Raw genomic sequence first — 57,671 nt, 5'->3', positions numbered from 1 at the left:
TTGAACCCGGAGCTTTTTGGAACGTCAACCTACCTCACCTGGAGCCCGGATCGCCTGATCCAGAGATTGTTGTTTGTCCACTCTGCACCCAGCCTTTACCAGCCGCCTACCAGGTTGAAGGAGAATATTTACGCTACGTAGGCGAATACCCCAAACGCGCCCGCGATCCGGGTGCTGATGTGGACGTGTGCTTTTCGGGCAAGATTGCGATCACCCAACTGCGGCTGTAGCCTCTATAATCCTTAGCGTAGGTCAAGGGGCGATACAGAATGCGGATTTTGATCATGGGTGGAACGCGGTTTATTGGCGTTTACCTGACGCGAATTCTGATAGAGCAGGGTCATGAGGTGGTGCTGTTTAATCGCGGCAACAAGCCTGCTCCAGTAGAGGGAGTGCAGCAAATTCAGGGCGATCGCACCGACGCTGCCCAACTCAAAGACAAGCTTTCCTCCGAGCAATTTGATGCGGTGTTTGACAACAACGGCCGCGAATTGAGCGATACGCAGCCCCTTGCCGAAATCTTCAAAGACCGGGTGCAGCACTTTGTCTACGTCAGTTCGGCGGGGGTGTACCTCAAGTCTGACCAGATGCCCCACGTAGAAGGCGATCTCGTTGATCCGAAGAGCCGCCATAAAGGGAAGTTTGAGACAGAAACTTATCTGGCAGAAGCAGGCATTCCGTTTACGTCGATTCGTCCGGTCTATATTTACGGGCCGCAAAACTATAACGATTTAGAAGCCTGGTTTTTTGATCGAATTGTGCGCGATCGCCCCGTTCCTATTCCCGGAAACGGAATGCATCTAACCCAGTTTGGTCATGTCCAGGACTTGGCAGCAGCAATGGCGGCAGTTTTAGGTAACTCGCAGGCGAGCGGGCAGATTTATAACATATCGGGCGATCGCGCTGTCACCTTTGATGGGCTTGCCCGTGCTTGTGCAGCAGCAGCAGGGAAATCGCCAGAGTCCACAAAAATCGTGCATTACGACCCCAAGCAGTTTGACTTTGGCAAGCGCAAAGCTTTTCCGATGCGGGTTCAGCACTTTTTTACAGACATTCACAAGGCGAAGCAGGAGTTGGGCTGGCAGCCGCAGTTTGACCTGGTCGGTGGGTTAAAGGATTCTTTTCAAAACGATTACATGACCAGTGGTCGTGATCAGAGTGCGATCGATTTTTCGACTGATGATGAGATTTTGCAGTCCTGATTGGTTATTAATATTGAATGCTGATAGCAGGCTTTAAATGTTGGGTTCCGCTGCGCTTCACCCAACCTACACAACCTGTAGAACCGTAGGTTGGGTGGAGCAGAGCGGAACCCAACACCTTGAGCTTGCTGTAACAGTAGGGGCAGTTCGCGAACTGCCCCCCTACGCTATGGCTTTACCCATCTAGAAACGGCTGGAAGATGTTGCAGTGGGAGGGGCGCACCGCACCCCTACAGGGACGTGGGGAGAACTGAATGCTATGCCCCTTACTGGGGACTTGGAGATGAAGCGGTTTTGGGCATCAGGTAAATGGCACCAGAGATCCAGGTAAGCAGTACTGAGATCCAAAAGGCGACTAGCGAAAGCGGTATCCAAGCGGCAGGTAATGGAGCGATGAGAAGGGCGATCGCCACAATCTGGCTCACCGTCTTCAGCTTGCCCCAGATATTTGCGCCAGAAATGGTGGTTTGGCTGACCCGCCATCCGGCGACCGTCAATTCCCTCGCCAAAATCAGAAATACGCCCCAGGCAGGCACCTGACCTAACTCAATCAGCGCTAACAGCGGAGCCAACACCAGCAGCTTATCAACCAGCGGATCAAGAAACTTGCCCAGATCAGTCACCTGGTTGAGTCGCCGCGCCAAATAGCCATCCAGCCAATCTGTACCGGCGGCAATCAGGAAGATCACCACGCTGATCCAGCAAGTTTGTTCCGTTGGCTGATATAGCAAGTACAGCAACAGCGGCACCCCTAGCAGACGAGAGAAGGTGATCCAGGTTGGTAAATTCATGTCAGTTCAGTCGATATTTAGGGTTCGTCTGTGGGGTTGCTAAGGGGAAGTGTGACGGTGACGGTCGTGCCTATGCCAACTTCACTATGCAGGGTAATGGTGCCTCCGTGCAAATCAACGATCCTTTTAGCGATCGCCAACCCCAGTCCGGCTCCTGAAGAGTTTTTGCCGTTCCCAATTTTATAGAAAGGCTCGAACAGATGCGGCAGTTCTTCAGCAGAAATGCCAACCCCTTCATCTTGAATCTGAAAAATGACCTGAGTTTCCTCGTGCGTCAACTTTACGTAGATATTGCTGGAGTCAGAGGAATAGTTCACCGCATTAGACAGCAGATTGCCAAACACTTGCTTCAGCAAAGTGCGATCAAAACTGGCGGGGCGCTGTTCTCCTTCATGGGCAAAATGAATTGTGTGGGCGATCGCACTAGTCAACTGAACTTCATCAATCAGCTCTTGGCAAAACTGCTCTAACTGAACTGGGGAAGGTTGCATTTCTAACCGATTAGACTCTACTTCATCCAGGATCAAGACCCCTTCAAACAGCCGGGTCGTGTACTGGATTGCAGCTTTCATTCGATGGAAGTAATTTTCTTTTTTGGCTTCGTCTAACTGATCGCTGTAATGCTCCAAAATTTCAATTGAGGTACGAACGACCGTCAGAGGAGTACGAAACTCATGAGAAATAGTTTGAATGATTCGAGATTTTAATTCGCTAAGTTGCTTTTCTGCGGCAAGCTGGTCGCGAATGGCTGCCTCTGCCTGCTTGAGTTGGCTGATATCTCGAATGATCCAGCGCATGTCAGTGATTTCGCCTGCCGAGTTGCGAATGGTTGAAATGGCGATCGCCACCGGAAACGGCTCCCGCTTGCGGGGCTGCATCTGAATCTCCCAATCGGTGAGGCGGCGCAAGCTCAGCAACTCGCTCAACTTGTTGCGGAATCTTCTTCGATCTGCGTCGATGACGTAGTTTATCAGTGGCTTACCAACCAAAAACTCTTGGGGGATGCCTAGCATCGTTGCTGCTGCCCAGTTTGCTTCTCGAATCATCCCGTTCAGGTCAGTCACCAGATACCCATCTGGAGCAAGCTCAAACAGATTTTGGTAACGCTTACGTTCTGCAACGAGTGCCTTCTGGCTAATCTTTAGCTCTTCGTTTTGAGTGTTTAGTTCTTCAAGGGCGACGTAGAGTTCTTCCAAAGAAACGTGCAGTTCCTCGGTTAGCCCTTCTAAGGAGAGATCAAATGAATCAGATTGAGCTGAGTTGCGGCTGGCAGCTTGAAGGATGTTGTCTAGCCGGTTCTGGGCACCTCTGACCTGTTGCTCAAAGTCAGCTATGTTCATAGGGCGATCGCTTTACTGCAAAGCTTAAGGGGGCATGGAGTGATTAATCAACTGCCTCTAGAAACTTCAGGAGGGGCTTGATACTGCCAAGCTTAATACGAAAGAATCTGTTACGTCTCAGTTCAAACAAGTATCACCAGCTTAGAAATTAGCAGATTACTGAGATTTTAGCGTTCTCAAATCAGCTTGCCACGTCTCCACAGGGAGATTGGTAATCTGCGGTAGAAAAAAAATCTGTCTTCCTTTTGAAAGTTGCGAATAGCTGATTGACTGACAAATCTTCTGATGGAGGTTGGGTGGAGCAAGTTCAAGCTTCTTCCATAACTAAGATGACACCCTGGGTGGTTTCTTCAGAGTCAAACATGGGATTGCACACCACCCGACACTTAATCTTTCGTCCCCTGCGATTGACGGCATCTAAAGTAATTTCCAGGGAGGTTTTTTCTCCTATTAAAGAGCGACGAATCATGTCTCGCAACTGGTCAACGGGCAAACCCATGTCCAGGTTAAACAACGATTCGCCCTGGACTTCTGAGTTACGTAGCCCCCACAGATTTTCTGCTTCACTGTTCCAGCTAATCACTTGAAACTGACGATTGAGGGCAATCACCCCAGCCTTCATGCTAGTCAGGATGGAGTTTAGGAAAGCATTTGCCTCGTTCAGTTCTTGGGTACGTAGACGTAGTTCATCGTTGATCGTCTGAAGCTCCTCATTCGTAGACTGGAGTTCTTCGTTCATCGTCTCCAGTTCTTCGTTGGTAGACTGAAGCTCTTCGTTCGTCGTCTCCAGTTCTTCATTGGTAGACTGAAGCTCTTCGTTCGTCGTCTCTAGTTCCTCATTGCTAGACTCAAGCTCTTCGTTCGCGGTTTCTAGTTTTTGATTAGAGTTTTGAATTTCTTGCTGAAGCTCGTGATAGCGACTGACATCAGTAAAGGCAACGCTAGCTCCCATAACTTCGCCGTTGTCATCTTCTAGAGGCGCAATTCGCACGTCCAAATGCTGAACTCTGCCATCTAACTGTTGGCGGGTCACGTCCCTCACGATGATCGTTTGATGGTTGGCATAGACCTGCTCAATTTGAGAACGCAGCTCTAGCGGTCGATAAGAAATTTCCAGGTCTTGCAGCGGTCGCCCCAGGTCTTGTTGCACCAGCCCAAACATGACGCGCAAAGACGAATTAGCAAATATCAGGTTGCCGTTGACATCTACAACCATTTGTGGAATTAGAGACTTATCAAAAGCGACTTCTCGAAGCCGGACATAGCTAGATAAATCGGTGCTTACCCTATCATCATTGGCTTGTGAAAAGGACAAAAAGCGATCGCGCAAATTAATCTGCGGGACTTTACTAAAAATTCGATGCTGCAAATTCGTGGGTGTGAATAAATTGGCATGAGACAGCAGCATCTCCGCTTTGCCTAAAAATAAGATGCCAGGGTCTCGCAGCGCAAAGTGAAAGCGGTTTAGAATGCGAGCTTGAGCTTCAGCATTAAAATACATCAGCGCATTGCGGCAAACCAACAGGTCAAGCCGAGAAATCGGAGCATCTTGCACCAGATCATGACGACCAAAGATCACCGAACGGCGCAGGTCAGCCCGAAAGGTGAAGCGATCGCCCAATGGCTCAAAATATCGCTCTCGCAACTCCAGCGAAACTGGCTCAAGCTCTTTAGTGCTGTAGCTAGACTGCCGAGCCTGAGCCAACGCCTCTTCATCTACGTCTGTGGCATAAACTTTGACCCGCTGCCGAAACTGCTCATCTCCCAAAATTTCAGCCAAAACGATCGCCAAAGTGTAGGCTTCTTCACCCGACGCACAGCCCGCACTCCAAACCCGAATCGGTTCGTCTTCTGGCTTTCCCCAGATTAAAGAAGTGATGATGTGTTCCTGTAAATAGCTCCAAGCAGCCTGATCCCGAAAAAAGCTGGTGACGTTGATCAGAATCGTATTGAACAATTCTGCAAACTCGTTGGGATAGACTTCCAGGTAATCTAGATAATCCTCAAAGCGGTTGATGCCTCTTGATGCCATCCGCTTGTGCACTCGTCGCTTTAATGAAGAGCGCTTGTAGCCCGTAAAATCGAAACCTCTGGCTCGTTTGAGATAATCTAGAAGTGCCTCAAATACAGCATCTTCATCGTTTGTGTTCATTCGATAGTCCTTTATGCAACCCGCTGCATCACCAACCTAACTAGAGTGGTAGGGATATCAGTCAGGGGCAACACAAAGTCAACGACTCCCGTTTGAATAGCAGCGTCAGGCATACTAAAAAATTTGGAAGTAGCTTCGTCCTGAGCAATCACAATTCCACCCATCTGTTTAATTGTCTGAGAGCCAGCTGCACCATCGCCATCTTTACCAGTCAACACAACTGCGATCGCCCGTTCTTTGTAGATTGCAGCAATCGAGTTAAATAAGATGTCAGCCGCAGGGCGAGAAAAACGAACTTTTGCAGCTTGATTGAGTATCACCGATCTATCGCTGCTGATCAACAAATGGTGATCGGGGGGTGCAATGAGAACACATCCTGGCTTGAGCAGATCCCCGGTCTTCGCTTCCTTGACCGATAGGGCAGTTCGCCGATTTAAAATCTCTGCCATTTGAGAGCGATAGTGGGGAGAAAGATGCTGCACGACCGCGATCGCAGCAGGAAAATCGGCAGGCAAACCTGACAAAACTTGAATCAAAGCATCTAGCCCACCCGCCGAAGAGGCGATCGCAACGACCTTAGAAGCGACATCGGCAGAGGAGGCAAAATGAGCACTATTGGGATCAGCGATAAAGTATTGCATTGCTCAGTTTCAACCAAATAAGGTAAAGCGGGCTCGTCTACCAAACTTAAGATTACCTGCTTGTTAAGGTTTGCAACCGATAGTTCTACAGGAACGTAACAATCGGCTGATTCGCAATTTTGCTCTAAGTCTAGCTTGAGTCTCAAAGGATGATCAAAAAGTTAAAGTCTTTGCGCTCGCTTCCTCTAGCCTCCCCTGAGAAGGAAAAAACTGGAGCCAAATCCCCCTTAAAAGGGAAATCAAACATCCCTATTAAAGGGGAATTTTGGCAAATTTTGAGGAAAGTAACTTTTTAACTTTTTAACTTTTTAACTTTTTAACTTTTTAACTTTTTAACTTTTTAACTTTTTAACTTTTTAACTTTTTAACTTTTTAACTTTTTAACTTTTTAACTGCATTTGCGCGATCGCCCTCCTCACTAACAATCAGTTCAAGTAACTGTCAGCCTAAACCTAAAGTTTAACTTGGGAAAAGCAGTTCTGGGTCAGGTTTAAGCTCACCGATTTGCAAGACCTGACACAACAGTTTAGCCCGTTGTAGCGCATTCTCAATCTGCACTTCAAGCTGTTGTGCGGCAACTAAATTGCCCTGCCGAGCATGCTCGGCTGCCAGTTGACGAAAGATTTCGGCTCTATCTTTCAGCGTTCGCAATGTTTTCCATAGGTTACGCTCAACCTCTTCAGCCTGGTCTTCTAAAAAACTCTCTAACGAATAGGCATGACCTACATGACATTGAAGGTTAATTAGACTGTCTCTGCGAATTTCCCATAGCGTCCCTCCGCATTCAGGACAAATCAGGACGGTGTGCTTTCCAGGCATGTCGTAGTCTTCAAACATGCTCTGGCTCATTTCTACTGGATCGGGCTGTATTTCTTCATTTGGCATCTGTAATTCTCCTAAGCTGAAAGCTGCTCACTAAACGTAGATAACAACTGAGCAATACCAGCAATAGGTAGAATGTGGTCTACCGCAACGTGAGCAATTGCGTGTCTCGGTAAAGCAGAAACAAAAGCTTCTTCTGGGTCTTGAACAATCGTGAGTCCGCCGTGTTGCTTAATGTCAAACAACCCGGCCGTGCCGTCGTAGAGCGCACCCGATAGCAAAACGCCAATCACGCGATCGCCGTAAGCTAGAGCCGCAGTTCTAAACAAAGGATCAATCGCAGGACGAAAGCGATTTTCTTTTGGGCCTAATACTACCTGCATCCACCCAGGCTTAATCAAGAGGTGACGGTCTGGTGGTGCAACATAGATATGTCCGGGGTAAATTTCAGCCTGATCGACAGCATGAGTTACTGAGAGATGTCCTGCGGTTTGTAGTAGTTTGGGCAGTCGTGAGGGTAGGGTAGGAGAAGTGTGCAACACAATAAAAATGCTTGCCCCAAAATTGGCTGGCAATAGCTGCACTAACTCTAGTAAAGCCTGCACTCCTCCAGCGGAGGCTCCAATTACCACGATTGGAGAAGCGGACGCATATTCGCACATTTACTTTAACTGTTACTTAAACTTTAGCCAACTTCCACTGATTCTTACCAGAATCAATTCAGCAATTAAGAATTAAGGTTTTGCGCCTCATGTAGTAAAACTGTTTGATAGCCAAACCTATATTCCTGCCCTACATAAGATTAGCGCTTCATACTTTCGGCTTACCTCTACACTCCAGTGTGCAATTGAATGGATTAGCTACTGCCTAAAGACAGATGGCTATTGTGCGGCTAAAGACTTACAAAAAAATAATAGAACTCAAACGCCTTCAGCCATTGGAAAACATAGAACCCAGCGTCTAAAAACACCGCTTAAAAACATAGAGAGGTTTCAACTTAATGCATCAGCCGTCATTAGAAAATGTCAGGCTTGCTCAAAAACATGCAGAGGAATCATGGCAACACGGCAAACATGTGTATGAAATAGGGCGATCGCTTGAAACTCAAGGTTCTGAACAACTGGGACAGACGATGAAGCGAGCGGGTGAAAAGATTCAGCAGTACGCAAAAAAGTCGCTCGAATTTGCACAGCTCGCTGAAGCAGGGGGAGAAACAGCAGTGGAAGCATACGAGCAAGCCGTTGAAGAACATTTAAAGGCGGCTCAGGTGCACGTAGAAGCTAATAAACAATATTTAGCAGAAGCCAAGAGAATTAAGCAGGAAAACTCCACTAACCCACAATCTTCATAATCGTTAGATTGGGTGAAGCAAGGCGGAACCCAACCCAAGCTCCTATTGTTGGGTTTCGCGATACTCCACTCAGCCTACGCAAAGGGTATTCTTCCTAGAAATCTTCTAGGGGGCGATCGCCACCTGTCCCAAGTCTTCGGGCGCAAGATAAGAGTGAATCACATTGCCATCTCGAAACCAGACGACACGCTTGCTCATTTTGGCGACCTCTGACTCGTGCGTCACCATCACAACAGTAATGCCGCTGGCGTTGAGTTCACCAAAAATATTCATCACTTCTTGAGTGGTGTGAGAGTCCAAAGCGCCCGTCGGCTCATCTGCCAGCAGCAGCACAGGCTGATTCACAATGGCACGGGCGATCGCCACCCGCTGCTGTTGTCCACCCGAAAGCTGGGTGGGCTTATTGTTGAGACGGTTAGCCAGACCCACTCGCGTTAGCGCTTCAGCAGCGCGGTCTTGGCGATCGCGAGTAGGAATTCCCGCATATACCATCGGCAGCATCACATTTTCCATCGCTGTCAACTGAGGCAACAGGTGAAACTGCTGAAACACAAACCCAATTTTGCGATTACGAATATGGGCCAGCTCAGTATCTTCTAACCCCGCCACATCTACACCATCCAGGTAATAGCAACCGTCGGTGGGGCGATCGAGACAGCCAATCACATTCATTGCCGTCGATTTGCCGGAACCCGAAGCACCCATAATCGCGCAATATTCACCTGCTTCCACGGTCAAACTCACGTCTGACAGCGCCCGCACCTCAGTATTGCCAGAACCATAGATCTTGGAGATATGTTCGAGTTGAATGATGGCTTTAGACATGAGTTTTGCGTTTTGCGTTAGGAGTTTTGCATTTGAGAAGATATTTGAGAACTCTTAGTTTGTCCGAGGAGCTTGTAGGGGCGAAGCGTTCGGGCAACAATTTTCGATATTTTCAATCGGTTATCTACCGAACGCTTCGCCCCTACACAAGACCCACAACTCATGACTAACTAAGCGCTCCTAAGAGCTACGATCGGGTCGAGGCGAGCGGCTTGTCGGGCAGGGACAACACCAAAGAAAAGTCCAATGCTGCCTGATACTCCAACAGCAACAACAACGGCAGCAACAGAGATACCAGGTTGGAAGGGGGTAAACAGTCCAATCAGTAATGCACCGCCCACTCCGATACCTGTGCCGACGATGCCACCGACCGCCGAAAGAATCACCGCCTCAATCATGAACTGCACCAGAATGTCCTGCTGGGAAGCACCGATCGCCTTCCTTAGTCCAATTTCCTGAGTCCTCTCTTTAACCGAGACGAGCATGATATTCATGATGCCGATGCCGCCTACAAAGAGGGAGATTCCGGCGATCGCCGCCAGCAAAATCGTCAGTGCTCCAGTAATGGTGCCTGTAATCTCCAGCAAGTCTTTTTGACTGTTGATGATAAAGTCATCCTCATCCACAACCTGGTGCCGCAGTCGCAGCAGGTTTGTAATCTGAAACTCAGCCGCTCTGATATTGCTTTCGTTGTTGACCGAAACCGCAATGTAGGTTAGCTCAATCCCGTAAGGTGACGTTTGCCCAACTAGCCGACGCGACATCGTAATCAGCGGCACCAGCACCGCATCGTCATAATTCAGACCCAAATTGGAGCCTTTTTCGTCCAGCACTCCAATCACTTGAAAACTGTTGTTTTTGATCCGAATATTTTGCCCAACTGGGTCTTCGTTCACAAACAGCCGCTCTGCCATTTGTTGCCCAATCACCGCAACCTGGCTGCTGCGCTGCATATCCGAATCGGTGAAAAACCGCCCCTGCGCCAGATCAAAGTTTCTCACTTCTGGAAAAGATGGCGTAGTGCCAACAATAGTCGCATTAGTGCTGCGGTTACCCTGAGTCACCAGTCCGGCATCATTAAACTCTGGCGCAACACCTTGCACCGAGCCGACTTGGGCGGCGATCGCCTCTGCGTCATCCAACACCAGCGTTTTGGGCTGGTTAAAGCTAGCCCGCTGTGACTCTGGCGTTCCCGGCAACACAAACAAAACGTTTGGGCCGAGTCCTTCAATTTGACCAGACACGTAAGTTTGTGCGCCTTCACCCAAACCCACCATCGCAATCACAGAGGCATTGCCGATGACAATTCCCAACATAGTGAGTCCACTGCGAAGCTTATTCGCAGTGAGGGTTCTGAGCGCCATTTTGAGGCTTTCGGTGATGTTCATGAGAGGAGAGAGAAATTAGGGGCTAGGGAATAGGAGCTAGAAGATATAAAAAGTGAGTTTTTATTCCTCCTGCTGGTCTTGACCAAAGTTAAGGTTCTCCAAATCTTGTCCGGGGGGAAGGTCAATGAAGATGCGATCGCCTTCTTCGATGCCTTCTAACACTTGGGTCTGGTTGCCGATTTGAGAGCCAATGGTGACGGGCTTAAAGCGAGCGCGGTTCTTGTCATCAGGAACCAACACACCTTCCTGTCCATCCTGGGTGACGATCGCCACCGTTGGCACTACTAAAGCATCACTTAACTCGTCGCCAATAAATTCCACGTCTACATTCATGCCGGAGCGCAGCTTGTCCTCACCCGTTTCCAGGTCAATTCGCACCTGAAATGAGGTCACGTTTTGCTCAACTACGGCCTCTGGGGCAACTAGCTTCACCCGTCCCTGAAATACCTGCTCGGGGTAAGCGTCTGCTTTGATTTCTACAGGTTGTCCGACGCTAATTTGGTTGATATCCACTTCAGGCACTTCTGCCAAGATTTCGAGTCCGGTGGCGATCGCCACAATCGCGGTCGAAGTCGCAGAACTCACATCAGAAGCAGAAGTCGCAGGCGCAACAAAGGAGCCTGGGGTCGCATATTTCTGCGTCACAATGCCCGAAAATGGCGCACGAATGTAGGTATCTTCCAACCTCACCTGAACCGCTTTCAGGTTAGCCTGAGCCTCAGCAAGCTGAGCCTCGGCTTCTTCAATATCTTGGGGACGACTGCCGTTTCTTTGAAGCTGTAGCGTTTCTCGCGTCTCTTGCAGACTGGCTCGGTTTTGCGCCAGGGCTGCTCTGGCGGTTTCAGCCTCATTTAACACCTGGTCCAGATCGTCGGTAGAAATTGCCCCCTCAGCCTCTAGCTGACGGTTGCGCCGAACTCGCTCTTCTGCCAGGTTGACGCGAGCCTGGGCTTCTTCGACCCGTGCTTCAGCCTGCGAAACCCCTGCTTGAGCCTGAGCAATTTCTTCAGGACGGTTGCCGGCCCTGATCTCAGAAAGATTTGCTCTGGACTGGGAAACTCTAGCTTGTGCCTGGGCTAACTCTGCTTCAACGGTTTCGCTTTCCATGCGGGCAATGACCTGCCCTTGGGTGACGCGATCGCCCTGCTCCACATACAGTTCAGCCAATAACCCTGTCTCTTTAGGGCTAAGGTTTACCGTCTGCACAGGCTGCACCGTACCGCTAGCGGTAATCCGAATCGTCACCGCCTCAGACTCAACCGGAACCGTCAGCGATGAAATGTCGGGCACCGTAACCTGCTGCCGAATCACCAAGAAAGAAGCTGCGCCAGTTCCAACTAAACCAGCCGCAATCAACCCCAGCACCCAACGGGCAGGCGGGCGAATTTTGCCGATTAAGGGAAGTTCCATAACCATAAATAGGGAAAAGGTGGGTAAAAGTTAAATTACTCAGAACGTGGATTCTGGCGTTTCTGTCAATCGTCGTTGTTCTTGCTCCTGTTGCCATCGCTGATCGAGCAGAGGCATCTCTCTCTCTAAAAAAGCGTGCATATCGCGCATTTCCTGCAAGCGTTGTTGCAGTGGGAGAGGCTGGTCGGCGAGTAAGTCAAGCCCGCGCTCAGCCAGTTTGCGAAATGCGGTGATTTGAGTCATCCGCTGTTGGCTCAACTGCGACCAGGCATGAGGCTTGATTTGGAAGTAGTCACGTCTCTGTCCTGGAAAACTAACCCGCTCGATCAAACTAATTTGAATCAGTAAGCGAGTCATGGTACTAATCGAACCTTTGCTAGCCTGCAAAACCTCAACCAGATCACCCATCGACTGATGTGGCGGATTAGCAATCAGCAGCCAGCCAAAAATTCGCCCTGCCATCCGAGGCAACCCAACTGCCTCAAACATCAGTCCCACTTCTTCAACGAAGTGAGTTAACTCAACTCGTTCAACTGGTTTATTGTCCAATGCTGCTGCTGTCAGTGCTGTCAAGTATGCTTTAACCTTTGTTTACATTATAGATCGATAGATTTTGAATGTTCAGTACTTACTGAACAAAGTGGATGGACGGATTACCCCGCTTGAACCGTAAGAGCTAGTTCTAGAACTACTTCCACCGTAGATTTGTCTGGGCGATCGCACCTCACCCGCTTGACTAGTTCTATAGAGTGATTTCTCAACCTGACAGCGACCTCAAATCACCCGATGAGAGGATAACGATCGCCCGTCCGGGTGTAACAAAATTGACCTTGTACGCCACAAATTTCTAAGTTACGAATCTCTCTCAATGCTCAAACTTAAAGCTTTACTCTGGTTAGCTCCCGCTACAGTCGCGATCAATCTGTTGATGCCGATCGCCCCTGCTCAAGCAAACTGTGCCGGTTCCATTGGCACTCTGGAACCCTATCAACCCGTAATGGAACGGATGTGGCGCGAGTTACAGCAGCAAACTAACCCTCCTTGGGGCGAAGTCAACCCCTTTGGCTCTTTAGAGGGCGATCGCATTACCCTCACCGCAGAATTTGAGCGCCTCACCGGAACTCAGAAGCAGCAGGTAATTGAAGCCTTACGGACCTTTCCAACCTATGACCAGCTTACTCCCGAAGAGCAAGAAGCCATGAATCAGGTCACGGGTGCCGCTCCCTATCGCATCTATGCCAGCGACGGTCGCTTGCTCTTTACCCCCTACGACGCTTGCTCCAGCTACACGCTGCTCACCGAAAAAGCCAGATATAGCTGGTATTACAACTATTTGCCAATCATTACCCCAAACTTTAACCCCGACAGCTTGCGAAACGCAGGTACCCCCTCCTGGCGACAAGTCCGATTCCCAATTTCCACAGAACAGGAAAGAACCACTCGCCTTCAGTTCTGGCGCACCCTTGGCTGGAATGCCGCCGATTGGTGGATCGCCTGGGTACCTGAAAACGGATACTTTGAAATTAACGTTCCAACCAACTACAGCCAAGCCCAGCTAGAACGCTTCTGGCAAGTTGCCCCCCAACAATATCGCTATGTCGTTGTAGCCAACGATGGAACAGTCCTACAAGAACGCACTTTTTGAGTGATTCGATCCAGCGCTACGCGCCTTGACCAAATTGTCTTTGCGTGAAAGTTCCCGCGCAGCGGGAACTTTCACGCAAAGACGTGTCCTACAGTGTGCGGCTAGCACTATGAGGGATTTGATATGTTTGAAAGAGTAATACTAATGCACTAATTCGTTGCGCTGAAGGCGTAAGTTAACCGCATGAGAGCGAGAATCGAAGACCAGGTTTTGTTTTTGCATCCCGAAGATGTGCCGCCCTACAAAAAGAACGGACCCGTAGTACGAAACACCTATTTCTGGGCCTTGAAGGCGATCGCCGCCCAAGCTCCCTTCGACCGGGAATGGGAATACGAATCCGAAATCTGGCTTGCGCTCCAGCGAATGCTACTGTCCTTCAGCGAATCAGGCTATCTGGGCTTGCGGGAAACAATTTTAGAATTTCCCTACGATCAAGAAATTCCGGCTGTACTGCGTCCCGTCGCAACCTGGGATGAGAGGGAGGAGCTAGGGGTTGGGAGCTAGGGGAAGGCGATCGCGTTAATTATTCTTAACCAGCAGGCTTAGCCTACTCACTACGGGCGGAAATCGGGAATTACCGGAGCGCAGCTCCTCAACCTCTAGCCCCTAACCCCCACCCCCTAGCCCCTTCTCTTCCTAAAGATGACCCCCTACGCTAAGCTGATTAGGCGGCTGAAATCGCCTGCTCGCTTAACATTCGTAAGTTTTCTAAACAACGCTTCACAAATGATCGCAAGTCCTCCCCGTACCATCCGCATCGGTTCCCGTAAGAGCCAGCTCGCACTCGTTCAGACTCACTGGGTGCAAGAGCATCTACAGAAAGCCTTTCCAGACCGAACCTTTGAAGTCCACACCATGAGCACCCATGGCGACAAGATTCTGGATGTGGCGCTAGCCAAAATTGGCGACAAGGGGCTATTCACCAAAGAGCTAGAAGTGGGGATGCTCGAGGGAGAAATTGACTTTGCGGTTCACTCTCTCAAAGATTTACCCACCCGCCTGCCCGAAGGTTTGATACTCGGCTGCGTTACCGAGCGAGAAGACCCCGCAGATGCGCTGGTCGTCCACGCTAACCACAAGGATAAGCAAATCGACACCTTGCCCGAAGGCGCAGTGATCGGCACTTCATCCTTGCGGCGACTGGCTCAACTGCGTCACCACTATCCTCATCTCACCTTTAAAGACATTCGCGGCAACCTGAATACTCGCTTGGGCAAGCTAGATGCAGGCGAATATGACGGAATTATTCTGGCAGTAGCAGGGTTGCAACGGTTGGGAATGGGCGATCGCATCCACCAAGTCCTCTCCCCCGAAGTTTCCCTCCATGCGGTCGGTCAGGGCGCACTAGGCATCGAGTGCCGCGCCGAAGATAACGAAATTCTGTCGCTGCTAAAAGCCCTAGAACATCCGCCCACAGCCTACCGCTGCTATGCCGAACGCTCCTTTCTGCGTGAATTAGAAGGCGGCTGTCAGGTTCCCATCGGCGTAAACACCAGCTTGCAGGGCGACACCCTGACGCTAACAGGCATTGTCGCTAGCCTGGATGGACAAACCCTGGTTAAAGATACCCTGACTGGCACAGCTGATCAGGCAGAGCAGTTAGGCATTGACCTGGCGAACCGCTTGAAGCAACAGGGCGCACAGGAGATTTTGAACGAAATCTTTACCCAAATTCAGCGCGGTTCTTAATCAGAAACTTACGCATTCTCAATCTGCTCTAGGCCCGATCGCCACGCCCCCTTAGACTTGTTCTAGTGGATTAATATCGCGAGGGAAATCAGGTCAGATGCGAATTCTGTTTGTTGCAGCGGAAGCAGCGCCACTTGCCAAAGTCGGCGGCATGGGAGACGTAGTTGGGGCCTTACCCAAAGTCCTAAAAGACATGGGCCATGATGTCCGCATCTTCATGCCCTACTACGGCTTCATGCCTGACAAGATTGAGATTCCTCCAGATCCGGTCTGGTCTGGCTCTGCCATGTTCGAGAGCTTCGATGTCTACGAGGCTACTCTACCTGGCTCAGACATTCCGCTTTACCTGTTTGGGCACCTGTCCTTCGCCGGTCGCAACATCTACGGCGGCGAAGACGAAGACTGGCGGTTTACCCTCTTTGCCAACGGTGCGGCTGAGTTTGCCTGGAACTACTGGAAACCTCAGGTCATTCACTGTCACGACTGGCATACAGGCATGATTCCCGTGTGGATGCACCAATCTCCTGATATCAGTACCGTATTCACCATCCACAATCTGGCTTATCAAGGGCCGTGGCGCTGGAAACTAGAGCGCATGACCTGGTGCCCCTGGTATATGCAAGGACACAACACAATGGCTGCTGCCGTACAGTTTGCGGATGTCGTGCATACCGTTTCGCCCACCTACGCCCAGCAAATTCAAACCCCAGCCTATGGCGAAACGCTGGAAGGCTTGCTTTCCTTCATCAGCGGTAAGCTAGTTGGCATTCTCAACGGCATTGACACTCAGGCGTATGACCCAGCTGTGGATAAGCACATTGCCAAAACTTTCACGGCAGAGACAGTAGACAACCGCAAAGCAAACAAAATTGCGCTTCAGGAAGAGGTCGGCTTAGAGGTCAATTCTGGAGCCTTCCTCATCGGCATGGTGTCACGCCTGGTTGAGCAGAAAGGGCTGGATTTGGTAATTCAGATGCTCGATCGCTTCATGGCTTATACCAATGCTCAGCTTGTGGTGTTAGGAACGGGCGATCGCTACTACGAAACCCAGCTTTGGCAAATTGCCTCCCGCTTTCCCGGTCGCATGTCCGCCTACCTGCTCTATAACGATGCCCTGTCTAGACGAATCTACGCAGGCACCGACGCTTTCCTAATGCCATCCCGATTTGAGCCTTGCGGCATTAGCCAAATGCTGGCTTTGCGCTACGGCTCCGTTCCGATTGTGCGACGCACAGGCGGCTTAGTCGATACCGTCGAGCATCACGTTCCGGCAACAGGAACCGGAACCGGGTACTGCTTCGATCGCTACGAACCTTTGGATTTGTACACCTGTCTGGTAAGAGCCTGGGAAGGCTTCCAGTTTAAGCCGCAGTGGAAAGAACTGCAAAAGCGCGGCATGAGCCAGGACTTTAGCTGGGAAAAATACGCCAAGGAATACGTCAAAGTCTACAACCGAGCAGCCGGTTTACCCGAAGAAGAACCCGCTAAGAAACAGCCTGAGCTAGTAGGTTAGAAATGTTTGGTTTTACCATCCACCCCTAAAGGGGAGTGGATGGTAAAACCAAAGTTGCGTCGTCGTATTACTAGGATGGAGTATTTCTAGAATCGAGTTGAGGGCGAGAAAGCCGCTGTGAGGCTCCTCCCAATATTCCCACTAGCAGCAAACCCAACAGTGGGGTAGGCTCTGGCACTGGCTCTGGTTGAGGAGGTTGAGAAACCAAATCTGCACGAAAGATGCCCTGAGAACCATCGGAAAAACGAGCCAAGAACGCTAAAGAACCATCACTTAACCCATTAGAAATTGGGCTGAAATCAACAGACGTTAAAGTCTTACCATCCAAAGTGTCGTCGCGCCCAATCAGTCTTGCAAAAGAGCCACCGACATCTGTGTAAATTGCTGAGTCAAAGCCCGCTAAAAAGGCTGTATTACTTCCACTAATTGACGGAGCGCTCATGAAGTTAATGAATTCTAGGACTCCGCGATCGGGGGAATTTGTTGCCACCGCATTCAGTTGGCTTCCCACTTTCGTATAAATTCCAGCCTGATCCCACCCAACACTGAGTCCCCCAAATGCTACGTTATCTCCGCTTAAAGCAGGAGGCATGAAAAAGTCAGTGAAGTTGTTGTTACTAGCAGGATCAAGTGTGTTGCGGTCTGCTACTACAGCCAAACTCCCTCCAATATTAGTGTAGATACCAGACTGGTCACGACCAATCCCCTGAAAAGCTACCCCGTCCTCACTTACAGCACGAGAGAGAAAACTAATAAAGTTACCAGTGCCACCTGGTATCGGAGTATTCGGGTCTGCTACTACGGTCAGTTGATCTCCGTTATCAAGATAAATTCCTGGACTGCCCTGACCATTAGTTCCTAAGAAAACGACATTATTTCCACTGAGATCGGGAACATTGAAGCCGGTAAAGTTACCATTGCCACCCGGAATAGGAGTGTTGCGGTCTGCTACCACAGCCAAACCTTGCTCAGTACTGAGATAAATACCTGTTTGAGAGCTGCCATCACCAAACCCTAAGAAAGCTACATTGCTACCACTGATAGAAGAATCGATAAAATTAGTAAAAGAACCATTAGGACTCCCAGGAATAGGGGTATTAGTGTCAACGACTTTGTCTAACCCATCTCCCAGTCCGGTGTAGATTCCCCGCTGAAAACCACTGCCCTTGCCTAAAAAAGCCACATTGCTGCCACTGATAGAAGGCGCATGGAATTCAGTAAAAGTCCCAGTCCCATCAGGAATGAAAGTGCTAGTATCAGCGATCTTAGTAAAAGTGAAACTGATAGCATGAGCAGAGTCATTGGACAGCAGGCTAAAGGACAACCCTAATAGGGCTACGGTTGCTACTCGCTTTGTGGCTAGCATTATTCAAACAGGCTCCAGAAATAAGAACTTCAGGTGAAAAACGGGTAGCTGTTAGATGCTTCCTGTTTACTGTGTCCTTTATGACACCGAAATTGCAGAGCGACAAGTCATCCTTGCCAACTCATCTGGCTCTGACTCAAAGCTGAGGCAACCGCCTGTTGCTGATCACGACGGGTAATCCAGCGGTGGTAAGTGCGATTATGAATTGCAACCGAATGTCCCATCATCTGAGCAGCGACGGTGTCGGGCAAACCAAAGTGAATTGTTCTCACAGCCCAAGCATGGCGCAGGTCATAAGGTGAAAAGGGCAGCTTATAGCGGCGAAACTGAGCGGTAACTTGCTGCCCAATCCGCTGTAGGGTAGTTTGCGTCAAATCTGTGTTGACTGGCGGCAGGCATATCTCTCGCAAGTTAAACTGCTCAACCCATTCTGGGTAAAAGGGCCAGACCTCGTGCAGTCCGGTTTTAGTTGTGGGCAAGACTTCAACCGTAGCTTCGGAATTGCCCTGCTCTAGCGCAGCGTAGTCACAGAAGAAAACTTCGTGGTTTCTCAGTCCGTAGGTCGCCATGATCCCATAAACAAATCGCCAGTTAGGGTTGGGAATTTGGGCGATCGCCCTCACAATTTCCTCATCTGAAGGCAAATGCCGCATTTGAGTACGGCTGGGGCTGTAGGTTCCCCACAAACTCTTTAGCGGAGTGGGCAACTCTAGATTGAGAAACTCGGCTAAAGCATTCAAAGCCGTACAGCAAACCTGACGGCTGCGGGAATTGTTTGGGGTAGACTGCACCGTCGCGTAGATTGCTTCCGTCAAAGTAAAGTTACGAGCTTGAGCGATCGCCCCCAACTTATTCAAATAAGGCGCATAAGCTTTCTTCCAGGTCGTTTTCACCGAAGCCATGTCAGCCGTGTGCGACTGTGCCAGAAAATGCTGCTCAAAAGCATCCAGCTTTTCAGCCAAATCCATTTGATGCAGCCGCCCGCCGCCCACCAGAGGCAAATAATCACGCCAGTCAAACGTATCTTGAATCAACTGTGCCGCAATCACCTTAGCGGTTTGTTCCGCTTGTTTTAGCCCTGCCGCTGTAGCAGGAATATCTAAACTGATGCGCTGCTGGTGCGATCGCAGGCGATCGCTCCCTGGTCGTGGCGGCAGAGTACCCCGCAAGCTCAGCTTTTGTCCTCGACGCTCGACCTGTAGCCCCAGACGAGCCGCCTTCAAGCGTTGGTTAAGCTGAACAATTCGAGCATCGATCGCAGTTGAATCACTCATAACAACGAATAACGACGAATCTAGTCAAAATGGCAAGTTTTAACTTGCGTATCAACAAGTGTCCAGTCTTTAATAAGAACTTAAGATAGCAAGTAGTCCATGAGCGTTAAACCAAATCTGGATGAACCAGGAAAATCTGTTGAAGACTTTCCTGATTTCAGCAGTGGGTTTAACGATAATGTCATGGGTGGCTCAAAAATCGCACAGTCCGTCAACATCTACAGGAATCTCTATCTCGTGAACTACTTTACTGAGAATGGAGAGGATTTTGATGCTGATCTTGCTGCCGATTGAGTTAGTCAGTAAGTTTCATTGTTAAAATCATTAACAAATATTAAAACGTTGGGGAAGCTGTAACCGTTATGGGGCGTGTTGGGGTTTTACTGCTTAATCTAGGTGGGCCAGACCAGTTGGAGGATGTCCGTCCTTTTCTATTCAACCTGTTTTCTGACCCGGAGATCATTCGTCTGCCGTTCCCCTGGTTGCAGAAACCCCTGGCATGGCTGATATCTACTAGCCGAGCCAAAAAGTCTCAAGAAAACTACAAGCAAATTGGTGGCGGCTCTCCACTGCGGCGGATTACCGAAGAGCAAGCAAAGGCACTTCAGTCTTCGTTGAAGGCAAAAGGACAGGACGCTCAGGTTTACATCGGGATGCGCTATTGGTATCCCTTCACCGAAGAGGCGATCGCCCGAATCAAGCGCGATCGCATTGAAAAGCTCGTTATCCTACCGCTCTATCCGCAATTCTCCATTAGCACCAGCGGCTCTAGCTTCCGGCTGCTGGAAGCGCTCTGGCAGGAAGATCCAGCTCTGCATCAGGTAGAACATACTGTCATTACCTCCTGGTATAACCGACCTGGATATCTCCAGGCAATGGCGCAACTGATCGCCCAAGAACTAGACAAGTTCCCTAACCCTGACGACGTGCATATTTTCTTTAGCGCTCACGGGGTTCCAGTTAGCTATGTGGAAGAGGCAGGCGATCCCTACCAGCGGGAAATCCAGGAATGCACTGCCCTGATCATGCAAACCCTCAACCGCTCCAACGCTCACACCCTGGCTTATCAGAGTCGAGTTGGTCCAGTGGAGTGGCTGAAGCCCTACACGGAAGATGCGATCGCCGAACTCGCCGCTGAAGGCGTACAAAACCTGCTCGTCGTGCCGATCAGCTTTGTCTCAGAACACATCGAGACCTTGCAAGAGATAGACATGGAATATCGGGAAGTAGCTGAAGAAGCAGGCATTCACGAGTTTCATCGAGTTCCTGCGCTCAACACCCACCCCGTTTTCATTGAAGACTTGGCTGAAATGGTGACAGATGCCCTGAACTCACCTAGCGTCAACCTCTCTGAAGTGATGCGTCCTGACAAAGACACCAAACTTTACCCCCAAGAGCGGTGGGAATGGGGCATGACCACTGCTGCTGAGGTCTGGAACGGTCGGCTCGCTATGTTGGGATTCCTGGCTCTGCTGATTGAGTTAATCAGTGGACATGGCCCGTTACACTTTGTTGGCTTGCTCTAACAAACTTGGGCTTAACATTCGCCAATCCTTGGATAGGATAAGCCTTGACTGACCGATCTTTTGAGGTCGGTTGGGTAGAACAATACGGAACCTGACAATTGCCTAAATTCGGTTGGGTTTCGCTGTGCTTCACCCAACCTATCGGTTCTACTACCTGTAATTTGTGTAGGTTGGGTAGAGCAGAGCGAAACTCAACGCTTTAGATTTGCTGCATCGCTCAGGTATACATTACTCAGGTATGTAGTGGTTTTCGGAGTTTGATCAGGCAACCAGAAGATAAACATTTTATTTTTAGTGTGAGTATCTTAACTCGCACTAAAACTGTTTGTTACGCCGCTACTAACCGTAACGAATAGTGATAAAACGCCTCATCCTTGCAATACCCAAGGGATTCATAGAGTGCTTGAGCAGCAGTATTAGAAGTTTGCGTTGCTAACGTGATGCGAACAGCTTCCGTTTTTCTTGCAAAGTCTTCTGCTGCTCTCAACAACAGCTTTGCAACCCCCTTGTTTCGCCAAGCTGGCGAAACAAACAAATCATTCAAAATCCAAATACGCTTCATCGACACTGAAGAAAAACTAGGATAAAGCTGTGTAAATCCCACAATGTGACCATCATCTTGAACCACAAAGATAGTTGAATCCTTCTTGTGTAAACGCTCTTGAAGAAACTCTTTAGCAGCTTCAAGATTTGAGGATGACTGGTAAAAGACGCGATATTGATCAAACAACTTCGATACTTCATCAAGATGCTCAAAACGGGCTTGAAAAACTTCCATCCGTTATCCTCAAATCTTCAAAAGTTATCACCGAGACTTAGCTTTGATCGCAATTAACCCAATCTTTAAAGTACTGTCTCACGCAGCACCCAGATCAAATAGTTATTTCTGTACCGTAGTTGAAGCGATAATTGAAACAGACACAGTTTTTCAATTCCGCCTTTAACACGGATCTCACTTCATTCTTTTTTCTTTTTCTTTATGGCTAGAGATGCCTTAACAAGTTGGTTACGTCGAGCGTATAGAATTGCTCAACTTTCGGTTCAATCGGATATTCCCCCAGCAGAAGTTCAAGGACTTTTGGGAGAGCAGATGTCACGACGACAAATGCTATATGGAAGTGCAGCGATCGCCACCACCCTCGCCACCAATCCCCACAAACAACTTGAGCAACTATCGCGATCGCCCCATTCTCCCATCGGCTTTACCTCTAACAATGCAGACGCAACAGTGCTAATTGTTGGAGCAGGTATTGCAGGTTTAACGGCTGCCTATCATTTACGGCAGGCAGGCATTGATGTGGATGTGGTGGAGGCGACTCACCGCGTTGGCGGACGGATGCGGAGTATTGCCAACGCTGCAGGAATTCCCACAGCGGTCGAACTGGGTGGCGAGTTTTTGGATACGGGACATACCCATTTGCGATCGCTAGCAGAAACCCTGGGACTGGAAATCATCGATCTGGAAACCGCCGATGCTGGATTGGAGCTAGGCACCTTGTTTTTTGATGGCAACAAGCTAGATCTAAAAGCAGTCATTGAAGACTTTTTACCTTTAGCAAGGCAGATTGAACAGGATTTAGAATCCCTAGAAGGCTGGGATTTGACCTATCGATCACCCACTCCTGAGGCAATTCGGCTCGATCAAACTTCGCTTGCAGATTACCTCAACGCAGCCCCCATCAACCCCACCTTAAACAAGCTATTGCGGGTGGCTTACACCGCCGAACACGGACGCAACCCAGAAGAGCAGTCTTGCCTCAACCTGCTGTTTCTGATTGGCACTAAAGCCGGTTTGTGGCAGGTCTACGGCATCAGCGACGAGCGATATCATGTTGCCGGTGGCAATGAGCAAATTCCCCAACGACTGGCGCAACAGATAAACAGCTCGATTGAAACCGGAACTGTGTTAGAATCTCTCCGCAGCACCTCAGGCGATCGCTATCAGGTTGGATTGCGTCAGGGACAAAACAGTTTTGAGCGCACCTATGAGCATGTGATGCTGACCGTGCCTTTCACGGTGCTGCGACACATCGATTTAAGGGTTGATTTGCCGCCCACTAAGCGTGCGGTCATCGACCAGTTGGGCTATGGCACAGGCACCAAGCTGATCACGCCCTTCCGAGAACGCATTTGGCGCACCCGCTACCATTCAACAGCAGCCGTTTTTACCGATCTGCCTTTCCAGAGCGCCTGGGAGAGTACCCGCTATGCCCCTGGTGAAAAAGCCTGGTTAGCTAGCTTGACGGGAGGCGATCGCGGTCTAGCACTGGGCAGCGGCTCCCCCGAAGCTCACGCTTGGGCAATGACCTCTGAGCTAGAGCCAATCTTTCCAGGCATCAGCCAAGTTAAAGAGGGACGTGCCCTTCGTGCCTTTTGGGCAGGCGAACCTTACCAAAAAGGCTCCTATTCCTGCTATCTGGTTGGTCAATGGACAAAGTTTGGCGGAGCCGAGTCAGAGCGAGTTGGCAACCTCTGGTTTGCTGGAGAACATTGCTCACCTGGAGCTAAAGGCTACATGGAAGGCGGCTGTGAAACCGGCCGAGCAGTAGCAGCCAACATTTTAGAAACGATCGAGCAAACTCAGATATCCTGACAGAGATCAGAGTTTCTCATTTCTTAGCAATTGCCATCAACGGTTCTCCGCTTAACAGTATTCGACAACTGCCAAGCAAAAGCAGCTCTTCACGGACCTGCTTAATTTCCTAATAATTTCTGAGAGCTTTGTATCCCTCCGTTACGATTCGGTTTTTTCATTAATAATGATTGCAGCTACTTGATCCCCTTGCTAGGGTGTGTACTGACGAGTTCAGATTGAATCTTGTTTTCAGAAAACGCGCAACTGATGCTTGATATCGATCTTGGCTCCAGCCTGATTAACTGCCATTGATTAAGTTCTGAAACGTTCCTGTGAATTTGAGTCCTCTCCTCCATTCACACCCCTCAGATTCACCTGTTGCTTTTGGCAAGTAACAGACTGACAAGCAACAAACTGGCAAATAACAGCCCCCACACAAACCAATCTCAGGTTTATTTGCCCTTTCTCCATTCATTCCTTGGCTAATCGCATCATCAATGACCCTCATCGGAGGCTAAAGCCATGCATCTTCAAGGTAAAACTGTTCTCATTACGGGTGCTTCTAGAGGCATTGGTCGAGCAATTGCACTCGAACTGGCCCATCAGGGAGTTCAACGGCTGATCCTGATCGCCCGCACTCATGCACACTTAGTTGAAGTCGCTACCGAAATTGAGGTAATCGGAGCCGAAGCAGTGCCCGTAGCCTTAGATATTACTCAAACGGTAGACGTGAATATTGCGATCGCCCAAATCTGGCGAGATCACGGACCAATTCACTTGCTGGTTAACTGTGCTGGAATTGCCCATCAAGTTCCTTTTCTTCAATCTCAACTGCCGCAAGTGCAGGAAGAGATCGCAATCAATCTGCTGGGAATGTATACCATCACGCGACTCATTGCCCGCCGCATGGCTGTGCAGCAGCAAGGAACCATCGTCAACGTATCGAGCTTGATGGGAAAGATCGCCGCTCCCACAATGGCAACTTATTCTGCAACCAAGTTTGCGATTCTAGGCTTCACGCAAGCTCTGCGAAACGAACTGTCGGCTCACAACATTCGAGTCGTCGCCTTATTGCCTTCACTCACAGACACTGATATGGTGCGAAACTTCCGCTGGTTTCGGTGGGTTGTACCTTCTACTCCTGAGCAGGTTGCTCGATCTCTGATAGCAGGTCTGCAAAAGGGAACACCAGAAATTTTGGTGGGCTGGCAAAGTTATTTAGCGGTATGGGGTAACCGTCTGATGCCTTTACTCATGGAGAGGATTTCACGCTGGGCAACTCCTGAGGAACTTCAAATCCTCAGAAGATTGAGAGAAGCTGGAGCAGATTCACGGTGATTTAGAAAAGTCCCTCTCCTGCGGGAGAGGGATAGTTGATCCAAAAAATCTCTATCTCCCTTCCACTAAACTCATGATCGCCTCAATCAGCATATTTGGCTCTACGGGCTTTGAAATATGTTTTTGAAATCCGGCAGTAATTGCCCGCTGATGGTTGATTTCACCTGCATAGGCAGTGAGTGCGATCGCCGGAGTCTGACCTCCCTGCTCTGGGGATAAAGCTCTTACCTGTTGCATCAGCATGTAGCCATCAACCTCAGGCATACCAATATCGCTGAGTATTATGTCTGGCTTGAACTGAGTTAATAGGGCGATCGCTTCATTTGCAGTCGAGGTGGCTATCACATTTGCTCGGTGTAGCTCTAACAAAAAGGATATAAATTCACGGGTGCTAGCATCATCATCCACTACCAACACTCGGATATCATTCAAATCCAACACTGGCTTAGACAGTTCCATCTCTTGAACTGCCGCCAACTGAGGCGATGTTAATGGCAATTGAACTGTAAAGGTTGCTCCTTGTCCCTCACCAAGACTATTTGCTTCGACTGTACCGCCATGCAGTTCCACCAAGTAGCGGACAAGCGCTAGCCCTAGCCCCAGTCCTCCAAATTGTCGAGTTGTGGCAGCATCTTCTTGTCGAAAACGGTCAAACACGTGCGGTAAAAAACTGGGATCAATGCCTTTGCCAGTATCAGTAATGGTGATTTGAGCATGGCTTGGTGAGTAACGCTCTAGCCTTACCTTGATCTGTCCGCCTTGAGCTGTGAACTTCACTGCATTTGATAGAAGGTTCCAAACGACTTGCTGTAATCGATCTGAATCGCCTGAAACATGTTTAGCTTCTGAGTCAAGCAGAGTATGGATTTGAATAGATTTGACTTCCGCTGCTAGACGTACTGTTTCCAGTGCAGATTCAATCGTAGAGGCTAAATCAACTGGGGTAATGTTTAGGCTGAGTTTGCCTCGAAGAATTCGAGATACATCCAGCAAATCATTAATCAATTGAGCCTGCATCTGAGTATTTCGCTCAATCACCTCTAGAGCATGTTGTGTTTTTTGCTCATCTAACTGACCACTTCGCAGGAGTTTTGCCCAACCTAAAATTGGGTTGAGGGGCGATCGCAATTCATGAGATACCACTGCTAAAAACTCATCTTTGATGCGATTTGCAGCCTCCGCCTGTTCTCGTGCAGCTTGCTCTCTGGTTAAAAGTCGTTCTCGCTCTATTTCTACTCGTTTTTGCTCAGTGATATCTAACAACGTACCGACAAAGCGCTGTGGATGTGCAGCATGATCAAAATAGACCTGCCCTTTTGCCTTGACCCAACGTTCAACCCCATCTTGAATACCGATGGTGCGGTATTCCACATCATAAATGCCATCGTTAGCTGGATCGAGCGACCATTGCACCACCTGTTCCAATCGTTCGCGATCATCAGGATGCAGCCCCTCATAAAAGACTTCGATACTGCTTTCTGCCTCCGGGGGCAAACCAAACATGGCTTTACAGCCTGCATCCCAGGTTAGTTCATTAGTGTTAAGATTCCAATCCCAGGTACCTAGCTGCGCTGACTCAATCGCCATACGCAAACGATCTTCGCTCTGACGCAAGATGGCTTCAGCTTGTTTGCGATCGCTAACATCATTAATTAGTGCCACAAAACCTTCAACAGATCCCTCACTATTAAATCGAGGAACATAAGTTGCGCTGACATAACGAAGACTACCATCCTGGTGAGGTATTTGGCTCTCAAAAGTAATTTGCTGTCCAGCTAAAACCTGCTCGACATACGACTGAACGGTTTCATAAACAGCTTCACCCAGTACCTCTCGAATGTGCTTGCCATAGATCTCCGTTGGCAAATATCCAAACCATTCCTCATATCCTCGATTGTTAAAGCGGAAGCGTTGCTCTGAGTCTACAAATGAGATCAAAGCAGGAACAGCATTCGTGACTAATCGAAGTTCTGTTTCGCGCTGCTGTAGGGCTTCTTCAATTCGTTTGCGATCGCTGATATTTGTTAGCGTACCGAGATAGCCTACAATCTCTCCAGTATCACGCTGTAAGGCTGCTGCACTCCCTTGCAGCCAAGTAATATTGCCCTGTGGTGTTTGAAAGCGATACTCAGCCGCAAAGATCTCTGCATTTTGAGCAGATTCATACCATGCGTTAGTGATTCGCTCTCGGTCGTCCGGATGTAAAGCAGTCATCCAGCCTTTTCCTTGAGCTGCCTCCGGTGACATGCCTGCCATGCTACACCAGCTTTCGTTAACATACACGCAATTTCCATTCACGTCAGTCATAAAGATACCCACAGGGGCATGACTAGCAAGAGTACGGAAGCGTGCCTCACTTTCTCGTAGTGCTGCTTCAGCTCGTTTGCGATCGCTAATATCCGTCACAAAGATCGTCAGCCCATCCAGAGAAGGATACGCATGATTCTCAAACCAGCGGTCCCAATCAGAATAGTAGTACTCGAAATGAACCGCCGTCTCGTTTGCGATCGCCAGCCTCACCTGTGTCTCAAACTCACTACCCACGGTCTCTGGAAACACCTCCCAAATGCTTCTGCCTAGCAGTGCTTCCCTTGACATGCCAACAGTTTCCACGACTCGGTTATTGACGTAGACATAGCGCCACTCCCGATCTAAAACCAAAAACTGATCGTTAATACTGGATAAAACAGACTCTAGCTGCGCCTTGGCTATCTCGACTTCCTGCCGCTGGACTCGCTCCTGCCGAATCGTCTCCTGCCGCACTTGAGATAGTTTCAACATTGCCTCTACTCGTGCCAACAGTTCCCGAGCGGAGAAGGGTTTAACCAGATAGTCATCGGCTCCTGCTTCCAGTCCTTCAATGCGAGACTCTTCTCCAGCACGGGCAGAAAGCAAAATGATAGGCAACTCCTGGGTCTGCGGATCAGCCCTCAACTCACGCAGCAACCCAAACCCATCCAGTTCTGGCATCATTACATCTGTCAGAATTAAATCAGGGATTTGCTGACGAATGGCTGCTAGCGCCGCAACTCCATTTGACACCGCTTCTACGTTGTAGTGCTGGCTCAACAGGCGCTTGATGTAGTCACGCATATCGGCATTGTCGTCAACCAGCAGAATTCGGGAGGCAGAGAGTGAAGGGGAAAAAGAGTTGAAGAGCAAAGGAGTAGAGAAATAGCTCTTACTCTCTAACTCGCCTACCTCCTCACTTTTTTCTGAGGACCAACGTAATGCTTCTTCAATGTAAGGAGATGTATCGTTTGCCGTTGAAGTTGGGGTTTGAATACCACTGATGGGTTGAGTTTCACTCTGGCGAAGGCGATCGCCAGGCAAGTGAGTGTATCCAGTAGGAATCGACACAGTGAAGCAAGTTCCCTGATCAACTACACTCCTCACCTGAATTGAGCCACCGTGTAAATGTACCAGTTCTTGAACCAGCGACAGACCAATCCCTGACCCCTCATAAGTCCGTCCCCTTGCACCCTGAACCCGGTGAAACCGCTCAAAGATGCGAGGCAACTCATTAGCAGGAATACCAGTACCCGTATCTTGTATATCTAGCTCAACATGGTCATCACAGAAGCGCAAAACAACCGCAATTTCTCCCTCAAAGGTGAATTTAAAGGCATTGGAGAGCAGATTCAACACAATCTTTTCCCACATTTCCCGATCGACATAACTCGGTTCAGGTAAGGGTGGGCAGTCTACTCGCAAACGGATTCCCGCTCCCTCAATTGCAGAGCGAAATACGCCTGCCAATTCAGCGGTCAGCGCTGCTAAATCGGTCAGCTCATACGTTGCCTCAATTCGCCCTGCCTCAATTCGGGAAAAGTCTAGCAAAGTGTTGACCAACTTCAGCAGACGTTGAGAGTTGCGATAGGCGACTTCTAGTTGCTGGCGATCGCTCGGCAAAGGACCGGAAGGGTTGGCTAAAACGTCCTCCAGCGGATTAAGCATGAGCGTGAGTGGAGTACGAAACTCATGGCTGACGTTGCTGAAAAACGCCGTCTTAACCCGGTCAAGCTCTGCCAGAGCTTCTGTCCGTTTACGTTCTTCCTCGTATGCCTGGGCATTGGCAATGCTGGCAGCAATTTGAGCCGCAACCAGATCAATAAAACCCCGATAGTTGTCGTCAAACAGCCTGAATGGGTTCAAACCAGCAACCAGAATACCCGCTTTTCCCGTCTGCCCAGAAGGGGCGATCGGCACGGCTACCGCTTGATGGGGCGATCGCGGCCAAGGTCCCATCGGCAAATGGTTAAACCGTGCATTTAAATCAGAGATTAAAAAAACCTGATGAGATTCGAGCACCGCTGCAAAAGGCCAAATCGAGTCCTCATCCAAAGCAACTGTTTCGGGAGCTAGCGCATGTCCTCGCTCAATCCCACTGGTTCCCGCTAAAACAGCGCATTGGTCATCTGGACCAACCAAATAAATCATCGCAAAGGGAAGATCATAGAGATTGGTGCCCAAGCAGTTTGCGCTAAGCGTACAAGCTCCATCAAAGGTTCGTGAATCTGCCGTCTTGGCTGCCAGTTCCCGTAATAGCAGCAATTGTCGCTCATCGATAATGCGTCGAGTATCGTCTGTGTTGGCGCAAATGATGCCACTTGTACGCCCCTGATCATCAGGGATGGGGCTATAGGAGAACGTGTAATATGTCTCCTCGGGGTAGCCGTTGCGCTCCATAATTAGCAGCAGCGCTTCGTCATAGGTGCCTTCATTCTTGATCATTGCCGATTCAGCCCGTGGACCGACCTGATCCCAAATCTCGTGCCAGACCTCGGAGGCAGGTTGTCCAAGTGCTTGTGAGTGCTTACCACCCAGGATGTCTCTGTAGGCATCGTTGTAGAGATTGATCAGGTCTTCACCCCACCAAACAAACATGGCTTGGCGGGAGGTCAGCATAATCCGCACAGCGGTTTTTAGCCCTTGTGACCAGTTCTCGACTGGACCTAGCAATGTTTGCGACCAATCGTGCGATCGCATCAGTGCCCCCATCTCTCCACCACCCATGAAGAGGCTTTTAGCGATCGCCGCCCCGTCCTCAGTCACCGTCTCTACTCCTCTCCTGAAAGTAATGGGATAGCAGATTTTTGCCACAGTCACGAACTGTCGCCTTAGATGAATGGCTCATCTGGTGCAGCAATTCCTCAACTTGCTTTAAGGCTAAAGCAGAAGGCAGCGTGTGCCCATTTTCCCATCGATTGACAGTACGAAACGAAACACCTAGCTTAGCAGCTAGCTTCTCCTGGGAAAGACCAAGCTGCTGTCGAAGCTCACGAACTAAATCAGCAATTTCCTGTGGCATTGTGAACGACGATATTAAGACATTGCTTTCCGCTGCGGGCATTACAGCAATTTGTACAAAGTCAGAATAGGACAAGTGACATACCGTTTGTCTCTATCCTCAGAAGCGATCGCCCTCTATCAGTAAGCCGAATTAATTAACTCAATCTTGCCTAGTTTGAGCTATTGGGACAGGCAAATTCTTCCCAATCAAATCCAAACTATGCAATCGCATGGCGGATACATCTAAGATTCTGCGCGCATTGTGAAGTTCTACCTCTGATCTAGAGTGGCGAAAAACGCGTGATCGCAGCGCCGACAGACTTACTTCCGTAGAAGGAGGTAAAACATTATTCAAATTTGGAGGATGAAAGCAGAACTCACGCTTCGTGAGCGTAAAACTCATGGTTAATAGATATGGCTGATACCACCGTCACAAAAATCAATTCTACCTATTCTCCAAAAGGTGAAATGGGTCAGAAATACCTGGCATCGGGTAAAAAAGTTGCAATGCGTCTCTGGGAAGAAGCACCCGCAAGCGAGCCAAAGCCCGAAGCACAACGTGAGTATGAAACAGTCGGCTACGTGATTCAGGGTCGAGCCGAGCTACACCTAGAAGGGCAAACCGTCCTACTCGAACCGGGTGATTCCTGGTCTGTACCTGAAGGAGCAAGCCACACCTACAAAATTCTTGAGCCCTTCACTGCTGTTGAAGCAACCTGCCCTCCAGCTCAGGTCCACGGGCGAGATGAAAAATAGATAACTGGGTACTTCTGCCATGAGTGTTGAGATATACAACGCTCTACACCTACTCTAAGAGAGGATGCGTTAAGCGGCAGAGGATACCTTGATGAGTATTAACCCCAATAAGCCCATTGCCACTGCTTTTACTGGACCAGTCCTATATCCTTGGGATGCGGGCTCTGCTGTCGCTGAGGTTCAAGAACTGCTACGGGCACACGGCTTTCCCTTGCGAGTTGACGGAGACTTCGGCAGCGTCACCGAAACAGCGGTTAGGCTTTACCAAAAGCGAAATAAGTTAGTTGTCGATGGCGTTGTCGGACCTAAAACCTGGCTCTCCCTGAAGACCACGGTGAAACCAGGCGATCGCCCGCTTGAGCAAGGCGATACAGGCAGAGATGTATTAGAGCTACAGGGACTACTGCAAGTCCACGGTTATCAGCTACAGCGAAACGGCATCTTTGACGAACTGACCCAACAAGCCGTCATTGCCTTCCAGCAAAAACATCATCTTAAAGCTTGTGGTATCGTCAACGCTTCCACTTGGGGAGTATTAGGAGAAAAAAGCTGCCCACCTGAACCTCAGCAAAAGCTGTGGTTCACCAACCCACGTAAGTGGTGGTAGAGAAATATAGCAATTCCGAAAATTAGGGCAATAAAGGAAAAAGGCTTCGTAATGCGGAGTCTTTTTCCTTTATTGCTTTTTTATTGAAACAGGATTGAAACATTATTATTAGCAATTTTGGAATTCGATCGGGGTACTTTGTAGTTAACTTGCATTAGTCTATACAGACAATTACTCTCAGTTAGTCCTGGAGGTCAGCAGTTGGGTATCTTCGATAAAATCAGAGGCGAATTTGTTGACATCATCGAATGGTTGGATCAGACCAACGACACGATGGTTTATCGCTTCCAGCGATACAACAATGAAATCAAAATGGGGTCTAAGCTGACCGTCCGCCCAGGACAAAAAGCAGTATTTGTCAACGAAGGTCAAGTCGCAGACACCTTTGAGCCAGGCATGTACGAGTTAACCACTCAAAACTTGCCTATTCTCAGTACCCTCAAGGGTTGGGCATATGGCTTCAACTCACCCTTTAAAGCAGAAGTTTATTTCTTCAATACAAAAATTTTTACTAACCTCAAGTGGGGCACTTCTAACCCAATTACTGTTCGAGATCCAGAGCTAGGTCCAGTGCGGCTCCGAGCTTTTGGCAGCTACAACATTCGGGTCGCACACCCCGAAGAACTTTTAAAGCAACTGGTCAGCACCGATGGACTGTTCCAGGTAGACGAAATCAGCAATCAAATTCGCAACATGATTGTGACCGCTTTCGCCACCTGGTTTGGCAGTTCTCGCATTCCTTTATTTGATTTTGCTGCCCGTTATGGCGAACTCGGTGAAACCATCCGAGGTGGCATTCAGATTGAGGTACAGCGATTTGGACTAGAGCTAAACCAACTGCTCATCGAGAACGTCTCGTTGCCGCCTGAAGTAGAGCAAGCGTTAGACAAACGTGCCTCAATGGGAATTTTGGGCAACATGCAGCAGTATGCTCAGTTTCAAGCTGCAAATGCGATCGAAGAATCTGCCCGAAACCCATCCGGCGGCAACATGGCGCTAGATTTTGGCGTAGGAATTGCGATGGGTCAGCAGTTGACCAATGCTATGCAAACCAATGCTATGCAAACCAATTCGCCCCAAACCGCTCAACCCACGGCTTCAACTCCTCCACCGCCGCCCACTGAGCCACAGTGGCACATCTCTCGTGACGGTCAAAACTTCGGGCCCTTCCCAGCTAGCCAACTTCCACAAAACGGTTTGAATGCTCAAGTATATGTGTGGCGGGCTGGAATGGATGGCTGGAAACGAGCCGCCGAAGTTTCAGAACTCTCAGCCTTATTGGGAACACTACCACCACCACCAGTGAATTAATTGTGTGCCAACCTCAAGTGAGTTATGAGGATGCACATTCTCGGCAGTGCATCCTCATAACTCATTTATCTCACAACTGACCTTAGGACTGCGATATGTCGATTGCTAACCCTTTGATTAAGCAGTTCCCTTGTCCGGGCTGCGGTTCCACGCTAGAGTTTGACCCGCAAGTTGGACAGCTTAAATGTCCCTATTGTGGGCGAGAAGAGGTAATTCCTCAAAGTGCCGAACAGGTCGAGGAACGCTCCTACGATGCATATCTCAATAGCGAGCACACTCAACTCGCAGCGCTGTCTAACACTGCACTGGAGGCAGACTGTCCAGGCTGCAAAGCTCAAATTACATTTGAGCCACCGAATGTAGCAGGACAGTGTCCTTTCTGCAATACCAGCATTGTGGCGCAGCCCCATTCTGCCAGTCCGGTAATGGCACCAGAAGCGGTTTTACCCTTCAACATTAGCCAAAAAGTTGCTAGAGCAGGCATTCAAAAGTGGATAAACAGCCGCTGGTTCGCTCCTAGCGGGTTGAAAAAACTGGCACAGCAAGAAGGTATTCAGGGTGTATATTTGCCCTTCTGGACGTATGACTGTTATACGGTAAGTCACTATACCGGGGAGCGAGGCACTCACTATTATGTAACTGAGACGTATACAGAGACCAATTCAAAAGGTAAGTCAGAAACCAAAACACGTCAGGTACAGCGGACTCGATGGCAATCACACTCTGGACGAGTTGACCGTTCCTTTGACGACATTTTGATTCCGGGCAGTGAGTCCGTGAATACAAAGCGACTAGAAGCTTTAGAGCCTTGGGATTTATCTAAACTGACGCCCTACGATGCATCTTATCTGTCAGGCTTCAAGGCACAGCAATATCAGGTGAATTTAAAGCAGGGATTTGAACTGGCTAAAGGCAAGATGGAAGAACCAATTCGCTCTGATGTTCGGTATGACATTGGCGGAGATGAGCAGCGTATCCATTCTGTTTCGACCAACTATAGTGCTATCACGTTTAAGCATCTGTTGTTGCCCGTATGGATTTCGGCTTATCGGTTTAAAAACAAGCAATATCAGGTGATGGTCAATGCCCAAACTGGAGAAGTGTTAGGCGATCGCCCTTATAGCGTTTGGAAAATCTCTGCTACCGTCCTGTCGATACTCACACTAGTTGGTATTATTTTGGCAGTCATCGGTTCTTTTGAAGAGCCTTCACCTGATCTACCTCCACCCGATCCCAAGGCTTCAAATACTCCCGTTATTCCAGGCTCTCCTGCTGCTCCAAACTTATCACAGCCTCTACAGGCTGATGAAGCATTCCGACAGGCAATCAACACTGCTGGCAATGCAGTTCTATTGGCTCAGTCCGCACAAACTGGGCAAGACTGGCAGCAAATTGCTGCAGAATGGGAGCGGGCGATCACCCTACTTAGAGCCGTTCCTCCTACTCATCTCAACTACAGCACTGCTCAGCAAAAGGTGGGAGAATATCAGCGAAACCTGGATTATGCCAGACAGCAAGCACGGAGTTTAGTTAAATAAAGGAGACAAGCTTACACTCACTTCTTAGCGAAATGAGTGCCAATTGCTCCAGAGAAGTCAACATTATGCAACTTGGCTCCTATGAAATTGGCATTTGTCAAATCCGCATTTTTAAAAGAGGTTCTAAAAGCGCGCCTTGCAGCCTTTAGGCTGGCGACTGAAGCAGACAGGGTAATGACAACATAGCCTAGTGATAAAGCACTCCAAATAAGACCCATCAAAATGTGCTGTGTGCTGAGAAATGCACTGGTGGTTGCGGCTGCTAGAAATGCAAATCCGTATGCTGCAACGCTGCCAACCGTGGCGATCGCCACAACCAATGCTTGATGTTTAACCTTCAACGTGAGAAATGCGACGCTTAAGCTGGCGATCGCTGCTGCGACGGTAGCAACTTGAGGATTTTTGTCAGCGATACTTCCACCATAAAAAAAGCCTAGCAAAGCTCCAGATGCAGACCCAGAAATGAACATCAATAAGCGTTGAACGCTTGGCTTGAGTCCTTCTAGATTGAGAACTGCGGCTCCTGCTCCTGCTAATCCTAAACTAACGTGTAGCGCAATAACGTAAGTCCAGGTTGGCTCTGCTGCTGTACGTCCTAAAACTCCAAAAACCATACGACTAAAAGCGTGAATTGCTAATCCAGCCAGGAACAGAGCAACTGTACCTAAAAGCATGAATCGACTGACAGGTTGACCAGCCCGAACTTGAGTGAAGTTTGCCTCTCGCAAAAGTGCATGACTAAAATCACACCCCCGAATATCTGCACTGCTAAAATTTGCACCATTAAGACTTTTTCCTTTAAAGGAACAATTCCGTAAGTCCTGGTTGGCAAAATTGAGTGAAACTGGAGTTGTCATAATTGAATCAAGTTTGAGGCAGGGTAAATTATCCTATTCATGCAAGCCCTGGAATTTTTTATAAGCTGATGAACTACCAATACCAGGTGTATGTTAAGCGATTTTTAGTTGTGATCGGAGCAGGGCTGCTGACAATGCCTCTACTTTTTTACGGTAAGCTCCATTTTCAGCGTCCACCTCGCACCGATCAGCAAAGAACTCTTTTTCAGGGCATCGTGTATCGACGAATTGCTAAATCATTACCTCGTCCAGTCGTGATTCACGTTACGACCATTGATCTGACTGCGCCGGGAATTCGAGTATTTGTAACACCGGGAATGCCTACCTCAGACAATCGAGAAACCCAAGCTCAAACTACTTCAGAGTTTGTCGATGAGTTTGACTTACAGCTAGCCGTCAACGCTAGCTTTTTCTATCCTTTTGAGGAGAACACACCCTGGAATTATTATCCTCACAGCGGCGATCGCACCAATGTTTTAGGGCAAGGCATCTCGAACGGACTCCTCTATTCTCCCGCTGATCCAGATTGGCCGGTGCTATGTTTTGCGGACAATAATCAGGCACGAATTGCTGCTCAAGAGTGTCCTTCAGGAACCGTTCAGGCGATCGCAGGAAGTGATGTTTTGATTGAGCAGGGCGATCGCAGGGACACAGAGTTAGATTCATACAACAACCGGATTCCTTACCCACGAGTAGCGGCTGCAATTAATCGAGCAGGCAATCAGTTATTTTTAATCGTTGTAGATGGCAAACAGCCCCTCTATAGTGAAGGGGTTACAACGACCGAACTAACCGAAATTCTTCTAGAATTAGGAGCCTACAGTGCCTTAAATCTAGATGGTGGCGGTTCAACTACACTGGTTGCTGCAACCTCTTCAGGTACAACCGTTTTGAATGCACCAATTCATACTAAAGTACCAATGCGCCAACGTCCCGTTGCCAACAATCTAGGCATCTACGCTATCCCTTGAAGAAAATTTTAGAGATGGAATGTGTTAGCGGTAGAGAGTTGCTTGCTTAAGGGAATAGACTAAGCTCGGGTTTTACTCTTTGCATCTCTGCTCTATATAGGGAAACCAGGTTTAATTAGGGTTTGACGTAAAACTAATGGGATGAAGAGTGTGAGTCGATACACAAATTTGAATTTAATCAATCAGTAAAATGAGTCGCAAGGGATCAAGCCGCACGTACCAGGGAAATGGATAGTCCTTAATGACTTGCCACTTTTCTTTGAACATTTCTGCCTGTACGTGATAGTCCTGTGAACCTTGAGGCTCACCATTCAACTTAAGGAAAAGAGTCATCCGATGAGGAGTTTCACTGGTTGAAGCTAACCAGCAGGGAAATGTATTGTTTTGTCCGGGAGCAGAACTGGGCACAAGGCTAATTTGATGGGCGCGAATCCCTACATCTGTAAGACTTTGGGGAATTGCCTCCACAACCTGTAAGGTAACGCCCCAATCGATCGCCTCGATCGCACTTGGTCTAACAGCAACAGCACGCGAAAAGTTCTTGCATCCTGTGAGTTGAGCCACACGTAGAGATCGGGGATGTTCAAAGATCTGGTGTTTAGAGTCAAAGGCGATCGCTTTTCCACCTGACATTACCATCAGTTTTTCACATACCCGATAGGCTTCCTCCAGGTTGTGTGTGACAAACAAAGTGACACCTTTATAGGCAGATAAAGTCTCAACCAGTTGACGCTCGACCTGACTGCGAAGATAGGTATCCAACGCCGAAAAGGGTTCATCTAACAACAATACTTCCGGTTCCGTTGCCAGTGCCCTGGCTAGGGCTACTCGTTGCTGTTGTCCACCTGAAAGTTGGTGGGGATAGCGATTGCCCAAGCCCTGTAGATGCAGCAAAGCAAGCTGTTGATTTACTTGTTGCGATCGCATTGCTTTCGGCAAATGCTGCAAGCCAAACGCAATGTTTTGAGCAACCGTCATATGAGGAAACAGAGCATAGTTTTGAAACACCAAACTGACCTTGCGGCGATGGCTAGACAGATTAATTCGTTTATCTGAATCAAATAAAGTTTGACCATTCAAAACAATTCGCCCTTTAGTAGGCGTTTCGACTCCAGCAATGCAGCGCAGTGTCATGCTCTTACCAGAACCCGATCCACCCAACAGCCCTAACGTTTCCTGCTGAGCCGTAAACGCTGTGTTGAGACTAAAGTTTGCAAGCTGTTTCTCAATATCAACCGATAAGCCTTGCTCAAGCTGAGACTGAGGTTTAGTCAGAGTTATAAGCTGGGAAATTTCAGTCCTTTTATCTCTACCGGGTAAAGGTTCATTTGCTTCCACCACACCCAAAGGATTCCTCTGAATCTTGCGCTCGTAGTGAGTTTGCCAAAGGTTCACCAGGACAATGCCCGACAAGGAAATCGTCATGATCACCAGTACCCACAGCCACGCCTCATTCATGGCTCCCGCTTCCACTGCAAAAAAAATTGCCATTGGAATCGTTTGAGTTTGACCGGGAATATTTCCCGCGAGCATTAACGTTGCACCAAATTCCCCTAGCGCCCGCGCAAAGGACAACGTCGTTCCGGCCAAAATACCCGGAACAGAAAGCGGCAGGAGTATCCGCCAGAAAATGCGTCCCTTTGAGGCACCCAGCGTTTCAGCAACCTGGAGCAAACTGCTATCAACTTGTTCAAATGCCCCCAATGCAGTCTTGTACATCAGCGGGAATGCCACAACTGTTGCCGTGATCACCGCGGCATACCAGGTAAACACAATCGTAAAGTCAAACTGAGCCATGACCTGACCCAGTGGCCCATTCCTGCCAAACAAGAGCAATAGCAAAAAACCTACAACCGTTGGCGGCAAAATCAACGGAGCAACAAAAATGCCTTCAATGACTGACCTCCATCGACCCCGGTAGCCCAGCATCCAGTAAGCAGCCGCAATTCCCGTCAGGAAGGTGGCGATCGTTGCAAGCCCTGCGGTTTTGAGAGAAATCCATAGGGGGGAGAGATCGGCAGTCATGCTAGCACTCCCTTTAAGAAGCAATCCCAAAGCCGTATCGTCTGAACACCGCTTGAGCCTGTCTACTCCTTAAGAATCGAGCATAAGTACGAGCGGCTTGCTGGTTGCGACTAGCTGCAACAACGGCCATGGGGTAAACAATTGGAGTATGCAGGTCGCTAGGAGCGGTCGCAACTTGTGTCACCTGTGCTGAAATTCTGGCATCGGTCGCATAGACCACACCTGCATCCGCATTGCCACTCTCGACCGTTCCTAAAACGTTGCGAACCGAGTTGCCAAATACCAACTTAGGCTGCAACTGATCCCAAATTCCTAGATTCCTGAATAACTCCTCGGCGTACTGTCCAGCCGGAACACTGCGCGGCTCCCCCATTGAAATTCGTTCAACGTCAGAGTTGGCTAACTGCCGAAAGCCTGTTAGCCCCAATGTAGAGTTACGCGGCGCTACCAGAACTAGACTGTTGGTGAGCAAGTTGCGACGAGTATTGGAGACGATCAGATTCCCCTCTTGCAAAGCATTCATTTGTCGAACCGCGGCTGAGATGAATAGATCTACAGGTGCGCCCTGCTCAATCTGCTGCTGCAGTGGACCTGATGCTGCAAAGTTATAGCTGACTATTATGCCTGGGTTAGCCGACTCAAACAGCGGATCAATTTCTTCAATCGCATTTTGCAAGCTGGCTGCTGCTGCAATCAATAGTCTTGCAGATTGAGCATCGACTGCAGCAGGCATAACTATTTTGAAGCCGATCGCCAGCAACAGGGCTGCCAGGAATCCGCCCAGCAAAGCGAGAATGCGTCTTCGTTTCATAACACCTGAGTTGGAGTAAAGAAGAGCTAGTATTGTTAGTTCGGAGGGAGCAAGCCATTGGCTCTATGGGTTCTATAGATGGGTTCTATAGGTTGACCTTCCGACTAAACTAGGCTCGAAATCATATCGTACCAACTTTATACCAACATATTTGGTATTTGATAATGCCAAGAAAAGAGCAAGGCTGGATTACCTTCCAATCCTCAGACGAAGAGCGGCAAATTTTAGAGCAGATTTGTCAGCAAACTCAGCGCACCAAAACAGAAATCCTGCGAGAAATGATTCGACAGAGGGGGCGATCGCCCGTTCCTGATCCAGATGCCAACCCAGTCGATGCTGAGGATTTAGAAGAAGAAACCCTGGATTCGGGTAATGCCACAGCGCTTCAGGCAATCCAAATCAGTGCCCGCAACGTCTTGAAAGCAAAAGTAAAACAAGTAGTTAAAGGAACGGTGAACGCAGAAGTGACCTTGGCGATCGCCCCTGGCATCGAGCTAGTCTCGATTGTCACTCGCACTTCGGCTGACAAGCTAGGTCTAAAGCCAGGAAAAGAAGTTTTTGCGGTCATCAAATCCAACAACGTGATGATCGCCGCAGGATAAGTTCCTCGTCCTTTTTTAGCCAAAGCAAAGGGATGTGTTCCTTGAAACAGGGGCACATCCCTTCGCTTTTAGTACCTGTCTTGCTACCTCTTTAGACAACGAGGCAAAGGACGGGCTCTACCTCGTCGCTTAACAAAGCTCAACCTGAGGTAGAGGGTAAACGGGAGTCAAAACTATTAGCTTGTTATTAGTACATGCATAAGCAAGGTAGAAATGCAAGAAAGTTTAGGATTCTTAAGAGAGCCTGAACTCGCATGGGTGTGGACAAGCTCTCTTGTCCACAACGCCTGTCCCTAAGCTCCGAGAATATCAAGCCTGAAGAAGATGTGAAGTCATGGAAAGCGATCGCTCTATTCACCCCGCCCTTTATTTCAACCAATTTAAAAGCAGCATTTGGGCTTTGGGTATTCCCTCTTGGGTATTTGGCATCACCGACCGAGGCTTTGCTGCTTTTGCCGACGGGTACCTTTCAGCAATAGAGATTGCACATCTGTTTACGGCTTCTTTCTTCTTCGTTAGCTGGCTACTCCTCAAGCCGGAGAAAGAGCTTAATCCAGATGGCTCCGTTGCATTGCAATCTCTAAACTCTAACTTGGCTTGTCGTCGTAGTGAGTTAAGCCAGTGCGGAGCTCAAGGAAAGGCGCTCACAAGAATGCTGGAGATCCAGGAGTATCACCTGATTAGCCAGGAATACATTTTGCCCTTTCCCCACCTGTGCCAAATTTATCATTTGCTCAACCTAAAGCATTTGGAGAACGTCCATCACTTTAGTTTGAGTAACCTACGAGTCATTTCAGTCAACCATTTGCAGCCTACTGAAGATGGGGGAATCATCAAGTTTCAGACAGTTCTGGATTCGCCATTTAACGCCTTAAGAATTTGGAGACAGCCCGTTGTTGAGGTAGAGTTAACGCTGCATACGCCTCACACAGTTGAACTAAAGATTCCAGTGTACAACGGCAAGAGTATCATCGTGATGTTTAACGTTTTACCTCTGAGTGAAACGGAACATAAGTTCTTTATCGATATTTACAGTGACTTGAGATGGCCAAAACCTTTGCTGCAAATGGTTTTGCACATCGCCTCTTGCCTAACGCTATTTGAGGATTTGCCCTACTTAAGTAAGCTAGCTGAACGCAATATCAGTCGTTTATTCAACCGCACTCGAATCTCAGACCATGAAACAATGTGGTTGTTCAAGCGGTTTGTTGACCTGTATGGTTCGAGTGTAGCTAACCTTGAAGCCTCTCAGTTTTCTACACAACCCAAACAATTAGAAGCGGCGGAGGCATAAGCTGATTAGCTAGTTAACAAGTGAGTGACATATCCTGAAGCGGTACGCCCCTTGCAATTCACTAACGATAGTGCAGCAAATCCAAAGCGTTGGGTTTCGCTCTGCTCCACCCAACCCACAGCTCTACGGGTCTACTGTCTGCAAGTGACTTAGGTTGGGTGAAGCGCAGCGGAACCCAACATCTTAGGACAGCCAGGCTATTACGCCAGCTAGCAGTCTTGCTGATTATTGGACGGTTTTTGAGGATTGGTTAAATAGCATTGCTCGTGATTTCTCCATGTCAATCTGCTGGTTTTTGAATTCATCAGCTTTAGCGTAGGCACGAACAGTTGCAGGGCGAGACTGAATTGCCTCAAACCAACGCTTGAGGTGAGGGAAGTCTTCCAAATTTTGTCTCTGATGCTCGTAGGGCACAATCCAGGGATAGGAAGCAATATCGGCGATCGAATAGTCTTCTCCAGTAAGAAAGGGGCGATCGCTCAACCGCTTATTCATCACCGCATATAGCCGTCCCGTCTCATTTACATAGCGATCGATCGCGTAGGGAATTTTTTCAGGCGCATACTGGACAAAGTGATGGTTTTGCCCAGCCATTGGACCCAAACCACCCATTTGCCAAAACAACCACTGAAACACTTCGGCCCGTCCACGCACTGTATCAGAGATCAGCTTGCCAACTTTGTCTGCTAGATACAGCAAAATTGCGCCAGATTCAAATACTGAAATGGGTTCTCCACCGTCCGCAGGCTCATGATCCACAATGGCTGGAATCCGATTGTTGGGGGCGATCGCCAAAAACTCAGGCTTAAACTGGTCGCCAGCGCCAATGTTAATCGGAGCGATCGTATACGACAGCCCAACTTCCTCCAAAAACATGGTGACCTTGTGACCGTTGGGCGTTGTCCAGTAGTAAAGCGTCAGTGGTGGCATGAATCAGCTCCTGCTACGGTTCAATAGTTCAAAGTTCTCGAACAATCAAACTATAACGTTGTCCCACCCCATTAGAATTTTGCGAGAATCAGGAGTGATCCACTTCCGCAGAGAAGGGAAGCACCAGTTCAATTCTCTGCGTTGTGCAGATCTAGATGACTAACAGAACTTGTATGAGGAGGCTTTGTGCTGCAATATCAGCCGATCGGTTTTGGGCAGCAGGTGATCGAGACTTCACTAGGTGTGATGGCATATTACACACCCGTTGGTGAACCCTGGCGAGATAGCTCAGATTCAGCCGATTTGCCGCCGCTAGTTTTCCTGCATAGCCTGGGTGGTGGGTCTTCCGCCTATGAGTGGTCAAAGGTCTATCCAGCCTTTGCCGCCACTCATCGGGTTATTGCACCTGACCTGATCGGCTGGGGACAATCCACCCATCCCATTCGCGATTATCGAGTAGAAGATTACCTGACCATCTTGACGGAGTTTCTAGAGCGCACTAACAGCGTTCCGGCAACGGTCTTTGCTTCCTCCCTGACAGCAGCGATCGCCCTTCGCCTTTCCGTCCAGCGTCCAGACCTATTCAAAATGCTGTTTCTAGTTTCTCCTTCTGGCTACAGCGACTTTGGCGCAAATTACAAACAAGGTATCCCTGCTCAGCTAGTCGGAACACCCGGACTCGATCGCCTGATTTACACTGTCGGAGCCGCCAACGAATTGGCCGTACGCAACTTCTTGCAGCAGTTTTTGTTTGCTGAGCGATCGCGTGTCACCGAGGAAATGGTTGCTGCCTATTTAGCATCTGCCCAACAGCTCAACGCGGAATACTCTGCCCTTGCCTCGCTTAAAGGTGATCTCTGCTTTGACCTCTCCCTCTACATGGAGCAGCTTAAAACCCCCACTGTGATCTTTTGGGGCGATCAATCTCGCTTTAGCAGCCTCTCCACTGGGCTCCGGCTAGCCAACCTCAATCCAGAGACAGTAGAAGCCTTTTGTGCGATCGTCGGCGCTGGAGTCCTGCCTCATTTAGAATTGCCTGCTACGGTAATTGGGTTGATCCAGCATTATCTAGGGACTAGCCCCTAGCCCCTACAATTGTGAAAGACTTTCTCACAGTGGATTCAGATGGTATTCAAGGTTGGCTTGTTGGGATTAGGGACGGTTGGAACTGGAACAGCGCAAATTTTGCTTGATCCAGCGCAGCGACATCCTTTAGTACAAGAGCTAGAAATTTACCGAGTGGGGGTGCGATCGCCCGACAAAACTCGTTTGGTGGCTTTTTCCCCTGGCGTAGTCACCACTGACCTGGAAGCGATTGTCACCGATCCGGCTGTGGAAATTGTGGTGGAATTGCTGGGTGGGTTGGAACCGGCGCGATCGCTGATTTTGAAGGCGATCGCCAATGGTAAACACGTCGTCACCGCCAACAAAGCTGTAATTGCCCGCTTTGGAGAAGAAATTTTTGCCGCAGCCACCGAAGCAGGCGTGTACGTCTTGCTCGAAGCAGCAGTAGGCGGCGGCATTCCCGTAATCGAGCCACTGAAGCAATCGCTCTGCGCCAACCGCATCCATACGCTGATGGGCATCGTCAACGGCACGACCAACTACATCCTGACGCGGATGCAAACCGAGGGTGGCGACTTTGCCGAAATTCTTGCCGATGCCCAAAAGCTAGGTTACGCCGAAGCTGACCCTACCGCTGATGTAGATGGCTTTGACGCAGCTGACAAAATTGCAATTTTGGCATCTCTAGCCTTTGGCGGACGGATCAAGCTGCCAGAGGTTTATTGTGAAGGCATCCGTCAGGTCAGCGCTGCCGATATTGCCTATGCCGACAAGCTGGGTTTTGTGATCAAGTTGCTAGCTGTTGCCAAACGTGACACCTCACCTGGAACAAATCTGGCAGACCCGCCCGACCAGCTTCAGGTCAGGGTTCACCCGACGCTGATTCCCAAAACCCATCCCCTGGCTAGCGTCAATCAGGTTTACAACGCCATTCTGGTTGAGGGGGAACCAATCGGTCAGGTCATGTTCTTTGGACCAGGTGCCGGAGCCGGACCAACAGCCAGTGCGGTTGTTTCTGACATTCTCAACATTGCCGCCATCCTCAAAGTTGGACGAGGCGCAACCACAGACGGACAACCACCTCAGCTTGACCCCCTGCTAGCCTGTTCTCATCAGCATTATTGTGCGATTGCCCCCATGTCTGAGCTAGTCACTCGCTTTTACGCGCGATTCCTTACCCAGGACAGTTCTGGCGTGATCGGCAAGTTGGGCACCTGTTTTGGCAATCACAGCGTCAGCCTAGAATCGGTTGTGCAAATTGGACTGCGAGACAACCAGGCTGAAATCGTTGTCGTCACACATCATGTGCGCGAGGGCAATTTCCATCAGGCGCTAGACGAAATTCGTACCTTTGAAGCGGTAAACAGCGTTGCTAGTTTGCTGCGGGTTCTGTAGCTTTTCTAAACCGAAGGATTGGTGTAGAACAAGTCTGATGTGTTACAGCGATCGCATTCTGCAAGAAACTGAAGACCGCTTTTGCGAATCCTTTGCTTAGTGTGACAGGCTTGGCAAACGGATTGAATTGATGTGTTTGGCGAGCATTGCAGCAATTTATCTAAATCGCCAATACTTCAAGTGAAACTACGCTAACTACAGTGCCCAGATTTGTAGGGTGAATTGCGATCGCCTCCGTTTCACTAATTTCTCTGACCAAGGGGTAATGAACTGCGCGTAATATAGTGCAACAATAGAGGTAGAAACTTAATATAAATAGGAAAAGAATCATGGAAGATAAGAATTATTCCTGGAAAGGCAGCCCCAATGCTGGTTCTGTGTTGGCGATCTTGGCGCTAATCTGTGGTGCGGCACTGGTACTGGCAGGGTTCAGCTAGAATGCCGGGTGCGTGCATCGCCCCCTTACTGACTACAAAACTGGCGATCGCCCACAGCTTGGGCAACATTAAGGTAACTTCGCTACAGCCAATCACAAATGTGAAAAACGGGATGGAAGCTTTACCTCCACCCCGTTTTTACGTTTCAAGAAACTTACATCAAGCTTCTCATCAAGCTTCTAGCGCTGCAAATTTTGCTCTAATTTCTTCTACACGCTTGCGGTTTACGCCAAGGTCAGATTTTCCCAAACGGGAAGCGGAGCGGACGTGAATCACACTTTGGCTTTTGTCCAGGTAAAACTCAACATCATCAACAAAGCCCATCAAGGCAGTAGCGAACTCGCTATAGACATAATCGTCGGACTCACTCACGATCTTGGTCCGTGGCAGGTCTTGAATCACAGCTTTTAAGTTTGCTAAAGCCTGCTCTGGAGTTGAGCTGTAAGAAATCGGCTGAATGCTGTGTTCACTATCAGATGCAGGAGTCTGGCTGTTGACGCAGTTGGGGGTGTTGGGGCATTCCAGCAGTTTGCCTTCTTTTACACCTAAGTTAGTCGGGGGGGTTCCTGAAAACGAAAACAATGGTTTTTCTCCTGATGATGCGGTGGCAGATGCAAGGGCTACGGTTGAGCGGGTTTGGGCGATCGCAGGCATACCCCCACTCACCCAGCACAAACTGGTCAGGAGCAAACCAAAAAAGAGCGCTAATCCTGATTTGAGCATAAGTTGCCTCTGCACTTTAGTATTCTACTTAATACTACTTAATACTGTCCTACACAAGACAGTTCTATGTCCAGAAGCAACAAGGGGCTTAGGCCCCTTGTTCTAGCTCAATGGCGATCGCCCAACTCAGGATTTAGCTCAAATATTGCAACTCAAGTCACCCGATCGCTGGCTGAAGCGCAGGTTTTCACGATAGTCTACGGGGCAATCAATCACAGCAGGCACGTCTTGAGCCAAAGCTTCCTTGAGTTTGGGAATAAAGTCGGTGCTGGACTCAACCCGATAACCTTTCAAACCCATGCTCTCCGCCAGTTTGACAAAATCAGGATTGGTGAAGTGAACAAAGTTTGACTCACCATAGTGATTGAGTTGTTTCCACTCAATCAAGCCATAGCCACCGTCGTTAAAGATGATCGTGACAAAGGGTGTGCCGACGCGTAGAGCAGTTTCTAACTCCTGACTGTTCATCATGAAGCCACCATCTCCCGTAACGGCAACAACCTTGCGATCGGGAGCAACCAACTTGGCAGCAACAGCTCCTGGAATAGCAATGCCCATTGCTGCAAAACCATTGGAAATCAGGCAGGTGTTGGGGCGATCGCAATGATAGTGACGCGCCATCCACATCTTATGGGCACCCACATCCGAAATCACAATATCCTCTGGTCCCATTACCTGGCGCAAATCGTAAATCAGCTTTTGCGGCTTAATTGGGAACCCATCATCGTTAGAGTACTGTTTGTAATCATCGCGAATCTCATCTCCCAGGGACAGCGCGTAGGGGGCTTGTTTATCTTGGCGATCGCTGCGCTTAAAGATCTCATCCAGCGAGTCAGAAATATCTCCCACCACTTCAGCCGCCGGAATGTAGCTACTGTCAATCTCGGCGGGGGTGTCATCAATGTGGATAATCGGAATCTCGCCCGTAGGATTCCATCGCTTCGGGGAGTACTCAATCAGGTCATAGCCGATCGCAATTACCAGATCTGTGTTGTCAAATCCGCAACTAATGTAATCCCGCTGCTGTAGCCCGACAGCCCAAAGTGCTAGAGGGTGCGTGTAGGGAATTACTCCTTTGCCCATAAACGTATTGGCGACAGGAATATTAAGCCGGGTCGCAAACTCGGTCAGCGCTTCACTAGCATTAGCCCGAATCGCACCATTTCCGACTAGGATTAATGGATTTTTTGCCTGCGAAATCAGAGTGGCTGCTTTCTCAATGCTGTGAAAGGCTGCAAAGGTTTTTTCTCGTCCATCGGTTTTCAGCGGTCGTCCCACGGCTGGCATCGCGGCAATATTTTCCGGCAAGTCAATGTGTACGGCACCAGGTTTTTCGGTCTGAGCGACCTTAAAGGCTTTACGGACGATTTCTGGTGTGTTGCTAGGTCTGACGATCTGAGTATTCCACTTAGTGACCGGTGAGAACATTGCTACCAGGTCTAGATATTGGTGAGATTCAATGTGCATTCGGTCAGTGCCCACTTGTCCGGTAATCGCAACCAAGGGAGCGCGATCGAGATTGGCATCGGCAACGCCCGTCATCAGGTTGGTTGCACCTGGACCTAGCGTTGATAGACAAACTCCAGCCTTGCCAGTTAGCCGCCCGTAAACATCTGCCATAAACGCTGCACCCTGCTCATGTCGAGTGGTGATGAAGCGGATTGAGGAGTTTTTGAGCGCCTGCAAAATTTGCAGGTTTTCTTCACCCGGCAAGCCGAAGATGTATTCAACGCCTTCATTTTCCAGGCATTGCACGAGTAATTCTGCTGTATTCATTTCACTCATGTTGATTTCCTTTGAACTGTAGATGGAGTGGGTGCAACGAGTGGGGGTGGAGTTATTTCATCCAAACAGTTTTGATATTGACGAATTCGTGAATACCCTGAATGCCGAGTTCGCGTCCGTAGCCTGACCGTTTGACACCCCCGAACGGCAATCGCGGATCGGATTTGACCATGCCGTTGATGAAGACGGCTCCGGCTTCTAGCTCTGTGGCAAGGCGATTGCCTTCTTCTTGTATTCCCGTCCAGGCACTTGCTCCTAACCCAAAGGGACTGCTATTTGCCAGGCGAATTGCAGCGTCAATGTCAGGCACACGAAATAGCAGCGCAACCGGGCCAAAAAATTCTTCATCATCGGCTGGGGTGCCCGGAGGAAAATCAGCCAGGATAGTAGGAGGATAAAAGTTTCCATGCTGAAACGCTACGACTGATCGGGTTAGCACGTCCTGGGGATTTCCGCCGATTAACGCTTTTGCGCCCTTCTCAATGCAGGTTTGCACTAGCTGATCCAAATCTTTGAGAATGCCAGGAGTTGCCAGCGGTCCAATGTCCGTTTCAGGATTCATTGGGTCGCCCACTTTCAGAGCAGCGTATTTTGCCACCAGCTTTTCGGTGAATTGGTCGGCGATCGCCTCCTGCACAATGAACCGCTTTGCCGCAATGCAGGACTGTCCACTGTTAATCATTCGGGCAGTTACAGCGGTGGAAACGGCTGTTTCTAAATCGGCACTTTCCAGCACGATGAACGGATCGCTGCCGCCCAATTCCAGCACCGTTTTCTTAATTAGCTTTCCGGCAAGGCTGGCAAGGCTAGCTCCAGCGGGTTCGCTACCGGTTAAAGTAGCGGCTTTCACCCGCTCATCGGTGACAATCTGAGCCACCTTATCAGAACCGACCAGCAGCGTTTGAAAGGCCCCAGTCGGAAAGCCTGCCTCTCGAAAAATTTCTTCAATCGCTAGGGCACATTGGGGCACGTTAGAAGCGTGTTTTAACAGCCCCACATTACCTGCCATCAAAGCAGGTGCCGCAAAGCGAAAAACTTGCCAAAACGGAAAATTCCAGGGCATCACGGCTAGCACCACTCCGATCGGCTGATAGCTCACAAAACTGCGGCTCGCATCCGTTTCAATCGGTACGTTTGCTAAAAACTGAGCAGCATTTTCAGCGTAGTAGCGACAAACCCAGGCGGATTTTTCGGCTTCAGCGATCGCTGAAGCAATAGGCTTGCCTACCTCCAGTGCCATGATTTTGCCAAACTCCTCTCGCCGATCAACCAGCAGTGTTGCCGCTGCATTCATCCATTCAGCTTTTTGGGCGATCGGAATGTAGCGATATTGCTCAAACGTCTTTTGTGCCTGATCTAGCTTCTGAGCAATCTCCTGATCATTGAGCGGCTCAAAGTTTTTTAATGTCTCTCCTGTTGCTGGGTTAACTGTAGCGATACCCATACCCTCATCTCCTGATTCACTAAAAGGCTGAGGTTTGGCCGTTTTCGCGGAAAAATGCCAAATCTCACCCGAATAGTTCTAGGGTAGCCATTGTTAAATGGACGGGGCATGGATTGTTTGCCATTCGTTATTTGTCACTTACAGAACTTATGTAAACGGAACATAAATCAAGCAAACTTTACCCTAATGCAGGGTTTATACAAACTAAAAATCAACTAGGAAATTTCAGGTAGGGGCGATTCGCGAATCGCCCCTTGTATCTTTCAGAGGTAGTTTAAACAATTACCAATCCATAGATCTTCTGCATGAGCCACTCTTTAAAGCGTGAATGGTAGCGAGGCTCCGCCTCGCTACCATTCACAGAGATCTAAATAAACTAGTTCCGAATTGGGCCGTTGTAATCCACAGTGATAACCCAGCCGTTACTGTTAACCGTAACAACGCTCTCGGTCGTGTAATTGGACGAACCGGGCGCGCCACCTCTGAAGGTAAATGTCCAGCTTCCGTCAGAATTCTCGATATAAGGTGCGTCAGTAGATGGACCATGCATTGATGGCTCAGCTCGATATTGGTTCAGTCCACCATTTGCTCGCTCAGCCGCCTGACGCGCCAGGTTTTTTGCTCGGTTGAGGTCAAAGTTGACCACTGAAGGAGTACTCGTCTGAGCCAGCCTATAGGAATCTGAGCGAGTCTGAGCTTCAGCCGAAAGAGCGCCCAGGGTCAAAGTCGCCAGGGCGATCGCACACAACACACGAATTCGTTTCATAAGGTTCCGTTTCAGCGCTAAACGCAGTCCAAATCTATGTCCGATAAGAATATGGATATATTAGCTGCTGGTGTAGTTCCAGTAACGCCCCCATCTCTACTCCGTCCAAGGCGTTCCATTATCCCAAGGGACGATCGCAAACCCCTTCTCCTTGCTTTTTGCTTCTACCTCAGCTTTGTGTTGAGTTGCGACAAACAAAAGCACGCCTCCTTCACTGCCATCACCGCGATTGAGGGCAGCGGCGATCGCTATCGCAGGCTGTAAATGATAGCTATCCCAACCGAATTCAGGGTAGGTGTCCTGCACAATCAGCAGGGAGCGAGCAGTTCCATGAATCTTGCCTGCCAACACTACAAAGTGTCCAACGTTCCAATCGGCTGACGGGCACTGAATGTCAACGCCTTGAAGGTAGGCGATCGCATCTCCAAGCGGCAAAGCCGACCCCCATAAGTGCCCTGTTCGCAGGTTACAGATCGGCACTGCGAGCCAGTCAGGGTTTTCCTGACAGAGCAAAATTAACGCTTCTACCTGATTTTCTGACCAGTCTGCTTTCAGCGGAATCAGGCTGAACTTTTCTCTAGAGGCGCTAGAAACTGCTTCGATTAGCCCTGCGGCCGCAGTTCCCGCATCCTGAATGCAATCTGTTTGCGGCAAAGCAACACCGTAGTCATAGCGGGGACGCACGCCTTTGGGCACCCAGGTGAGCGGGTCACCCATTGGCAGCACAGAACCTGCAAGCGAAGCAGCCTGCTCTGTACTGATGCTCAACTTGGCATACACCCGCAGCAACAGTGCCGCCCAGTAAGGTCCGCAAAGATTATCGTGTTGTTGCCCTGCCAGTCGATGGGCCTGCACAATCTGCGACACGCCTGGCAGCAGATTTAACGATGCCGCCAACCCCCGCAAAAGTTCCATCTCATTCCTAATTCCTAACCCCCGATCTCTAAAATCTCTGCCCTACATAAACCGATCGCACTTCTCCATTCCGCCGAATCAACGCCTCTTCGTTTTGCACAGAAACTAGGGTCCAGCCGCTTGAGCCAATGCTTTCACCCACATAGATGCGTTGAGGCGTACCGTTGACATCAAATAAAGCAGCAGAGCGATCGCCCAATTCCAACAGTCCTACCAGGGTGTAATTCAAAGTCGGGGCAATGTTGGGTGCGGTCGCCACCGCAGCAGGAGCAGAAGCAGCGGGAGCAGCGGGCACTGCAGGCTGAATGGGTGGAACAACTTGACTAGGCTGAGTCGGTTGAGCAGGCTGGGCGGGCTGAGCGGGCTGTCCTAATCCTGGAAAAGATAGATTTTGAGGCGGTTGGTAGACTGGAACAAAGACTCGCTCTGGGACCGAAGCCTGAGCGGGTTGACTGCTGCTAGTAGGACTAGTGGCAGCAGGAGGAGCCGGAATCTCGGCAGTGGTAGATGAGTTGTTGGCGGTGGCTCTGCGATCGATTACATCCAGCGATCGCTCCATATAGTCTAAAAATTCGGCATCGGATTGAGAAAGCTGATCAACAGCTACAGAGTTTTGAGGAGCGAGTGCAGGCTGCCATTTCCCCTGAAGCATTATTCCTAAAAGGGCAGTCAACACCAGAGAGGCACAGGCTGAAATTAACAAAAGCTGGTCGAGCGATTTGCCAAATCCATAGCGCTTATCCGCCTGGCTCTCTGACGGCAGCAATTCCAAATCTGCCTCTAGCTGCTCCAGTTGGTCGGCTTCTACTTGACGGTGCGGCACCAGCACCGACGGCAACCCCATCTCTGGCACCGTGATCGGCTGGAGTGCTACATATTCTGGGTTGTCTGTCTCAGGCGGCATCTTAACCCCTTTCTCCAGGATGTGATCGACCTCCTCAAACAGCTCGTCCATCAGGTCATCAGCGTAAGTGTCAATCGAGAAAGTGCTGGGTTCAGCCACTGGAATATCTTCATTCCAGTTAGAGGGTTTTGGTTGTCCTGAAGCTTCCAGGAGGGGTTGGTTGATGCTGGGATCTTGAGACATAAACGTTCTACAGAATGGCTATGGATGTTAACTGCAAGAGTTAACCCTTTCAAAAAGCTGACACTTGTCGAGCTGGACTGGGGCTAATCCAAACTATTGTTAAGCTACACACACTAGAGGACTTACAACCTACCAACAACAGACGATGAGTGCAACCTTGTGCCTGACACGTTTGCTGCAAATAAACACCCTGAACCAATAGAACGATCGCCTTGCACGGTTGTGACATTCAGATAGAACTCTTGGTTTACTCCAAGAGTTATCTGCCAATGCCATGACTATACCCAGGATTGGGCTACAAACTAGCACTTTCAAACATCCTCTAGAGATTAACCTCTAGGGTTTGAATGACTAGAATTTAGCAGAAGATCGGGCAAAATGCCGCTTTTTTAACTAAATTCAGACCTATAGATTCAGACCTACAGACAAACAATCACCGAGGTTCATGACCTTACCAGATTCAGTGCTTGATTCAAGTTGTCTAGCCTGGACTGGAGCAGACTGAGCTGGTGACGCTGGTGGGATAAATCAGGGACGGGAGCGGATTCTGGAGCGATCGCCATCTCAATTACAGCGTTTGCAGCAATTCCGTATTGCTGAAGGGCAATTAAGGCAAGGCTGCTAAAGCGGCTCAGGTAATCCTTGGCTGCATTCTCATAAAGCTGATTGAGCTGAGTTGTGTAATCTTCCACAGAGTTAGACGGGCGGACTGGCTGTGGTTGATTTACATCTGTTTGATTGGTTTGATTAATCAGATAGCTAGCTCCGCCAAAAACAGCCGCACCAATTGGTCCACCCAATACCCAACCGAGTCCCGTGGCGATCGCCACAGGTGCTACATCCCCTTTCTGCCTGGGTGCGTTTGCGTCGGATTGAGGGGAATCGGGCAAAATCACCTCCGGCTCCTCTGGAAAAGCAAACCACAGGTCAGCAGGACGCGGGCGATCAAAGAAATCACAGGCTTTGTAAACCCACTCCACCACAGATTTCTTTTTGGCAACCCAATCTGGCTTCAGGACAGCCGATTCCCAATCTTTAAATTCAAACTGCTGCAAGGCTGTCGTCGCCCCAAACTGATATTGGTTAAGCAAATTGGGTAGTGCAAGCCAGTCCTGGACAGCAGATAAGCTGCTAGAAAAGCCTTGCTTAATTAACTTTTGGGCTTTTTGCTTGATTTGCACTTTCTGGTCAAGCGTCTCAGAAGTCGAATGCACTTTGGCGTTAATTTCAGCCGTAACGGACTCTATCTGCTGGTACAAAGCTTGCTGAACCTGAGGGGCGATCGCCAGCAGTCGAGGCAAACGAGTCTGGAGTGGCTGCTCCTGATGGAATTGGGCGATCGCCTGAAGTGCCGTCTCGAATGCGGGCAAACCTGCTGTCTGTGCAGCAGCAATATCTCCTTTCAAACGAGCCCGTAGAGCAGGCAGCGCATCAACTCTGTAAAGGTTGCTGATGCCAGCAGGCAGCTTTGACCGAAAGCTTTCCGCCACAAAGCGCATCCGGCGAGATACCTGCTGCTGGTCATCTGGCTCCATCAGGTTGAGGAAATTGACCACAAACACAACCGTCTCAATGCCGCGATCGAGCAGCCAGTCCCGCAGGTTTTCCCGTTCGCCTAGCGTCATCAGTTTGCGACCATCCAGCACTTGCACCACCAGATCCGCCGTCAAAAGCTGATCGCGCACCAGTGCATCCTGTGCCTCCCGGTCATTAGTTCCCGGTAAATCTAGCAGTTCAACTCCCGTTTGTAGGAAGGGATGCGGACAAAATACCTCAACAGCAGCCACATCGTCTCGCATTCGGCGGTTGTCATCGAGAATGGCAAACCGTTTCAGCACCTCTGTACCCGTTTCCTGAATTTCTGAGCCGTCTGATAGCCTGATCCGAGTTTGCAATTCAGCGCCATAGCGAACAGCGATCGCCGCTCCCGTTGTTGGAATCAGGTCAATCGGTAGTGTCCGTTCTCCCAATAGAGCATTCAACAGCGTCGATTTGCCGTAGTTAAACGGGCCAAAAACGGCGATGCGAAAGGTGGAATGAGTGAGGCGATCGCACACGTTCAGCACATCCTGTCGCAATCCCGTTTGTGCATACAGCAAACCCACCGTCGCTCGCAGATGATCCAACAGATTCTCTATGACACTTTGATCCGGTGGTTCCATTGCTGCTTCCTTTCAAGCTCGTTTCTAAGATAGCAGGGCTTAACCGACATCTTTGGAATGCGATCGCAGCATTTGGCGTGTTGCTATTGCGTCAAACTATCTCCCGTACTGGGGTCAAACACGAAAAGCTGATCCAGGTCAAGCCGCAGCGAAAGGCGATCGCTTGGATGAGGAGGTTGCATTGGATTCACCTGTAGATTGAGCGTCGGGGCAGCTCCTCTCTCGACAGGCAAAACAGTGCGGATCAAGATCTCTCGTCCTAAAGGCTCCACGACACTCACTTCTGCCATCAGGTGACCCCTGTTTGACTCAGACAAGTTTGACTCAGACGGGTCTAGCTCAGACACGATTTGAAGATGCTCAGGACGAATACCCAGGTTATATCGCTGTCCAGCAATAAGGTTAACCTGCTGGCGGAGGCGATCGGGACAGGGTAAGGGCTGTCCTTCAACTTGAAAATGAGTGCCATCATACGTGGCGTGCAGCAAATTCATCGGTGGGTTGCCTACAAACGTAGCTACCATTTGGTTTGCAGGCTTGGCATAAAGGGTTTGAGGATCGCTGATCTGCTGAATTTTGCCGCGATTGAGGACAACGATCTGGTCGGCTAGCGTCATTGCCTCCACCTGATCGTGAGTCACATAGATTGTGGTAACACCAAGACGCTGATGAAGCTGCTTTAACTCGGCGCGAGTATCGTCTCGCAGTTGTGCATCCAGGTTAGACAGAGGTTCATCAAGCAAAAACACTTGAGGTTGACGGGCGATCGCTCGACCCAAAGCAACGCGCTGCTGCTGCCCCCCCGATAGCTGTCGGGGTTTGCGCGCCAAAAGGTGAGTGATATCGAGCGATCGCGCCACCGCCTCCACCCTAGACTGAATCGTGGTTGCATCCGATCGCCGCATCCGTAGCCCAAACGCCAAATTTTCAGCGACCGTCATGTGGGGATAAAGCGCATAGTTTTGAAACACCATCGCTACATCCCGCTCTCGTGCTGGAACCTGGTTGACCAGGCGATCGCCAATGTAAAGCTTGCCCGAAGTCGCATTGTCCAGTCCAGCGATCGTTCGGAGAATCGTTGACTTACCGCAGCCCGACGGCCCAACCAAAACCCAAAACTGCCCATCTGGAACTTCAAATGTGATGTCTTCGACGGCAGCGACAGCATTAAACTGTCGGGTAATTTTCTCTAGATAAACTCTAGCCACCGCATTTATCCCACAACGTCAGTTAGGTTTGGCATCACTGGTGGATAGAAACTTGAGCGTAAAGGCTACAAATTCTCGCCACACGCAAAACCTCAGCTTCAATTGTGACAGCCTTTTGAGTTTCAGCACCCCAGACCAAATTTATTTGTGCCTAACGCAGAACCCGTGCTATATTAATTAACTGTTCGGACGCATAGCTCAGTTGGTTAGAGCACCACGTTGACATCGTGGGGGTCGGTGGTTCGAGTCCACTTGTGTCCATTACATCTGTACAGTATCGACCTTGCGCTAAGGGCAGCTATGAAAGTCAAAGGCATTAAGCGCGCACAAACCATTGAACTTTTAGAAACGATCACCACTATTCCTGACGGTACAGAAGTTGAAATTGATATTTCTGAAGCTCAAGCTACTGATCAAAACGATCGCTGGGCAAGTCTAGAGCGTGTTTTGGGAAGTTGGAAGAATGATGCTGAAATTGAGACACTCTTTGCTGAAATTGATCGAGAACGTCACGCTGACTTCGGAGATCCTATAAGCTTTGGTGATATTGATTAAAACACCTTAACCCTTGTGTACTTGTTAGACACCAATATCTGCATTGCTTTAATCCAAGCTAATCCTAAAGTGATCAGTGAATTTAACTGCAAGCGTGAGGACTGTTATCTCTCTGCAATTGTACTAGCAGAACTCTATAAAGGAGTGTACTGTTCTCAGAGAGTTGAGCATAACACAGAAGTTTTGCAGCAGTTTATTCAACCTTTTGCGATTCTTCCTTTTGATTCTTTGGCAGCAATTGAGTTTGGTAAGATTCAAGCTGAACTTAGAAGAATCGGCAGACCCACTGGCAGTTTGGATGCAGCGTTCCCTGCTGTGGTTCGCTCTCGTGAAGATATTTTAGTCAGCAATAACATCCGGCACTTTGAAAACATTTCAAACCTTCAGCTAGAAAACTGGCTTGATTCTTAACTTTGATTATAGTGATACAGGTTTGAAGGTGCGTCATGACGCACCCTACAAGATGGCGATAGCGCTAGCAGTCTTTCCGGCTCAAGGCAGAGGCAACATTAGGGAGGCAAGCTTCATCCTTCAACCCAAGCTCAATTACTATTAGATGAATCGTATTCCGCTTCTTTTTTCCATGAAGGTCAAGCTGCCACTTGCGATCGCCCTCTCAGCATTCCTGATCACCGTGGGTCTGGCAGCGGCTCAAGAAAGCCCAGTCCCAACGGCTTCTCCACAGCCAGTGGTGTCACCGTCACCTCAGCCCACTTCAACTCCAGCGCTGTCTGACCCGCAAAAAGAAGCCATTCAGGAATTGATTGAAGATGAATTCGATCGCATCTTTGGTATCAAAGTTGATCTGGTCAACATTCTGCTGGTGGAGTTGGCGCTGTTGCCCCTCTTGATTGGTATTTTGCTTTGGCTACTACGCGGCAGCATCAAACAGCAAATGATAAATGAGGTGAAGGAACAGGTAGAGAGCCAACTAACGGAAAAAATACTAGCCGAATTGCAAACCCAACAAGCCACCGTAAAGCAGGAGATTGAAACGCTTAGATCCAGCTCAATTACTCAACTCAACAACTCAATTTCAGAGGTACAAGCCCTATTAGCGGAAGTTCAAAAGCAGAGGAGCCTAATTGAAAAGGAGCTTGAAAAGCTTAGATCAGAAGCGATGGGGAAAATACAGGCAGTCGTTTTGGATGTGGAAGCAGCACAAAAGGCAGCACAAAAAGAAATAAGTCAATACACTCAAGATCTTGCCAAACTCTTACCTGCTTCCATTCAAGACCCTATTGCCCCAGAAAATAAACCCAAAGTTCAAGAAATTACATCAAAAATTGAAACTCTTCAATCTGAAAATTTTGACTTAGTTTTGACGGCTGATGATTACATTAAGCAGGCTGATGCTCTTTATTATGAAGATCGATATGAGGAAGCAGTTTCGCTTTACGACAAAGCGATTGAGGCAGGCGCTAATCGTTCTGAGGTTTGGTCCAATAAAGGTTATGCCTTAGGCAAGTTGAAGCGCTATGAGGAAGCCATTGCCGGTTATGATAAAGCCATTGAACTTAAATCTGATAATCCTGTTGTTTGGTATAACAAAGGGGTAACGCTAGGCAACTTACAGCGCTATGAGGCAGCCATTGCCGCTTATGATAAAGCCATTGAGCTTAAATCTGATAATCCTGTTGTTTGGTATAACAAAGGGATAGCGTTAGGCAACTTACAGCGCTATGAGACAGCCATTGCCGCTTATGATAAAGCCATTGAGCTTAAATCTGATAATCCTGGGGCTTGGTCTAACAAAGGGGTAGCGCTAAGCAAGTTACAGCGCTATGAGGCAGCTATTGCCGCTTTTGATGAAGCCATTGAGCTTAAATCTGATAATCCTGATGCTTGGTCTAACAAAGGGGTAGCGCTAAGCAAGTTACAGCGCTATGAGGCAGCCATTGCCGCTCATGATAAAGCCATTGAGCTTAAATCTGATTCTCCTAATGCTTGGTACAACAAGGCTTGTGCGTATGGATTACAGGGAAATGCTGCTCTAGCGGTTGAAAATTTGCGGCAGGCGATCGAACTTGATTCTGCTTGCAAGGAAGATGCAAAAACTGATTCAGATTTTGATGCCATTTGCGATGATGAACAGTTTAAGCAGTTGATTGAGGAGTAGGTTTCAAGTTGCTCGAAGTCAGTGGTAGACTGCGTTGCTGTTAAGCAAACGCTCGGATACTGTTGGCGAACCCTGACTGGGATCACGCCTTCCTTAATCTGGCGCTAGAGCCGCGAAACGAGAAACCCGAGTTTTTGCTCTTGGTACTCCAGTCAACCAGTTGACCAA

Annotated in this window: 51 protein-coding genes and 1 tRNA gene (1 of these 52 running past the window's edge); 25 read left to right on the top strand and 27 right to left on the bottom strand. The window is 49.1% G+C overall.

Annotation, left to right across the window (positions count from 1 at the left end; all coding sequences use genetic code 11):
• The 3 genes in view from surE to H6F88_RS22160 are tightly spaced (at most 39 nt apart) and all read left to right on the top strand, a layout consistent with a single transcriptional unit that may run on beyond the window.
• On the top strand, positions 1-230 hold the end of the coding sequence (gene surE / locus H6F88_RS22170; protein ID WP_190644906.1) for a 5'/3'-nucleotidase SurE. The gene continues 448 nt to the left of window position 1, outside the view; the window shows 230 of its 678 coding nt (coding positions 449-678); the start codon falls outside the window, past its left edge; its stop codon occupies positions 228-230.
• A 39-nt stretch (positions 231-269) separates the two neighbouring features.
• Positions 270-1,202, top strand: a complete 933-nt coding sequence (locus H6F88_RS22165) for an NAD-dependent epimerase/dehydratase family protein (RefSeq protein ID WP_190644905.1) — start codon at positions 270-272, stop codon at positions 1,200-1,202.
• A gap of 37 nt (positions 1,203-1,239) precedes the next feature.
• A complete protein-coding gene (locus H6F88_RS22160; RefSeq protein WP_190644904.1) occupies positions 1,240-1,389 on the top strand; it encodes a hypothetical protein in 150 nt (49 codons plus the stop codon).
• Positions 1,390-1,468: 79 nt separating this feature from the next.
• Here H6F88_RS22160 and pgsA read toward each other — a convergent pair whose 3' ends face one another.
• From pgsA to H6F88_RS22130, 6 genes are all read right to left on the bottom strand, one after another.
• On the bottom strand, positions 1,469-1,993 hold the full coding sequence (gene pgsA / locus H6F88_RS22155; protein ID WP_190644903.1) for a CDP-diacylglycerol--glycerol-3-phosphate 3-phosphatidyltransferase: 525 nt from the start codon (positions 1,991-1,993) through the stop codon (positions 1,469-1,471).
• A gap of 17 nt (positions 1,994-2,010) precedes the next feature.
• Positions 2,011-3,333, bottom strand: a complete 1,323-nt coding sequence (locus H6F88_RS22150) for a PAS domain-containing sensor histidine kinase (protein ID WP_190644902.1) — start codon at positions 3,331-3,333, stop codon at positions 2,011-2,013.
• 307 nt (positions 3,334-3,640) lie between these two features.
• Entirely contained in the window at positions 3,641-5,485 is a 1,845-nt protein-coding gene (locus H6F88_RS22145; protein ID WP_190644901.1) for a CheR family methyltransferase, read from the bottom strand.
• A gap of 11 nt (positions 5,486-5,496) precedes the next feature.
• On the bottom strand, positions 5,497-6,126 hold the full coding sequence (locus H6F88_RS22140; protein ID WP_190644900.1) for a chemotaxis protein CheB: 630 nt from the start codon (positions 6,124-6,126) through the stop codon (positions 5,497-5,499).
• 459 nt (positions 6,127-6,585) lie between these two features.
• Entirely contained in the window at positions 6,586-7,011 is a 426-nt protein-coding gene (locus H6F88_RS22135) for a hypothetical protein (protein ID WP_190644899.1), read from the bottom strand.
• 11 nt (positions 7,012-7,022) lie between these two features.
• Entirely contained in the window at positions 7,023-7,610 is a 588-nt protein-coding gene (locus H6F88_RS22130; RefSeq protein WP_190644898.1) for a chemotaxis protein CheB, read from the bottom strand.
• Between the two features lie 338 nt (positions 7,611-7,948).
• Here H6F88_RS22130 and H6F88_RS22125 point away from each other — a divergent pair, with 338 nt between their 5' ends.
• Positions 7,949-8,299 (top strand): hypothetical protein, encoded by a 351-nt coding sequence (locus H6F88_RS22125; RefSeq protein ID WP_190644897.1) that lies wholly within the window; start codon positions 7,949-7,951, stop codon positions 8,297-8,299.
• 105 nt (positions 8,300-8,404) lie between these two features.
• Here H6F88_RS22125 and H6F88_RS22120 read toward each other — a convergent pair whose 3' ends face one another.
• The 4 genes from H6F88_RS22120 to H6F88_RS22105 form a co-directional block, all read right to left on the bottom strand.
• Positions 8,405-9,124, bottom strand: a complete 720-nt coding sequence (locus H6F88_RS22120; RefSeq protein WP_190644896.1) for an ABC transporter ATP-binding protein — start codon at positions 9,122-9,124, stop codon at positions 8,405-8,407.
• 170 nt (positions 9,125-9,294) lie between these two features.
• Positions 9,295-10,512 (bottom strand): ABC transporter permease, encoded by a 1,218-nt coding sequence (locus H6F88_RS22115; RefSeq protein ID WP_190644895.1) that lies wholly within the window; start codon positions 10,510-10,512, stop codon positions 9,295-9,297.
• Positions 10,513-10,572: 60 nt separating this feature from the next.
• Complete coding sequence (locus H6F88_RS22110; RefSeq protein WP_347277726.1) at positions 10,573-11,928, bottom strand: efflux RND transporter periplasmic adaptor subunit; 1,356 nt, start codon at positions 11,926-11,928, stop codon at positions 10,573-10,575.
• A gap of 33 nt (positions 11,929-11,961) precedes the next feature.
• Positions 11,962-12,495 (bottom strand): hypothetical protein, encoded by a 534-nt coding sequence (locus tag H6F88_RS22105; protein WP_199333742.1) that lies wholly within the window; start codon positions 12,493-12,495, stop codon positions 11,962-11,964.
• 295 nt (positions 12,496-12,790) lie between these two features.
• Here H6F88_RS22105 and H6F88_RS22100 point away from each other — a divergent pair, with 295 nt between their 5' ends.
• From H6F88_RS22100 to glgA, 4 genes are all read left to right on the top strand, one after another.
• On the top strand, positions 12,791-13,567 hold the full coding sequence (locus H6F88_RS22100) for a phosphoribosylaminoimidazolesuccinocarboxamide synthase (RefSeq protein WP_190644894.1): 777 nt from the start codon (positions 12,791-12,793) through the stop codon (positions 13,565-13,567).
• Positions 13,568-13,750: 183 nt separating this feature from the next.
• On the top strand, positions 13,751-14,071 hold the full coding sequence (locus H6F88_RS22095; RefSeq protein WP_190644893.1) for a hypothetical protein: 321 nt from the start codon (positions 13,751-13,753) through the stop codon (positions 14,069-14,071).
• 222 nt (positions 14,072-14,293) lie between these two features.
• Positions 14,294-15,256, top strand: a complete 963-nt coding sequence (hemC, locus tag H6F88_RS22090; protein ID WP_190644892.1) for a hydroxymethylbilane synthase — start codon at positions 14,294-14,296, stop codon at positions 15,254-15,256.
• Between the two features lie 97 nt (positions 15,257-15,353).
• A complete protein-coding gene (glgA, locus tag H6F88_RS22085; protein ID WP_190644891.1) occupies positions 15,354-16,769 on the top strand; it encodes a glycogen synthase GlgA in 1,416 nt (471 codons plus the stop codon).
• 70 nt (positions 16,770-16,839) lie between these two features.
• Here the strand turns inward: glgA and H6F88_RS22080 are convergent, their stop codons facing one another.
• Both H6F88_RS22080 and H6F88_RS22075 read right to left on the bottom strand, forming a co-directional pair.
• Positions 16,840-18,135 (bottom strand): hypothetical protein, encoded by a 1,296-nt coding sequence (locus H6F88_RS22080; RefSeq protein ID WP_190644890.1) that lies wholly within the window; start codon positions 18,133-18,135, stop codon positions 16,840-16,842.
• Positions 18,136-18,242: 107 nt separating this feature from the next.
• On the bottom strand, positions 18,243-19,409 hold the full coding sequence (locus H6F88_RS22075) for a site-specific integrase (protein ID WP_190644889.1): 1,167 nt from the start codon (positions 19,407-19,409) through the stop codon (positions 18,243-18,245).
• 99 nt (positions 19,410-19,508) lie between these two features.
• On the opposite strand from H6F88_RS22075, the gene H6F88_RS22070 reads away from it, so the two are divergent.
• On the top strand, positions 19,509-19,703 hold the full coding sequence (locus H6F88_RS22070; protein ID WP_190644888.1) for a hypothetical protein: 195 nt from the start codon (positions 19,509-19,511) through the stop codon (positions 19,701-19,703).
• A 68-nt stretch (positions 19,704-19,771) separates the two neighbouring features.
• The gene (hemH, locus tag H6F88_RS22065; protein WP_190644887.1) at positions 19,772-20,935 is read left to right on the top strand and encodes a ferrochelatase; all 1,164 of its coding nucleotides are present in this window, start codon (positions 19,772-19,774) and stop codon (positions 20,933-20,935) included.
• 328 nt (positions 20,936-21,263) lie between these two features.
• Here hemH and H6F88_RS22060 read toward each other — a convergent pair whose 3' ends face one another.
• On the bottom strand, positions 21,264-21,713 hold the full coding sequence (locus tag H6F88_RS22060) for a GNAT family N-acetyltransferase (protein ID WP_190644886.1): 450 nt from the start codon (positions 21,711-21,713) through the stop codon (positions 21,264-21,266).
• A 201-nt stretch (positions 21,714-21,914) separates the two neighbouring features.
• On the opposite strand from H6F88_RS22060, the gene H6F88_RS22055 reads away from it, so the two are divergent.
• Both H6F88_RS22055 and H6F88_RS22050 read left to right on the top strand, forming a co-directional pair.
• Entirely contained in the window at positions 21,915-23,528 is a 1,614-nt protein-coding gene (locus tag H6F88_RS22055; protein ID WP_190644885.1) for an NAD(P)/FAD-dependent oxidoreductase, read from the top strand.
• Positions 23,529-24,032: 504 nt separating this feature from the next.
• Positions 24,033-24,848 (top strand): SDR family NAD(P)-dependent oxidoreductase, encoded by an 816-nt coding sequence (locus H6F88_RS22050; protein ID WP_190644884.1) that lies wholly within the window; start codon positions 24,033-24,035, stop codon positions 24,846-24,848.
• A 51-nt stretch (positions 24,849-24,899) separates the two neighbouring features.
• On the opposite strand, the gene H6F88_RS22045 is transcribed toward H6F88_RS22050, so the two are convergent.
• Positions 24,900-29,864 (bottom strand): PAS domain S-box protein, encoded by a 4,965-nt coding sequence (locus H6F88_RS22045; RefSeq protein ID WP_190644954.1) that lies wholly within the window; start codon positions 29,862-29,864, stop codon positions 24,900-24,902.
• Positions 29,865-29,895: 31 nt separating this feature from the next.
• Positions 29,896-30,159: a helix-turn-helix transcriptional regulator gene (locus H6F88_RS22040; protein ID WP_190644883.1), complete on the bottom strand. Its 264-nt coding sequence runs from the start codon at positions 30,157-30,159 to the stop codon at positions 29,896-29,898.
• 395 nt (positions 30,160-30,554) lie between these two features.
• Between H6F88_RS22040 and H6F88_RS22035 the strand changes: the two genes are divergently transcribed.
• From H6F88_RS22035 to H6F88_RS22020, 4 genes are all read left to right on the top strand, one after another.
• Positions 30,555-30,896: a cupin domain-containing protein gene (locus H6F88_RS22035; RefSeq protein WP_190644882.1), complete on the top strand. Its 342-nt coding sequence runs from the start codon at positions 30,555-30,557 to the stop codon at positions 30,894-30,896.
• A gap of 91 nt (positions 30,897-30,987) precedes the next feature.
• On the top strand, positions 30,988-31,503 hold the full coding sequence (locus tag H6F88_RS22030; RefSeq protein ID WP_190644881.1) for a peptidoglycan-binding protein: 516 nt from the start codon (positions 30,988-30,990) through the stop codon (positions 31,501-31,503).
• Between the two features lie 201 nt (positions 31,504-31,704).
• Positions 31,705-32,814, top strand: coding sequence for an SPFH domain-containing protein (locus H6F88_RS22025; RefSeq protein WP_190644880.1), 1,110 nt, complete (start codon positions 31,705-31,707; stop codon positions 32,812-32,814).
• Between the two features lie 95 nt (positions 32,815-32,909).
• Positions 32,910-34,352 carry a hypothetical protein gene (locus H6F88_RS22020; protein ID WP_190644879.1) on the top strand — a complete coding sequence of 481 codons (1,443 nt, stop codon included), beginning with the start codon at positions 32,910-32,912 and terminating at the stop codon, positions 34,350-34,352.
• Positions 34,353-34,369: 17 nt separating this feature from the next.
• Here the strand turns inward: H6F88_RS22020 and H6F88_RS22015 are convergent, their stop codons facing one another.
• Entirely contained in the window at positions 34,370-35,209 is an 840-nt protein-coding gene (locus tag H6F88_RS22015; protein WP_190644953.1) for a pentapeptide repeat-containing protein, read from the bottom strand.
• Positions 35,210-35,277: 68 nt separating this feature from the next.
• On the opposite strand from H6F88_RS22015, the gene H6F88_RS22010 reads away from it, so the two are divergent.
• Positions 35,278-36,180: a phosphodiester glycosidase family protein gene (locus tag H6F88_RS22010; RefSeq protein WP_190644878.1), complete on the top strand. Its 903-nt coding sequence runs from the start codon at positions 35,278-35,280 to the stop codon at positions 36,178-36,180.
• Between the two features lie 174 nt (positions 36,181-36,354).
• Here H6F88_RS22010 and modB read toward each other — a convergent pair whose 3' ends face one another.
• Complete coding sequence (gene modB / locus H6F88_RS22005; protein WP_190644877.1) at positions 36,355-38,205, bottom strand: molybdate ABC transporter permease subunit; 1,851 nt, start codon at positions 38,203-38,205, stop codon at positions 36,355-36,357.
• A 13-nt stretch (positions 38,206-38,218) separates the two neighbouring features.
• Positions 38,219-39,016, bottom strand: coding sequence for a molybdate ABC transporter substrate-binding protein (modA, locus tag H6F88_RS22000; protein ID WP_190644876.1), 798 nt, complete (start codon positions 39,014-39,016; stop codon positions 38,219-38,221).
• Between the two features lie 164 nt (positions 39,017-39,180).
• Between modA and H6F88_RS21995 the strand changes: the two genes are divergently transcribed.
• Positions 39,181-39,618, top strand: coding sequence for a molybdopterin-binding protein (locus tag H6F88_RS21995; protein ID WP_190644875.1), 438 nt, complete (start codon positions 39,181-39,183; stop codon positions 39,616-39,618).
• A 334-nt stretch (positions 39,619-39,952) separates the two neighbouring features.
• A complete protein-coding gene (locus H6F88_RS33535) occupies positions 39,953-40,912 on the top strand; it encodes a hypothetical protein (RefSeq protein WP_190644874.1) in 960 nt (319 codons plus the stop codon).
• Positions 40,913-41,137: 225 nt separating this feature from the next.
• Here H6F88_RS33535 and H6F88_RS21985 read toward each other — a convergent pair whose 3' ends face one another.
• Entirely contained in the window at positions 41,138-41,842 is a 705-nt protein-coding gene (locus H6F88_RS21985) for a glutathione binding-like protein (RefSeq protein WP_190644873.1), read from the bottom strand.
• A gap of 186 nt (positions 41,843-42,028) precedes the next feature.
• On the opposite strand from H6F88_RS21985, the gene H6F88_RS21980 reads away from it, so the two are divergent.
• Together H6F88_RS21980 and H6F88_RS21975 are read left to right on the top strand one after the other, a co-directional pair.
• Positions 42,029-42,928 carry an alpha/beta fold hydrolase gene (locus H6F88_RS21980; RefSeq protein WP_190644872.1) on the top strand — a complete coding sequence of 300 codons (900 nt, stop codon included), beginning with the start codon at positions 42,029-42,031 and terminating at the stop codon, positions 42,926-42,928.
• A 39-nt stretch (positions 42,929-42,967) separates the two neighbouring features.
• A complete protein-coding gene (locus H6F88_RS21975) occupies positions 42,968-44,302 on the top strand; it encodes a homoserine dehydrogenase (RefSeq protein WP_190644871.1) in 1,335 nt (444 codons plus the stop codon).
• A 608-nt stretch (positions 44,303-44,910) separates the two neighbouring features.
• Here the strand turns inward: H6F88_RS21975 and H6F88_RS21970 are convergent.
• The 8 genes from H6F88_RS21970 to H6F88_RS21935 form a co-directional block, all read right to left on the bottom strand.
• Complete coding sequence (locus H6F88_RS21970; RefSeq protein WP_347277727.1) at positions 44,911-45,321, bottom strand: DUF1499 domain-containing protein; 411 nt, start codon at positions 45,319-45,321, stop codon at positions 44,911-44,913.
• Between the two features lie 279 nt (positions 45,322-45,600).
• Complete coding sequence (locus H6F88_RS21965) at positions 45,601-47,247, bottom strand: acetolactate synthase large subunit (protein WP_190644870.1); 1,647 nt, start codon at positions 47,245-47,247, stop codon at positions 45,601-45,603.
• A 52-nt stretch (positions 47,248-47,299) separates the two neighbouring features.
• Complete coding sequence (locus H6F88_RS21960) at positions 47,300-48,691, bottom strand: NAD-dependent succinate-semialdehyde dehydrogenase (RefSeq protein ID WP_190644869.1); 1,392 nt, start codon at positions 48,689-48,691, stop codon at positions 47,300-47,302.
• A 376-nt stretch (positions 48,692-49,067) separates the two neighbouring features.
• Positions 49,068-49,457, bottom strand: a complete 390-nt coding sequence (locus H6F88_RS21955; RefSeq protein WP_190644868.1) for a hypothetical protein — start codon at positions 49,455-49,457, stop codon at positions 49,068-49,070.
• Positions 49,458-49,553: 96 nt separating this feature from the next.
• The gene (locus H6F88_RS21950) at positions 49,554-50,372 is read right to left on the bottom strand and encodes a hypothetical protein (RefSeq protein ID WP_190644867.1); all 819 of its coding nucleotides are present in this window, start codon (positions 50,370-50,372) and stop codon (positions 49,554-49,556) included.
• 28 nt (positions 50,373-50,400) lie between these two features.
• A complete protein-coding gene (locus H6F88_RS21945) occupies positions 50,401-51,459 on the bottom strand; it encodes a hypothetical protein (RefSeq protein WP_190644866.1) in 1,059 nt (352 codons plus the stop codon).
• A gap of 443 nt (positions 51,460-51,902) precedes the next feature.
• Positions 51,903-53,621 (bottom strand): dynamin family protein, encoded by a 1,719-nt coding sequence (locus H6F88_RS21940; RefSeq protein ID WP_190644865.1) that lies wholly within the window; start codon positions 53,619-53,621, stop codon positions 51,903-51,905.
• A gap of 83 nt (positions 53,622-53,704) precedes the next feature.
• Positions 53,705-54,829 carry an ATP-binding cassette domain-containing protein gene (locus H6F88_RS21935; protein WP_190644864.1) on the bottom strand — a complete coding sequence of 375 codons (1,125 nt, stop codon included), beginning with the start codon at positions 54,827-54,829 and terminating at the stop codon, positions 53,705-53,707.
• Positions 54,830-55,016: 187 nt separating this feature from the next.
• Between H6F88_RS21935 and H6F88_RS21930 the strand changes: the two genes are divergently transcribed.
• The 4 genes from H6F88_RS21930 to H6F88_RS21915 all read left to right on the top strand — a co-directional run bounded on the left by H6F88_RS21930 (position 55,017) and on the right by H6F88_RS21915 (position 57,503).
• Positions 55,017-55,090, top strand: a tRNA-Val gene (locus H6F88_RS21930).
• A gap of 39 nt (positions 55,091-55,129) precedes the next feature.
• Positions 55,130-55,384, top strand: coding sequence for a hypothetical protein (locus tag H6F88_RS21925; RefSeq protein WP_190644863.1), 255 nt, complete (start codon positions 55,130-55,132; stop codon positions 55,382-55,384).
• 15 nt (positions 55,385-55,399) lie between these two features.
• Positions 55,400-55,795, top strand: coding sequence for a PIN domain-containing protein (locus H6F88_RS21920; RefSeq protein WP_190644862.1), 396 nt, complete (start codon positions 55,400-55,402; stop codon positions 55,793-55,795).
• A 427-nt stretch (positions 55,796-56,222) separates the two neighbouring features.
• Complete coding sequence (locus H6F88_RS21915; protein ID WP_190644861.1) at positions 56,223-57,503, top strand: tetratricopeptide repeat protein; 1,281 nt, start codon at positions 56,223-56,225, stop codon at positions 57,501-57,503.
• The last annotated feature ends 168 nt before the right edge of the window (positions 57,504-57,671 follow it).

It is taken from the genome of Oculatella sp. FACHB-28 (genome assembly GCF_014696015.1).
GTDB lineage: Bacteria > Cyanobacteriota > Cyanobacteriia > Elainellales > Elainellaceae > JAAUTN01.
The sequence above is the reverse complement of the archived record's forward strand: the minus strand, read 5'-3'. Positions and strand labels throughout refer to the sequence as shown.

Excerpts from the sequence above, each read along its gene's own strand:
- H6F88_RS22010 (WP_190644878.1), top strand. The coding sequence starts at position 35,278 with ATGAACTACCAATACCAGGTGTATGTTAAGCGATTTTTAGTTGTGATC.
- H6F88_RS21960 (WP_190644869.1), bottom strand. The coding sequence starts at position 48,691 with ATGGGTATCGCTACAGTTAACCCAGCAACAGGAGAGACATTAAAAAAC.
- modA (WP_190644876.1), bottom strand. The coding sequence starts at position 39,016 with ATGAAACGAAGACGCATTCTCGCTTTGCTGGGCGGATTCCTGGCAGCC.
- H6F88_RS22150 (WP_190644902.1), bottom strand. The coding sequence starts at position 3,333 with ATGAACATAGCTGACTTTGAGCAACAGGTCAGAGGTGCCCAGAACCGG.
- H6F88_RS22080 (WP_190644890.1), bottom strand. The coding sequence starts at position 18,135 with ATGCTAGCCACAAAGCGAGTAGCAACCGTAGCCCTATTAGGGTTGTCC.
- H6F88_RS22030 (WP_190644881.1), top strand. The coding sequence starts at position 30,988 with ATGAGTATTAACCCCAATAAGCCCATTGCCACTGCTTTTACTGGACCA.
- H6F88_RS22075 (WP_190644889.1), bottom strand. The coding sequence starts at position 19,409 with ATGAGTGATTCAACTGCGATCGATGCTCGAATTGTTCAGCTTAACCAA.
- H6F88_RS21955 (WP_190644868.1), bottom strand. The coding sequence starts at position 49,457 with ATGAAACGAATTCGTGTGTTGTGTGCGATCGCCCTGGCGACTTTGACC.
- H6F88_RS22120 (WP_190644896.1), bottom strand. The coding sequence starts at position 9,124 with ATGTCTAAAGCCATCATTCAACTCGAACATATCTCCAAGATCTATGGT.
- H6F88_RS21985 (WP_190644873.1), bottom strand. The coding sequence starts at position 41,842 with ATGCCACCACTGACGCTTTACTACTGGACAACGCCCAACGGTCACAAG.
- H6F88_RS22115 (WP_190644895.1), bottom strand. The coding sequence starts at position 10,512 with ATGAACATCACCGAAAGCCTCAAAATGGCGCTCAGAACCCTCACTGCG.
- H6F88_RS22095 (WP_190644893.1), top strand. The coding sequence starts at position 13,751 with ATGAGAGCGAGAATCGAAGACCAGGTTTTGTTTTTGCATCCCGAAGAT.
- hemH (WP_190644887.1), top strand. The coding sequence starts at position 19,772 with ATGGGGCGTGTTGGGGTTTTACTGCTTAATCTAGGTGGGCCAGACCAG.
- H6F88_RS22050 (WP_190644884.1), top strand. The coding sequence starts at position 24,033 with ATGCATCTTCAAGGTAAAACTGTTCTCATTACGGGTGCTTCTAGAGGC.
- H6F88_RS21975 (WP_190644871.1), top strand. The coding sequence starts at position 42,968 with ATGGTATTCAAGGTTGGCTTGTTGGGATTAGGGACGGTTGGAACTGGA.
- H6F88_RS22060 (WP_190644886.1), bottom strand. The coding sequence starts at position 21,713 with ATGGAAGTTTTTCAAGCCCGTTTTGAGCATCTTGATGAAGTATCGAAG.
- H6F88_RS21995 (WP_190644875.1), top strand. The coding sequence starts at position 39,181 with ATGCCAAGAAAAGAGCAAGGCTGGATTACCTTCCAATCCTCAGACGAA.
- H6F88_RS21940 (WP_190644865.1), bottom strand. The coding sequence starts at position 53,621 with ATGGAACCACCGGATCAAAGTGTCATAGAGAATCTGTTGGATCATCTG.
- H6F88_RS22135 (WP_190644899.1), bottom strand. The coding sequence starts at position 7,011 with ATGCCAAATGAAGAAATACAGCCCGATCCAGTAGAAATGAGCCAGAGC.
- pgsA (WP_190644903.1), bottom strand. The coding sequence starts at position 1,993 with ATGAATTTACCAACCTGGATCACCTTCTCTCGTCTGCTAGGGGTGCCG.
- H6F88_RS21945 (WP_190644866.1), bottom strand. The coding sequence starts at position 51,459 with ATGTCTCAAGATCCCAGCATCAACCAACCCCTCCTGGAAGCTTCAGGA.
- H6F88_RS22130 (WP_190644898.1), bottom strand. The coding sequence starts at position 7,610 with ATGTGCGAATATGCGTCCGCTTCTCCAATCGTGGTAATTGGAGCCTCC.
- modB (WP_190644877.1), bottom strand. The coding sequence starts at position 38,205 with ATGACTGCCGATCTCTCCCCCCTATGGATTTCTCTCAAAACCGCAGGG.
- H6F88_RS22055 (WP_190644885.1), top strand. The coding sequence starts at position 21,915 with ATGGCTAGAGATGCCTTAACAAGTTGGTTACGTCGAGCGTATAGAATT.
- H6F88_RS22040 (WP_190644883.1), bottom strand. The coding sequence starts at position 30,159 with ATGCCACAGGAAATTGCTGATTTAGTTCGTGAGCTTCGACAGCAGCTT.
- H6F88_RS22035 (WP_190644882.1), top strand. The coding sequence starts at position 30,555 with ATGGCTGATACCACCGTCACAAAAATCAATTCTACCTATTCTCCAAAA.
- H6F88_RS22165 (WP_190644905.1), top strand. The coding sequence starts at position 270 with ATGCGGATTTTGATCATGGGTGGAACGCGGTTTATTGGCGTTTACCTG.
- H6F88_RS22045 (WP_190644954.1), bottom strand. The coding sequence starts at position 29,864 with ATGGGTGGTGGAGAGATGGGGGCACTGATGCGATCGCACGATTGGTCG.
- H6F88_RS22070 (WP_190644888.1), top strand. The coding sequence starts at position 19,509 with ATGAGCGTTAAACCAAATCTGGATGAACCAGGAAAATCTGTTGAAGAC.
- H6F88_RS22160 (WP_190644904.1), top strand. The coding sequence starts at position 1,240 with ATGTTGGGTTCCGCTGCGCTTCACCCAACCTACACAACCTGTAGAACC.
- H6F88_RS21925 (WP_190644863.1), top strand. The coding sequence starts at position 55,130 with ATGAAAGTCAAAGGCATTAAGCGCGCACAAACCATTGAACTTTTAGAA.
- glgA (WP_190644891.1), top strand. The coding sequence starts at position 15,354 with ATGCGAATTCTGTTTGTTGCAGCGGAAGCAGCGCCACTTGCCAAAGTC.
- H6F88_RS33535 (WP_190644874.1), top strand. The coding sequence starts at position 39,953 with ATGGAAAGCGATCGCTCTATTCACCCCGCCCTTTATTTCAACCAATTT.
- H6F88_RS22110 (WP_347277726.1), bottom strand. The coding sequence starts at position 11,928 with ATGGTTATGGAACTTCCCTTAATCGGCAAAATTCGCCCGCCTGCCCGT.
- H6F88_RS21965 (WP_190644870.1), bottom strand. The coding sequence starts at position 47,247 with ATGAGTGAAATGAATACAGCAGAATTACTCGTGCAATGCCTGGAAAAT.
- H6F88_RS22145 (WP_190644901.1), bottom strand. The coding sequence starts at position 5,485 with ATGAACACAAACGATGAAGATGCTGTATTTGAGGCACTTCTAGATTAT.
- H6F88_RS22125 (WP_190644897.1), top strand. The coding sequence starts at position 7,949 with ATGCATCAGCCGTCATTAGAAAATGTCAGGCTTGCTCAAAAACATGCA.
- hemC (WP_190644892.1), top strand. The coding sequence starts at position 14,294 with ATGATCGCAAGTCCTCCCCGTACCATCCGCATCGGTTCCCGTAAGAGC.
- H6F88_RS22015 (WP_190644953.1), bottom strand. The coding sequence starts at position 35,209 with ATGACAACTCCAGTTTCACTCAATTTTGCCAACCAGGACTTACGGAAT.
- H6F88_RS21950 (WP_190644867.1), bottom strand. The coding sequence starts at position 50,372 with ATGGAACTTTTGCGGGGGTTGGCGGCATCGTTAAATCTGCTGCCAGGC.
- H6F88_RS22100 (WP_190644894.1), top strand. The coding sequence starts at position 12,791 with ATGCTCAAACTTAAAGCTTTACTCTGGTTAGCTCCCGCTACAGTCGCG.
- H6F88_RS22020 (WP_190644879.1), top strand. The coding sequence starts at position 32,910 with ATGTCGATTGCTAACCCTTTGATTAAGCAGTTCCCTTGTCCGGGCTGC.
- H6F88_RS22140 (WP_190644900.1), bottom strand. The coding sequence starts at position 6,126 with ATGCAATACTTTATCGCTGATCCCAATAGTGCTCATTTTGCCTCCTCT.